Below are 50439 nucleotides of genomic sequence, written 5' to 3' on the forward strand. Positions count from 1 at the left end.
CTCGTCCAGTGCGCGGATCAAGCGACGGATACATTCATCGCGGTTGCGACCATGCACGATCAGCTTGCCGATCATGCTGTCGTAATATGGCGGGATCTTGTAACCCTGGTAGGCGCCCGAATCGACGCGTACGCCAAGACCGCCGGGCGTGTGGAAGTAGGTCAGCGTCCCCGGAGACGGCACGAAGGTGCGCGGGTCTTCGGCGTTGATACGGCATTCGATGGCGTGGCCATTGAACTTTACTTCATCCTGCGTGACCGAAAGGCCTTGGCCTGAGGCGACGCGGATTTGCTCCTGCACAAGGTCCATGCCGGTGATGGCTTCGGTCACCGGGTGTTCCACCTGAAGGCGCGTGTTCATTTCGATGAAATAGAACTCGCCATTTTCATACAGGAACTCGATGGTTCCAGCACCACGATACTTCAGCTTGCGCATGGCATCGGCGCAGATTTCGCCGATTTTCATGCGCTGCTCGACGGTGAGCGCTGGTGAGTTGGCTTCTTCCAGAACCTTCTGATGGCGACGCTGCAAGGAGCAATCGCGCTCACCGAGGTGAATGGCCTTGCCTTCACCGTCGCCAAACACCTGTACTTCGATATGGCGCGGCTTACCGAGGTACTTTTCCATGTAGACGGCATCGTTGCCGAAAGCGGCCAGTGCTTCGGAGCGGGCTGTCGAAACGGCTTCCTCGACTTCCGACTCGTCCTTCGCGACCTTCATGCCGCGTCCGCCACCGCCAGCTGTCGCCTTGATCAGAACCGGGAAGCCGATCGTGCGGGCGATTTCCAACGCGTTTTCAGGCTTCACTTCGCCGTCTGAACCGGGAACGACGGGAATGCCGAGCTCCTGTGCAGTCTGCTTGGCGGTAATTTTGTCGCCCATGATGCGGATGTGGTCCGCAGTGGGTCCGATGAACGTGATGCCGTGCGCGTCGAGAATGTCTGCAAACTTGGCATTTTCAGACAGGAAGCCGTAGCCGGGGTGAACGGCATCTGCACCCGTGATTTCACAGGCCGCAACGATCTGGTGGATGTTGAGATAGCTGTCACGCGAAGGCGGCGGGCCGATGCACACACTTTCGTCTGCGAGGCGGACATGCATGGCATCGGCATCGGCCGTAGAATGCACGGCTACCGTTGGAATGCCGAGTTCCTTGGCGGCGCGCAGCACGCGAAGGGCGATTTCGCCGCGATTGGCGATGAGGATCTTGGATACCATGACATCAGCCCTTATTCGATGACCACGAGGGCTTCACCATACTCTACGGGTTGCGAGTCGTTGACGATGATTTCCGTGACCTTGCCGGATTTTGTAGCCGGGATCTGGTTCATGGTCTTCATGGCTTCAACGATCAGAAGCGTTTGGCCTTCCTTGACCGTTGCGCCGACTTCGATGAACGGACGCGCACCGGGGGCCGACGAGAGATAAACGGTACCGACCATCGGCGATGTCACGGTGTTGGCCGGGTTGCGGGCGGGGGCTGCAGGTGCTGCTGTGCCAGGTGCAACGGCCGGTGCAGCCGCAACGGGCGCGGCGGCAGGGGCAGGGGCATATTGCGGTGCGGTCGCATAAATCGGTGCGGCCGGTGCTGCACGCGAAACACGAATGCGCAGATCGTCCTGTTCGACTTCGATCTCGGAAAGGTCGGTGTCGTTGAGAATGTTCGCGAGGTCGCGGATCAGTTCTTTGTCGATACCGTGTTTCTTTTCAGACATGACAAACCCTATTTCTGATTGTTTCTTTATGCCGTGATGTTTTTCAAAGCGTTGATCGCCATGATGTAGCCATATGGCCCGAAGCCGCAAATCATTCCCTTTGCGGCGGGCGCTATCATCGATTTATGGCGGAATTCCTCGCGTGCGTGGATGTTGGAAATGTGGACTTCCAGCACAGGAACAGAGATCGCGCGTATCGCATCATGCAACGCAATGGACGTGTGTGCATAGGCGCCGGGGTTGATGACGACACCAACGGTGCGTTCGCCAGCCTCATGTAAAAGGTCCACCAGAGCACCTTCATGGTTCGACTGATGGCACTCTACGATAAAGCCCAACTCTTCGCCAGCCTTCACGCAGTCGGCTTCGATGTCCTTCAGCGTCTTGCCGCCATAAATGCCGGGCTCCCGTTTTCCCAACATATTGAGATTTGGGCCGTTGAGGACGAAAATTGTGTTGCTCATTTGCCGTTCCGTCAAAAAATCAGCGCCACCTATAGACCGCACGACCACGAAGGAAAAGCCCCGAAGCGCTCAAACAACCCGTTGTCCTTAATCTTCTGGTCTTTATGACCGGTTTGGGGCGTTATTTAAGAACACGTCGTTTTGCCGCAGCTGCGCATATTGTCAATTTTTTCCTTGAGTGGCACGGCGCCGACGGCGCCAAACACGGCCTCATTGCCGATAATGTAGGAGGGGGTTCCGGTAATGCCGAGACTTGTCGCCAGCTGGTAGGCTTCCTTCACCTGTGCATCGTTGGAGTTTTCAGCCATGGATTTACGGATATCTGCTTCCTTTATGCCGAGCGCTTCAGCCACTTCGATGGCGCTTGCTTCGTTGGCACGGCCGGAACCTCCCAACAGCGTGCGCTGGAATTCGGGATATTTCGCCGGTGCGATCAGCTTTATGGCGTTCGATACCTTGTGGGCTTCCACCGATTCGGGTCCGAGAATGGGGAATTCCTTGAGGACGAAGCGGACGTTCTTGTCTGTTTTGAGAATGGTATCCACGTCCCCCATCGCGCGTTTGCAATAGCCGCAATTGTAATCGAAAAACTCGACCAGCGTCACATCGCCGTTGGGGTTGCCGATAGACAGATCATATTTGGACGCGAAGATGGCTTTCTGGTTGTCTCCAACCGCATCGGCCGCCTTGGCGTTGCGCGTTTCGTACTGCTTGCGCTCAAGAGCATCCTGGACCTCCAGCATGATTTCCGGGTTCTCGATCAGGTATTCCTTGATGAACGCGCCGAACTCTTTCTTCTGCTGATCATCGAGAGCGTACGCGGGCAGGGAGATGAAAAGCGTCGAAAGGGCCGTCACGCAGGCAAGGGCTGTGGATTTGATGGAAAGTGCCATGGGGTCCTCGTCGTGTCGTGGCCAGGTGTGATGTCTTACCTCACGCCATTACCTTAATTTAATTCAAATGGCATATCGCAAATTAAATTTCTCCGTTGCGATCTTGTCATTGTGAAGGCCGGGATAATGCGGCACATCTTTCAGTGGCATACCAGGAAAGAGCATATTTTTGATTACCTTGTCCAAGCGAAGCGCGGTTGAGCCATTCCATGCCATGGATGTTCTGGCGGAAGCGAACAGACGCAGGCAGGCGGGACGCCCCGTTATTTCCATGGCTGTCGGCCAGCCATCCCATGCGGCGCCGAAGGCATCGCTAGACGCGGCAGAGGCGGCTTTGAAGCACGGACGGATTGGCTACACCGATGCTTTGGGTTTGCGTGAATTGCGCGAGGTCATCGCAACGAGTTACAGGCTACGCCACGCAACGATCATCGATCCCGCACGCATTGCGGTGACAACCGGATCTTCTGCGGCTTTCAATCTGGCATTTCTCGGCTTGTTCGATGTGGGGGACGCGGTCGCCATCGCGCGCCCTGGATATCCAGCCTACCGCAACATTCTCAAAGCACTGGGTCTGACGGTCGTTGAAGTCCCGGTTACCGCCGAGACGGGCTACACGCTGACACCAGCGAGCCTCGAGCGGGCAGAAACCAGAGCGGGGCGCAAGCTCAAAGGCGTGCTTCTGGCAAGTCCTGCAAATCCCACAGGAACCGTGACCGGACGCGAGGCGCTGAAGCGGCTGATTACCTATTGTGACAGCCGCAATATCACGTTCATCTCGGATGAAATCTATCACGGACTGACTTTCGTGGGGGAGGAGACGAGTGCCGTCGAGATCAGCGATAACGCCGTGGTTATCAACTCCTTCTCGAAATACTATTGCATGACCGGATGGCGCATCGGCTGGATGGTTCTGCCGGAAACGCTGATCCGTCCGATCGAATGTCTGGCGCAGAGCATGTATATCTCGGCACCAGAGCTTTCACAGCTCGCCGCGACTGCTGCCTTTTCTGCCGAGGAAGAGCTCGATGTCTATAAGGAAAGCTATCGCACCAACCGCGACTTTCTTCTGAGCCGTTTGCCGGAGCTTGGGCTGCCATTGGTGTCGCCGATGGACGGTGCGTTCTACGCCTATGTCGATGTCAGCCGCTACTCAAACGACAGTATGGAGTTCGCAAAGCTGATGTTGGCGGAAATCGATGTCGCCGCTACCCCTGGCCTCGACTTCGATCCCGTCGAGGGCCATCGTGCCATGCGCTTTTCCTATGCGGGTTCGGAGTCGGACATTGCGGAAGCCGTCGGGCGTATCGGGGGCTGGCTGAAATAGGTTTTCGAACCGCGTGCAGTTTTGTTGAACTCTGTCACAAGTGATTTTGGTTCGAACTTATCAGTAAATGACGATAGGCTCTTCCCGATAACAATGGGAGAGTATGATGACGCACGAGAGAGTGGCGGTGATAACGGCAGGTGGCAGTGGCATGGGGGCCGCTGTTGCCAAGCGGTTGGCGGATGACGGTTACAAGGTCGCGATCCTCTCATCGTCAGGCAAGGGTGAATCCCTGGCTGTTGAACTGGGTGGCATTGGTGTTACAGGTTCGAACCAATCCGCTGACGACCTACAACGACTGATCGATCTGACGCTCGAAACGTTTGGACGCATCGATGTCCTTGTAAACAGTGCAGGACACGGTCCCCGCGCGCCGATACTCGATATTACGGACGAGCAATGGCATGCAGGCCTTGATGTCTACCTGATGAATGTCATCCGTCCGACCCGCCTTGTGGCGCCTACAATGGTGCAGCAAAAGTCAGGAGCCATCATCAACATATCGACGGCCTGGGCGTTCGAGCCCAGCGACATGTTTCCCACGTCGGCTGTCTTCAGGGCGGGCCTCGCAGCCTTTACCAAGATATTCTCGGATACCTACGCCGCTGACAATGTTCGCATGAATAACGTCCTGCCGGGGTGGATCGATAGCCTCCCGGCGCACGATGAGCGCCGGGACATGGTGCCGATGCAACGCTATGGAAAAAGCGAGGAAATAGCGGCGACTGTCGCATTTCTAGCGTCCGATGGCGCGGGATATATAACCGGCCAGAACCTGCGTGTAGACGGTGGACTAACCCGTTCTGTGTAAAGGATATTAGCACTAAAATAGATCGGCATCACATGCGCTGCCGGTGACAAAAGCCCGCAATTCCGGGTCATTCCGCGCATTTCGAAGGAACCGTGTCTCTGCCACTGCGTTATTCAACCCAAGGGTAATCGTTTCAATTTGGAACACGACACTCGTGTATGAAAACAGGTGGTTTGATCCATGGGACAGAGAAATCCAATCGCCAGACACGTTGTGCTGGTTGTAGAAGATGACCCGCTGCTTCGCATGATGGCGGTGGATCTCGTGGAAGACGCTGGCTTCGATGCGATCGAGGCATGCGATTCGGATGAGGCTGTCGAAATCCTGCAGGCCCGCCCAGACATCAAGGTTCTCTTCACGGACGTGGATATGCCGGGAAAAATGGACGGCGTTGCTCTCGCCAATTGGGCGAGACGCAGCATCGTGCCCCTGGGAATAGTTCTTACCTCGGGTCATTACAGACCGGATGACGAAGATTTGCCAGATCGCAGCATCTTCTTCTCAAAGCCCTATGACTTTGAAAAAGTCATGAAAACACTCAAGCTGATGAGGGCGTGAGCGAAATTTTCTCATTTGCCAAAAGGTAACCATAGCTCAAACGTCAATTCCGCAATTAATTGTTCTTAAAACACCTGCATTTATATTGCATTCCAAGGCTATAAGAGTTTTGGGGGTATTATGAATTTTCTGGGAATTACAGGCATGCAGTATGCTGGCGTGCCATTTCACGACACACGGATATTGCTTGCTGAGGATTCCAATGTCTTTACCCAGATGATCGGCGCACGCCTCAAGGAATTACTTGGATTGAGCGTCGAGGTTTGCCGTAACTTCGAGGAATTGCAGGAGTGCTACGAGCGTTCTTCTGAGGAAGTCACCCTTGCAATCTCCAACATCAATCTTCCCGGTGCGGAAAACGGTGAGGCTCTAGAGTATCTTGTCGATCTCTCGATCCCGACGATCGTCTTCACCAGCACCTTTCATGAAGACACGCGCGAAAAACTCATCACCAAGGAAGTTGTCGACTACATCCTCAAGGACAATGTATTTGCGGTCGATATGCTGACCGAATCGGTTTGCAGGTTCCTCACCAACCATCGCCATCACGTCCTCATCGTCGACGATAGCCCGACAGCGCGCGCTCTTCTTTCCAGCCGCCTGAAGCGCTACAATTTCCGTGTCAGCCTCGCCGAAAGCGGTGCGAAGGCGCTGGAGATTCTCAAGAACAATCCTGACATTGGTTTGGTGGTCACGGATTACAACATGCCCGACATCGATGGTTTCGAGCTCACACGTCGTATCCGCACCATGCGCGGCTCGCACGAGTTGCGCATCATCGGCGTCTCCTCGTCAACCAACAGGCTTCTGTCCGCGCGTTTCCTGAAGGCTGGCGGAAACGACTTCATGTTGCGTCCGTTCATCGATGAAGAGTTCTACTGCCGCGTGAACCAGAACTTGGATACGCTCGTGCAGATCAAGTCCGCGAGAACGCTGAACGCGAAAGCCGCCGCCTGACGGAGAAAATGTGGGGCGCTCAGGCGTCCTGCTCTATCGGTCTGCCCATGGCGAGTTTTTCCGAGAGTTGCGGACCAAGCCTGTCGACATAGGCTTGGTCTGGCGACGTTCCCAGCGCATCGAGCGTCTTCGAAAAGAAGCAACGCGCGGCGGCGGCTGCGACGATGTCGAATATTTCAGCGTCAGTCAGAGCATGTGTTTTCAGCATGTCGATATCGTCTTGGGTGATCGAGGTTGCATCGCGTACAACTTTGGTCGCAAAAACCATGATGGCCCGTTCCTGTTCATCGAGGGGCGCGTCGTCGCCACCATCAATGATTGCTTCCAGCTCGCTGCCGGAGACACCTTCTCTGGCCAGAACGGCCCCGTGAGCCAGCATACAGTAGGATGAGCGTAGTTCCCGGGCAGCAGCCAGCGTCACCAGTTCGTATCGTCTCGGCTCGATATTGCCGCGCAGGCTGACCAGAAGCGCGCTCCAGCTTTCCATCACCTCTGGACGATGCCCAAACGCCTGATACATGTTCGGCAGATAGCCGTGGGTATCCCTGGCGTTTTCATACATCTCTGCGATTTTACGGCTGGTTTTCGGCTCTGGCGGCGCGATGAACATCGAGGTCTCCTGAATTTTAACTCTCTCTAAAATGCGTGAGCGCCCGATTGGATCATTCTCATTTGATGTTTTTTGTCACAGCTGGGATTCGAGCGGCAATATACCCATTACGATGGCCATGGCTCGGCGGCTCAGGCTTGCGTAGGGCTCGCTGGTATAGTGTTGCGGCCTGCCTCTTACGACGCCATTCCAGACGACGTTGTGACGTTGGTTGAGCGTCAACTCAAAGCTCATTTCCTGACGGATTTCATCTTTGAAGATCGCGTCCATTTCCTCGACGAGCCGGGGCGACGTGAACAGCACGCCCATTTCGGTGTTCAGCGACATCGAGCGTGGGTCGAAGTTCAGGGATCCGATGAACCCCATCTCGCCATCACGCGTGAACGCTTTGGTGTGCAGGCTGGCCTGGCCTGAACCGCGAAGGGAAAATGACGAGTTCTGGTCGGCAAGCGCGCGCAACTCATGGATTTTGATGCCGTTTATAAGGAGCGGGCGTCTGTAGCGCGAATATCCGGCGTGGACAGCAGCGACATCGGTTGCCGCGAGTGAGTTCGTCAAGACGCAAACCGAAACGCCATTTGCCGACAAGCGGGACAGGGTTTCGACGCCCTTGAGGCCGGGAATGAAGTAAGGCGAGGTAATCCGCAGCTTGGTCGTCGTTTCGTCCATGATGGGCAGCAGCGTTTCCATCAGGTAGTTATGGCCATGACGGCGCTTGCCGGCCGCTTTCTCCGGCGGATCGGCAACGACTTGCACGGTTTCCACCCAATGCAGCTTGTCGGAATTGAGGAAGTTGCCGGAATTGTGCTGGCTTTCCACCCGATCTAGATAGGGTCGTGCCGCGCTTCCGGCCGCCAGCGCGTCCATCCTGCGACGGAGTTTGGCAAGTTTATTGGGGCGCCTTGCGAGCAGCGACCTGACCGGGACGGCAACGGCGCTGTTCCAGTAGTCATCGAAGATTTCTTCAGCCTGTACTAAGCATTTGCCATGGGCTATGACATCGAAATCCCTAAAATTCGCCTGTTCCGCTGCATCGAAGTAGGCGTCTCCGATATTGCGCCCGCCGACGATCAAGACCCTGCCATCGGCAATCCATGCCTTGTTGTGCATTCTCCGGTTGACGCTGCGAAACCGCAGAACCATTTCCAACCCACGGCGGAACACGTTTTCCCGCGCTTTGGTGGGGTTGAACAGACGCAGTTCGATGTTGGGATGGCTGTCGATGGCATGAAAGGCACGGTCCGGAATGGACACGCCTAGATCATCCAGAAGCAGGCGCACGCGCACGCCGCGATCAGCAGCTGCTATGATCTCCCGCATCATCAACTGGCCGGTAAGATCCGCGTTCCACATGTAGTACATAAGATCGAGGCTTCGGCCAGCCGCGCGTGCAGATCCGACGCGGGCCGCGAAGGCACCGAGATTGGATTGCACGAGTGACAGCGCGTTCGGCTCCTCGCGTCCACAGCTTATGTCCGTCCAGTGACGGTCAAGCGAGGTCGCATTATCGTCCGTCGGCAATGCAGTGGATGCGATCTTGACGATGACCTTATCACGGTGGCGGGACGCGAATGCCATTGCGGCCACAACCATTGCGACAACCAGTAGACAGATTGCGATGGTTATGTTCACGGCGATAGGGCCACCCGGATCAGTTGCATCCTCACTATATCTGCTGAAATCAATGGATTTCAATACCGCGCTTGTCGGCTTCTTCCTTGATGATGTCCTCGACCGTCAGGCGTTTCAGGTCTGGATTTCCCAGCAGGTAATCATTTGCGATTTCGAAAATGGATTTTGGACTTTCGTTGCTGTGAAGTGTGTCGAGATCCTGGCCAATTTTCTCGCGCAGTTGCGTGTCGTCATTCATCATGCTTCCTCCATCATATGAAGGCTAGAATGCACAGGCGGTATCTGGGTTCCTGTCACGCTTTGAAATGAGGATTGCATTAGTGGGTGACGCCAGCCATAACCCACCGATCAGGTGCTTGCCTTTGGGCAGGAGAATCGGGAATGCGGTGAAAATCCGCGACGTGCCCAACGCTGTAAGGGGGACGCGTGTGACCATGTGCCACTGAGATGATCGGGAAGGCGGTGACATGCGGTTGAACCCGAGTCAGAAGACCGGCCTGATGCGATAGACCGAACCGCATGGACAGCGGCAGGTTTTGAAGGTGAGCCGTGTTTTCGGCTGACCCTAGCATTGTTGGGGATTGACGATGCAACAGGACGACTTCGACCACGCGCTCGTGTCAGCTGAGGAATTTTCCGATGCCGACAAGCAAGCCGTCTACCGCGCCATCGAAACGCGACGCGATGTGCGTGACCAGTTTCTGCCAGAGCCTCTTTCGGACGAGTTGATCGGCAATTTGTTGAAAGCTGCACATGCCGCGCCGTCAGTCGGGTTCATGCAGCCATGGAATTTCACACTTGTCACGGACGGGAAGGTGAAGCAGCGCGTGTGGGAGGCCTTTTCGCGTGCCAATGCAGAAGCCTCTGACATGTTCGGGGAAGAGCAGCGGGCGCTTTACCGCAACCTGAAGCTGGAAGGTATACGCAAGGCGCCGCTGTCGATCTGCGTGACCTGCGATCCGACGCGTGGAGGAGATGTCGTCCTTGGTCGAACACACAATCCGCGCATGGATGTGTATTCTACAGTTTGCGCTATTCAGAACCTGTGGCTGGCGGCGCGCGCGGAGGGCGTTGGTGTGGGATGGGTGAGTATCTTCCACGACGATGATATCCGCGACATCCTTGATATACCGCCGCACATCGAAATCGTCGCATGGCTGTGCGTCGGTCATGTCGAGACGCTCTATGGCGAGCCGGAACTGGCGGTGAAAGGCTGGCGCCAGCGCCTGCCGCTGGACGAACTGGTGTTTCGGGACCGCTGGGGAGCAACGTGAAGGGCTCCTATTGCTGCTGAGGCTGTGCACCCTCCAGTGCGGGGTTTTTCAGGTCGATGCGGCTTTGCTCCTCGGGCAGGAATTGTGGACCCACCATGCGAACCTTGTTCTTTGATGGGTCATAATCCCGCTCTGGCACGGGTGCCGCCTCGACCTTGAGGTCTGTCTTGCTGTCAGCGGGTTTGGTCGTGGCGTCACTCTTCGGTGACGTGATGGTGGTGATGCTGCTGGAGCCATTCTGCAAGGCAGTGGATTGCGGGGCTTTCGCCTGTTCGTCCTGCTTTTTCATCTGGTCCTGATAGGCTGCCATATTGCAGCTGCAGGACGGTGCGCGGCTTGAACTGGGGTTGTTGCGGTAGGCAAAGGCCGTCGGCATGGACGCATAGGGCTGGCCGGTCTTGGCCGAAACCATGTCCGAACTCTCCTGGCCCTCCAGCGCGTGGTAGAACAATTCCGTCTGCGTGCCTGGGCACATGCGCTGACATTGCGCCGCCTGATCGCGGAAATCCAGTGGTGTCGCATCCGATGAAATCGGGAAGAACGCGCCGTCACAGGTTCGCACACAGAGCGTTCTCAGGCCACCTTGCATGGGCATGTCCGGCGAGGGGGCGTAATCCGAATTATCGGGTTGATTGAACGGATCACCGGAGCCACGCATATCGGGGTCTTGCGAGGGGTCGGTCGAGGCCAGGGACGGTGGCTGCTCGTCGAAGCAGCCATTTTCTTCGAGAGCGGCCAGGATGTTTTGGCGACTATTTTGGGCGTTGTCTGCCTGCCGTGCGGCCAGCATACGATCGCGGTCTTCTGCAATCATGGCGCGTTCAGCTTCAGCCTGCGCCAGCGCATCGCCGATTTCGCCGCAGAGCTGCGCGTTCGGATTTCCATAGACAATCACGCTGCCAGAGGAGCAGCCATAGCCACGCATATCGTTCCGGATCCGGCGAATGATGATGTTCTGCTGGGCCAGCGCGCTTGCATAACGGCGCACTTCCGCCGTATTTCCCATGATGCGCGTGGGTTGATTCAACTCAGCCCGCAGATCACCGCAGACGTCGTTAGTCTGCGCGTACAGGGGAACGGCGAACAGAACCGCTGAAAGGGTGCCGATCAATCGGCCTCGGCGCGAGATCAATGGTCTGTCCGTTTCCGGCCCGTAAACATGCGTGCCATACCCTGTTGATCGTCGTCAGCCGAATGCAAACCACGAATATGCGTTCAGGATAACATAAGGCTGGGCCGCAAAGCGGCAACAACCAGTTCAAAATTGCGTTAACCCGGACTTACACAGAAGGGTGTGAAGCCTGAACTGTTGCAAGGGCCGCCATGTTGACCACACCACGCGATGTCACCGTTGGTGACAGAATGTGGACGGGCATGGCTGAACCGAGCAGGATAGGGCCGACATGCAGACCCTCGGTCATGGTGCGCACGACGCCGAGGGTGATGTTGGCCGAATCGAGGTTCGGGAAAACCAGCAGGTTCGCTTCCCCCGACAGAGCACTATTGGGCATGGCCCGCTTGCGCAGGATTTCCGACAGCGCCGAGCCGCCCTGCATTTCACCATCGATTTCCAGTTCCGGCGCGGTGTCGCGCACCAGCTGAAGGGCGCGGCGCATCTTGCGCGCGCTTTCGGAATCGCGCGAGCCGAAATTCGAGTGGCTGACGAGAGCGATCTTCGGTGTTATTCCAAAACGCTTGATTTCCCTGGACGCCAGGATTGCCAGTTCCGCGATGTCTTCAGACGTGGGATCGTAATTGACGAAGGTGTCCGTGAGGAAGATTGCGCCCTGCTGGGTAATGAGCAAGCTGAGACCGCCGAATGTGTGTGCGCCCTCGCGTTTGCCGATAATCTGGTTGACGTCGCGCAGGTGACGATCGAAGCGGCCTTCCAGACCACAGATCAGTGCATCTGCTTCGCCACGCTTGACCGAGAGAGCGCCGATGACGGTGCTGTTTGTGCGAACGATGGTGCGCGCCGCTTCCGGGTTGATGCCGGCGCGACCGACCAGAGCGAAGTAGTCATCAACATACTCGCGGTAGCGCGGATCGTCTTCAGGGTTGACCACCGCAAAATCCGCGTGCGGGCGAATGCGAAGACCGAAGCGCTTGAGGCGTGTTTCGATGATCTGCGGACGGCCGATGAGGATCGGCACGCCTGTGCCTTCCTCCAACAAGACCTGGGCGGCGCGCAGCACGCGTTCGTCTTCGCCTTCAGCAAAGATGATGCGCTTCTTTTCTGCCGTCTTCGCCAGATTGAAGATGGGTTTCATGATGAAGCCCGAGCGCCAGACGAAACGGTTGAGCTGGTCGAGGTAGGCGTCGAAATCCGTTATGGGGCGCGCAGCCACACCGCTTGCGGCAGCGGCACGCGCAACGGCTGGCGCAATGCGCAGGATCAGGCGCGGATCGAACGGCGACGGGATGAGGTAGTTGGGGCCAAAGATCGGCGTTTCGTCACTATAGGCCTTCGCTGCGACCTCCGAGACTTCCTCGCGCGCCAGTTCGGCAATCGCGTGGACGGCTGCCATCTTCATTTCTTCGTTGATGGTTGTCGCGCCGCAATCCAGTGCACCTCTGAAGATGTAAGGGAAGCAGAGAACGTTGTTGACCTGATTCGGAAAATCCGAGCGGCCGGTGCAGATCATGGCGTCCGGGCGCGCGGTGCGGGCCAGTTCCGGCATGATTTCCGGGTTGGGATTGGCCAGCGCCAGAATGAGCGGCTTTTCCGCCATGCGGGCCAGAAGCTCCGGCTTCAGGACACCTGCCGCGGAAAGACCGAGGAAAACATCGGCGCCATCGATGGTTTCATTGAGAACGCGCTTGTCGGTCTTTTGCGCATAGACCTCTTTCCACTCGTCCATCAGGCTGTTTCGTCCTTCGTAGACGAGGCCCTCGATATCGTGAACCCAGATGTTTTCGCGTTTTGCACCCAGCACCACCAACAGGTTGAGGCAGGCGAGGGCCGCCGCACCCGCACCGGATGCAACGATCTTGACATCACCGATTGTTTTGCCTGCCAGTTCCAGTGCGTTGGTGACCGCCGCAGCGACGATGATGGCGGTACCGTGCTGGTCATCATGAAATACCGGGATGTTCATTTTTTCGCGAAGCTGACGCTCCACTTCGAAACATTCGGGCGCCTTGATGTCTTCAAGGTTGATGCCGCCAAAGGTCGGCTCCAGCGCCGAAATGGTCGAGACCATGTCGGTGATACCAGGTGCGTCGATTTCGATATCGAAGACGTCGATGCCTGCAAATTTCTTGAACAGAACCGCTTTGCCTTCCATGACTGGCTTGGAGGCGAGAGGGCCGATATTGCCGAGGCCCAAAACTGCGGTGCCATTGGAAATCACGGCGACCAGATTGGCGCGCGCGGTATATTCGGCAGCCATTTCAGGATTTTCGTGAATGGCAAGACAAGGCGCAGCAACGCCGGGCGAATAGGCAAGTGCCAGATCGCGTTGGTTGCCGAGCGGTTTGGACGCCTGGATTTCCAGTTTTCCGGGACGCGGATAGCGGTGATAGAAAAGCGCCTGTTCTTCCAGATCCGCGTTGGCGTTGGTGTTTTTCGTGTTGCCCGTTTCCTGAGAACTCATTCTGTCACCGCTTATTTCAAGTTTCTTGGAGGCCTTTGCATACAACAATCAGCTTGTGCGTACAGCCGTTTATTTTACCTGTTCCAGGCAAAGTCGGTACTTTTGCTTGTGCTCAAACGCCGGTTTCGCATGCGCAATGGCAGCATTGTCATCTTGCTGAAACACGAGTCTGTTTTTCCATTGATGAGGATTGCCGAGTACAGGGGGAACAGTTCCATGGCCGGGCAAAGCGAAGCCAAACAGTTCAGAACACTCTTCATTTCAGACGTGCATCTTGGATCGAAAGCCGCCAAGACGGATTTCCTCTTGGATTTCCTGCGCTATCATGAAGCCGAGACCATCATTCTTGTCGGCGACATCATCGATGGCTGGCGGTTGCGCCGCAACTGGTACTGGCCGCAGGGCTGCAACGACGTTGTCCAGAAGCTGCTGCGCAAGGCCCGCAAGGGAACGCGCATCGTTTACATTCCTGGCAACCACGACGAATTCCTTCGTGAATTTCCGGGCACCCATTTCGGTGGTATCGAAGTGGCCGAGCGGATGATCCACGAAGCCGCCGATGGCAAGAAATACCTCGTCATTCACGGCGACGAGTTCGATGTGGTGGTCCGTAACGCCCGTCTTCTGGCCTATCTGGGTGACTGGGCCTACGATGCTGCGATTGCCGTCAACGTTCTGCTGGCGGCCGTTCGTCGCCGCATTGGGCTTCCTTACTGGTCGTTCTCAGCCTGGGCGAAGCTCCAGGTCAAGCATGCCGTCAATTTCATCGGCGAGTTCCAGCGCGTGGTGGCGGACGAAGCGCGCCGCAACAATGTGGACGGCGTCATCTGCGGACATATTCATCATGCGGTGATGGAGGATATCGACGGTATCCGCTACATCAACACCGGCGACTGGGTGGAAAGCTGCACGGCGGTCGTCGAGACGATGGACGGCACGTTCGAACTGATCACCTGGATGAAGTCGGATCAACAGACCGAAGAGCACAGCGTTGGCGAACTGGAGCCGGTCGCTTTTCCCAAGCTCATCGGCAAATACGCAGCCTAAAGCAGGTCGGTTTCCGTCAACCCCAGAGTTGTGGCTCTGGGGGATGGACAATCGAGTCGTCGTAGACCAGTCCGGGGAGGTGATCGCGCGCCAGCAGTAATGGGCCATCGAGATCGGCAAAGGCCGTGTCCTGCGCCAGTAACACAGCGGGCGCCATGCCGAGCGATGTGCCGAGCATACATCCCACCATGATGGTATAGCCAAGCCGCTCCGCCTCGCGCTTCATGATCAGCGCTTCGGTCAGTCCGCCTGTTTTATCGAGCTTGATGTTGATGGCATCGTAACGGTCGCGGAGCGATGCCAGATCGGCTGTGAGATGTACGCTTTCATCCGCGCAGATCGGAACGGGCCTCGATATACGTGACAGCATATGGTCCATGCCGGCGGGTAAGGGCTGCTCGATCAAAGCGATACCCAGTTCAGCCGCGATGGCAAGGTGATGTTCGAGATTGTCTTCTCTCCATCCCTCATTGGCGTCGATGATGATCGCTGTCGTTGGCGCGGCTGCGCGCACGACGCGGAGGCGAGCCTCGTCGTCTTCGGTTCCCGTCTTGATCTTCAGAAGCGGGCGATGGGCGTTTTCGGCAGCTTTGGCGGCCATGGTATCTGCGTCACCGAGCGAAATCGTATAGGCGGTCACAATTGGATGGGCGGGTCCACGTAATATCGCTTCTGCGACGCCTTTACCGCTAAGCTTTGCCTCCAGGTCCCACAGGGCGCAGTCCACGGCATTGCGCGCCGCGCCCGGTTTCATCGTGTGTTGCAACGTGTGCCTGTCCAGACCGTTAGCCACGGCATCAGCGACTGCACGGATATCCGCAATCACACCCTCGATGGTTTCCCCATAACGAGCGTAAGGCACGCATTCACCAACGCCTTTGGCGTCACCGTCATGAAGTGTGCAGCGCACGACACGAATCTCGGTTCGGCTGCCCCGCGATATGGTGAAACTTCCGGCAATCGGGAACGTCTCTGCTGTGGCTTCAAGGTAACGACGCATGAAAATTGCCTTAGAGGTGATGAATAAACCTGTAAACAGACGAAAAATCACCCGTTTTCATCCGCAGGGCAGTGGCTTGCTGATCCGGCAGTCGATATGAATCGTTACAGAATCTTTAAGACGCTGCATTCGCTTGGAGCAAGATGCAAGAACTTCAGACTAAACAACGGGCGAAACCTGCATCAATCTCAGCCGATGACAACGCTGAGGCCGAGAACGCGCGTTACGTTTTGAGCGGTTCCTGGCGTAATGCCAACATCCATCCTGTCCTTGCCGACATCGAGAAGATCGAAAGATCTGCAGCGAACGGCTCAATCTCGGTCGATCTTGCCGATGTGGATGATATCGATACCACGGGTGCATGGCTCTTACGCCGCATGCGCTACCGCCTGGAACAGGCCGGTACTGAGGTCGTATTTGAAGGCAATGAGCGGGTTGAAGGCATCATCACGGCTCTGCCGGATGAGGCACCATTGCCGCCCAAGGAGACCAATAAAAAGGGTGTCGTCGAGCGGATATTCGACCCCGTAGGCAAGAACGTCTTGCAGGCAGGCGCCGATTTCCTGGCAGGCATGTATATTCTGGGCTCTGCCGTGCGCGGCGCACAGATGAAGCTTGGGCGAGGGCGCGGTGTTTCACCTGCTGCCATCGTCAACCAGATCGACCATATGGGCGTGCGCGCTGTGCCGATCATCCTGTTGATGTCGTTTCTCATCGGCGCGATCATTGCCCAGCAGGGTGCGTTTCAGCTGCGTTACTTCGGTGCGGAAGTGTTTGTGGTCGACCTCGTCGGCATCTTGCAGCTTCGTGAAATCGGCGTTTTGCTGACTGCGATCATGATCGCCGGTCGCTCGGGAAGCGCGATCACGGCCGAGATCGGCTCCATGAAAATGCGAGAGGAAATCGACGCGCTGAAGGTTATAGGGCTCAATCCGGTCGGCGTTCTGGTGTTCCCACGCCTCGTGGCGCTCACGATCGCGCTTCCGCTTCTGACCATCATCGCCAACTTTGCGGCGCTGTTCGGGGCTGCCGTCGTTTCGCTGCTGTATTCAGGCATCACATTCGAAGTGTTCCTTTCCCGTCTGCATTCTGCGGTGGAAATTTCCACCATCGCATCCGGCATGATCAAGGCACCGTTCATGGCGCTGATCATCGGCATCGTGGCCGCGGTCGAGGGCATGAAGGTTGGCGGAAGCGCTGAGTCGCTTGGTCAGCACGTGACTTCGTCCGTGGTAAAGTCCATTTTTGTTGTGATCCTGGTCGATGGTGTGTTCGCCATCTTCTATGCAGCCATCGATTTTTAAGGAGAGGATGTGCAGGACCAGGCCGTAAAGACAGACAACAGCAAGAAAGACCGGGAAGTCATTCTCTCGGTTGAAGGCGTGACCGTTGCGTTTGGCGACAAGGTCGTTCTCGATAATCTTGATCTCGACGTCTACCGTGGCGAAATTCTCGGCTTTATCGGTCCGTCTGGTGCCGGTAAGTCCGTTTTGATGCGGGCGGTTTTGCGCCTGCTTCCCCGCCAGGCCGGTACAATCAAAATTCTTGGAACAGATTACGACAAGGCGACGGAAGACGAGCGTATGGGTCTGGACACGCGCCTTGGCGTTCTTTTCCAGCAAGGTGCATTGTTTTCCGGCCTGACTGTCAAAGAGAACATCCAGCTTCCAATGCGCGAATATCTGGACTTGCCACAGGCGCTGATGGACGAGCTAGCCGCGTTGAAAATCGAGATGGTGGGTCTGGCAGCTGATGCCGCAGACAAATATCCGTCCGAGCTGTCAGGCGGCATGATCAAGCGCGCGGCGCTGGCGCGCGCATTGTCGCTCGATCCCGATCTTGTTTTTCTGGACGAGCCGACATCCGGGCTTGACCCGATCGGCGCTGCTGAATTCGATATGTTGATTGCGAGACTGCGTGATTCGTTGGGATTGACCGTCTACATGGTGACGCACGATCTCGACAGCCTGTTTTCGGTCTGTGACCGCATAGCCGTTCTGGGCAATAAAAAAGTTGCCGTAGAAGGCACACTCGAGGAAATGTTCGAGAGCGACGATCCTTGGGTTCAATCATATTTCCGCGGAAAGCGGGCACGTGCCGTCGTTCTTCCCGATGGCACGCAACACATTCCGGGGAGTGACGGATAGCCATGGAAACAAAGGCAAATTACACCATCGTCGGAATATTCACCCTGATCGTCATCGGGGCGGCATTCGGCTTCGTTTACTGGATGGCAGAATTCGGCCGCGGTGGACCTACCGCTCAGTTGACGATCCGTATTCCGGGCTCGGCCAACGGCCTGTCCGTCGGCTCGCCGGTGCGGTTCAACGGCATTCCTGTTGGTACCGTGCGTGGCCTGTCTATTGACCGGGACGATCCGGCTTATTCGATTGCCTTCACGGAAGTGCAGGCCGATGCTCCGGTGTTTCCATCCACCCGTGCCGTTCTTGAAATTCAGGGCCTGACGGGCGCCGCCTATATCGAGCTTTCCGGCGGCCGTAACAATGAAGAGCGGATTTTGCAGAAATCCTTCGATACCGGCGTGCCGGCGGAGTTGACGGCCGACCTCTCCAGCGTGACCAACCTTCTGGCAACGGCCGACAAGATCTTGAAACGCGCGGATGGTGCCATCGGCGAGTTGCAGGGCTTCGTGCAGGATGCGCGTGGACCTTTGACGCAGACGGTGCGCAATGCCGAGAAATTCTCCAACGCTCTTGCTGCCAACTCCGATGGTATCGAAAACTTCCTCGAAAGCCTGAGTTCGCTTTCGACCACCGTTCAGTCTGTGTCCGTGCGTCTGGACAGTACGCTGACGGCCGTCGAAGACCTCGTGAAATCCGTGGACTCGCAGAAGATCGATTCGATCCTGACCAACGTCGACAAGGTGACGTCCGATGTCGCGTCTGCCTCCGGTGGTATTCAGGATGTGATGGAAACGGTGCAGCGCACGTCACGCAACTTCGAGCAGGCCAGTTCAGACGTTCAGGTCGTCGTGAAGCGCGCCGACACGCTGCTGGCTTCGGTCGATCCGGCAAAGGTCAGCAACGCGGTGGACGATGTTGCCGTGGCGACTGCCGATGTCCGTCAGGCCATTGGCACCTTCCGTCAGATCGCTGACGACGTGGGCACGCGTCGCCCCGATATCGATCAGGCGATCGCCGACTTTACCGATATGTCCCGCAAGCTGAACGCAGCGTCCAGCCGTGTCGATGGCATCCTTGCAAAGGTTGATGGCTTGCTGGGAACCGACGACGCCAATTCGCTTTTCTCCAAGGCGCGTGAGACTCTGGCCTCGTTCAAGGCGGTTGCTGATAACATCAACATGCGTGTTGGTCCTATCGCGGACAATCTGGCACGGTTCTCGAGTTCTGGTTTGAAAGATTTCCAGGCGCTGATCGGCAGTACACGCCAGACAGTGGATAATCTGAACAACACGATCACGAATTTCGACCGCGATCCGCAGCGCCTGATCTTCGGCGGCGAGAACGTGAAACAGTATGATGGCCGAACACGGCGTTGACGGGGGTATGGATTTGAAAATGTCGTTGATGCATTGGCAGGGTAATATCCCCGCCCGGACCAAAGTTCTCGTGATGATGCCGTTGCTTGCAGGGCTGCTGGCTGGTTGTGGCGGCAGCGCGAAGAACGACACGTTCGATCTATCGGTCTCCTCCACACCTGTGACGCAGGGCGCATCGTTGCGCTCCCGCCAGTTGCTGATTGCAGAGCCAACGGCGCTTAAGGCGCTTGACAGCGAAAACATCGTGGTCCGTCTGTCAGGTTCTGAAGTTCAGTATCTGGCAAATTCCCAATGGAGCGACCGCCTTCCGCGTATGGTGCAGTCCAAGCTCGTGGAAGCGTTCGAAGATACAGGCAAGCTGGGCGGCGTCGGTCGTCCAGGGCAGGGTCTCGCTATCGACTATCAGGTCGTGACCGATATTCGCGCCTTTGAAGTCGATACGACCAAGAACCTCGCGACGATCGAGATTTCTGTAAAATTGCTGAACGACAAGAACGGTACGGTCAAAGCGCAAGAGGTGTTTCGCTCCACTGCGCGCGTCAGCGGCTCCGGCAATGCAAATCTTGTGAAGGCACTGGACAACGCATTTGCCTTGTCATCCCGTGAGATTGTCAGCTGGACATTGCGCTCGCTTTAACGCAACCGACAATTTGAAAACAAAACGCCGTGTATCCCAAGGGATGCGCGGCGTTTTTGTGTTCGGGATTATTTCACTGCGTTCTCTGTTTCCCACTCGGCCAGAGGAAACAGTCTGTCGTAGCACCAGTTGAAAATGAAGGCGTAGCCCACATAGAACAGAGCGAACGACACGTCCATCACCAACGCATGCAGGATACCGATGTTGAGATACCACGCGATGAAGGGCATGAGGACCAGCAGCAGTCCAAGCTCGAACAGACCGGCATGCGCAACGCGTATCATCGCCGTCTTCTGCGTGGTGCCTCTATAGCGCTGCATGGCGTGGTCGAAGCCGAGATTATAAAGATAGTTCCAGGCGGTGGCGATCGTTGCACTGACGACGCCGACGATACCGATGTCCTCCGCCGGCACGCCAAACACAATCGAGCCCAAGGGAATGATGAGGATGAGGCCGATGATTTCAAAGCTGAGGGCGTGACGAATACGATCGGCGATCGTGCGCATGGGATACTCCAGAAATTTCCGGGCCGTCCCGTGTGCTGTTGCCACAATGGCCGAGGTCGTCCTCGCCTCGATATAAAACGGCAGCTGATTTTCTTCAACCCTTGAAGCCGTATCCAAAAGCGTGTCTCTGTGAATAGGATTCACTGCGACACGCTTTAGCTCTGTTTTTGTGGCATGTACGTTATCGTTTCATTGAGGACAATGAAACGCGACATGCTCTAAGAAAAAGCCCTCCCGGTTGATCCGGAAGGGCTGGATTGTGACAGCGTTTATAGGTGTACTCGCCTAGCTGAAACGTCCCGCTGCGTGAGCGAGCATGGTGTAGACCTTGCCCGTGTCCGACGTCAGGTAGGATTGCGTGACCGTGCGGTCCCGGTCGGTTCTGGCGACGTCTGCGAGAAGCTTTTCGAAGTCGGAAATATAGCGATCCACTGCGGTGCGGAATTCCGTTTCGCGCTCGTACTTGCGCTTGATCTCGTCGAATGTCTGCTGGCCCTTCAGCGTGTAGAGACGACGCGTGAAGACATCGCGTTCACCACGCTGATAGCGGCCCCACAGTTCCACTGACGCGTCGTGATCGATGGCACGGGCGATATCCACGGACAGCGAATTCAAAGATTCGACGACGTGGCGTGGGTTGCGGGTGTCGCTGGCGCGGGTCTGAGCCTCTTGCGGCTGGCGGGGGGCCGCGGCAGCGGGTGCTGCGGCTTCCTGCCCGTCACGCGAAGCCCCACGCAGGAGATCGCTGATCCAGCCGCCGCCTTCTTCGCGACGCTGTACGGGTGCCGTGAGACCTGCCTGCGGTGGAGCCGTTCTGGTTTCCGCCGGTTGTGCGTTGCGGATGATGGGAGCCGACTGCGTTGGCTGCTGTTGAACGGGGCGCGGCGCGACAGGTGCAGGAACGATGGCCGCAGGTTGCTGCTCACGGGATTCCACACGTGGCTGCTGCGCCTGGACGGGTGCCGGTGCAGGTGTTGCTGCTGGCGCAGCCTTCGTTGCTGCGATGGCCCTGGCTGCCGGTTCAGAGATTTCCAGCTGCTGCGTTGAACGGCCCACGAGCTGGGAAATATCCTGCAAAGCCTTGATCTGCTCGGAAACGGCGCGACGCATCGCTGCCGCGCTTTCTTTGGCTTCCTCTGGAAGATCGAATGCACCACGCTTCAGTTCGGCGCGGGTCGAATCCAGTTCCTTGCGAATATCAGCGCTGGAGCGGCGGATTTCATCCGTTGCGCCGGCAAAGCGGGTCACGGCCTCTTCGACTGCTTCACGCAGGGTTTCGCGCAGAACAGACGCTGCCGCGTTGGACTTGTCGGTCGCATTGCCGAGAAGCTTATCGACATCCGCAAGCGACGAGGCAACGCCGCCGCGAAGTCTATTGACCAACGCGTCGGAGTATTTCTGCGCGTCTGCCATGGTGCCTTCGATGGAGCGGCTTGCATCTTCACCCGCCGAAAGCAGGGCGCCACGCATGTTCTGCGCTGCGGTTTCAGCACGCTTTTCCGTCTCGTCGAGCGAGCGGCCGATCTCGCTGAAGGAGGAACCCAGATTGTTGCGAAGGTTGCCTGCGACATTGGCAGAGCGCTGTTCGACATCGGCAAAGGTCTGTTCAACCATGCCCATCACGCCCCGCATGGAGGATTCGATTTCTTCCGAGCGGGTCAGGAGGCCCATCGAAAGCGTACGCAGAGCTTCCTGGCGCTCTTCCAACGTTCCCACGAGGCTCGTCTGTGCGGCGTTGAGCAACTCCGAGGCCTGCGACAGAACGCTGGAGTGCTCCTCGAAGCGACCGACGATGCCCGCGACCTGCGACAATGTCTGGCCGGAGATGTTGGCCAGACGGTCGATCTTGCCTTCCAGCAAACGGCTGGAGCTGGACACCATGTCGGAGGCGCGGGATGCCGATTCCGAGAAGCTTGTCGTCGCCGTAGCGAGAGACTGATCAGCAGCCTTCAGTTCCTGCGATGCGCGAACGACAGCGACGTTGAGGTCATCGACGGCACCAGTGACGATATCCGACATGCCGGAATGGGTTTCCGTCAGCATCGTCGTGCTCTTGCGCGTGGCGGCAACCAGCTTTTCGGCGGCGTCGTTACCGGCCTTGGCGTAATCCTCGATTGCCTGCTCTACCAATTGCGCCATGCCGCTGTTGCTTTCGGCCAGAAGGCTTGCGCTTTGCTGGGCAGCTGTGACGATCTTTTCTGCGGCGTTCTGGCCGACCGTTGCATATTCATTGACGATGGGCTTGGCTTTTTCTTCGATGAGGCGAGACAGTTCGGCGGAACGGCTGGCCAGCATGGAGTTAAGCTCACGCGTCCGGGTGTCGAGTGTGGCGCGGATGGATTCGCCACGCGCGTCGAGCGCGCTCTCGGCATTGGATAGCGTTTCGGACATCGCGCCGACCTGCGAGCGCACCACGGCTTCTGCTTCCGCGACCTTGTTGACGATGGCGTTTCCAGCTTCCGAAAAGCTCTGGGCGACCGCTGCGGCCTGGCCGGAAAGGCGACCCTGCGCATCCGAGATGCGACCGACGATCTCATCCGAACGCTGTTCGATGGCGCGGGTGAATTCGTCGTTGCGTGCTCTGACCTGTTCGGTGAATTCCGCACCTGTCTTTGCGAGAAGCTCGGTGGAGCGCAGCGCTTCGCTGTCCATGGTCTGCGTTGCATTGACCACGGCGTCCCGAAGGCTGACGGCGAGGCCGGAAGCCTTGCCTTCAATGGTGCGATTGACGTTGTCGAGACCGATGTTCAAGGCGCGATCCATGGTGCCGAGGCGCTCGTCGATCCGCGCTGTCCCCGTATCCAGAACGCCCGCGATACGCTGTGTGGCGTCGTCACTGGTGCGGACAAAATCTGCGGTTTTCCCTTCCAGCGTATCGGAAATCTTGCGGCTTGCGTCTTCGATGGATGCGTTGACGTTACCAAGATTGGTCTGGATGCGATTTTGCAGGCTGTCGATATTGGTTTCCAACCGTGCGCCCGTCTCATCAAGACGCGTCGAAACGTTGCTGACGGACTGTTCGACACGCGATGAAAGAACATCGGCAGCGCTACCGATTTCGCGGGCGGCGTCACCGATCTTGTCAGCGACTGCGCCAGCGCTGTTTCTCAGGCGCTCTTCAAGGGTTGCACCGCTTGTGTCGATGGTCCGCTGCAAGGCTTCCTGCTGATTTTCCAGCGACATTTCCAGCATGCTGGCGCTGGACGCAATCGTCGTGCTGAGCGACATCGCCTGTTCCGACAGAAGATCGCTCATGCGTTCCTGTGCCGAACCGAGGGTCTGAGTGAAGGCCGAATGCTGTTGATCAAGCGTGGAGCGCAGCTGTTCATGTGACGACAGGAGATTGTTTTCCAGACGCGATACGCCGCTCTCCATCGTCTCCGAGAAGCGACCCTGGCCGCCTTCGACTGCCGTTTCGATACGGGTCGCCGCCGTGTTGACGGTCTCCTCGATCAGGATGCCGTTGCGTTCCACGGTTCTCGTGATCGCATCGGCTTGAACGCCGAGCATGGTGTCGAGGCGAAGGTGACCGACTGCGAGTGCTTCCTCGATCGTGGAGGCCGTGGAAGACAAGCGCTGTTCGGCCCCGGTCACGGATTGCGTCAGGGCCGCCGTGCGGTTGTCGAGCGTTTCCGTGATGCGCTCTTCGGCGCCGGATATTGCCATGTCGATCGCCATTGAGCGGCTGTCGAGGACATCTGTGATACGATCTTCAACACCGGAGACGACGTTCGCCAGTGCTGTCGTGCGGCTGTCGAGCGCATCCGAGATGCGACCTTCAACGCCGGAAACAGTATTTGTGAGCGCGCTGGTGCGGGTATCGAGTGCTTCTTCAAGGCGCTCCTGCGCGCCTGAAAACGCCATGTCGATGGCCATGGTGCGGCTGTCCAGCGTGTCTGCAATCCGTTCTTCCACGCCTGAGACAACGCTGTTGAGAGCCGCAGTTCTGCTGTCGAGCGTGTCGGCAATTCGATTTTCGACACCGGACACAACTGTGTTGAGAGCAGCCGTGCGGCTATCAAGGGTTTCCGCGATGCGTTCTTCCGCACCGGAGAATGCCATGTCGATGGCCATGGTGCGGCTGTCCAGCGTGTCGGCAATCCGTTCTTCCACGCCTGAGACGACGCTGTTGAGAGCAGCAGTTCTGCTGTCGAGCGTGTCTGCAATTCGATTTTCGACACCGGAAACAACTGTGTTGAGAGCGGCCGTACGGCTATCCAGAGTTTCCGCGAGGCGTTCTTCCGCACCGGAGAATGCCATGTCGATGGCCATGGTGCGGCTGTCCAGCGTGTCGGCAATCCGTTCTTCCACGCCTGAGACGACGCTGTTGAGAGCGGCAGTTCTGCTATCGAGCGTGTCTGCAATACGCTCTTCAACACCGGATACCACGCTGTTGAGCGCCGCTGTTTTGCTGTCGAGAGTTTCGGCCATGCGTGTTTCCACGCCGCTGACCGCTTGCGTCAGTGATGCCGTGCCGTTGACAAGCGTATCAGAGATCCGGCTTTCAACGCCTGAAACGACCGTGTTGAGTGCAGCCGTGCGCGCATCGAGGGTCTCGGCGATGCGCTCCTCAGCGCCGGAGAAGGCCATGTCGATGGCCATGGTGCGGCTGTCGAGCGTATCTGCAATGCGTTCCTCGACGCCGGAGACGATGCTGTTGAGCGCGCTGGTCCGGTTGTCGAGGGTTTCAGCCAGACGCTCTTCGGCGCCGGAAAATGCCATGTCGATAGCCATCGTTCGACTATCGAGTGTATCGGCGATGCGCTCTTCAACACCGGATACGACGTGGTTGAGTGCCGCTGTTCTGCTGTCCAGCGTTTCGGCAATTCGGTCTTCGACGCCAGCAACGGAATGGGCAAGGGCTGCCGTACCGGTGAGGAGCGTATCCGAAATCCGGCTCTCGACTCCGGAGACGACCGTGTTCAGCGCGGCCGTGCGCGCATCCATCGTTTCAGCAATGCGTTCTTCGGCACCGGAGAAGGCCATATCGATGGCCATGGTGCGGCTGTCCAACGCATCGGTCATGCGTTCTTCTGCGCTCGACACTGCGCTGGTCAAGGCAGTGGTGCGGCTGTCCAGCGTGTCGGAGAGCCGCTCTTCGGCTGTCGAGAATGCCATGTCCAATGCCATGGTTCGGCTATCAAGTGCGTCGGCAATGCGTTCTTCAGCACCGGATACGACGCTGTTAAGGGCAGCGGTGCGGCTATCAAGTGTGTTGGCGATACGGTCTTCCACGCCAGCGACAGCGTTGTGGATTGCAGCCGTGCGGCTGTCGAGGGTATCGGCCAGGCGGTCTTCGACACCGGAAACGGCGCCGGTGATGGCCGCTGCACGGGTTTCGAGTGTTTCAGCAAGACGACGCTCGACATCTGCGACGATGTTGTTGATGGCGGCTGCGCGCTCATCGAGAAGAGCCGCAAGGTCCTGGGCAGTGCCAGAGACCGAGCCGGTAATGGCTTCGGCGCGGCTTGCCAGTGCATCGTCGAACCGGTTCTGACTTTCGGAGAGCGCGCTGATCAGCGCGGTGCTGCGTTCTGCGAGAACGGCATCGATCTTATCATGCGTCGCTCCGAACGCCTTCGTGATGTCCGTCGTGCGGGTGCTGATGGCGTCGCTGAGTTCCCGTGTGTGGCTTTCGAGCGAGCTTTCCAGCATCTCCTGACCGGCACCCAGCGTCGTTGCCAAAGCCAAGGATTGGTCGGTAAGGGTTGCGCTCAAGCGCTCGATGCCGGAGTTCAACGTGCCGTCGATGGTATCGGTACCACCGGAAACCGTCTCGTTGATGCGTGCCAGGCTTTCCATCAATTTGCTGTCGAGGCTGCCCGCACGCTGATCGAAGGCGCTGGTGAATTCGGCAACACGCTCGTCAAAGGCAGAGTTGACGAGGCCGACGGTTGTCTGGAGCTTTTCTTCGAACAGGCCCGAACGCAGATCCAGGTCCATAATGGCATCGTCCGCGCTGCTCTGCAGATTCTGGCGGAAAGAAAGGCCTTTTTCTTCGAGCGTCGTCGTCAACTGGTCGAGAACATGATCCAGCGAACCGCCGATGACCTGCTGGCCGCGGTCTATGTTCTGGGAAATCTCCTGCGTGCGCTTGGACAGGATATCGTTGAGCAGGCGTGTGCGATCTTCCAGCACCTTGTTCAGGTTTTCCGTGCCGCTGCTGACCGTGGAAGCCTGTGTCGCGAATTGCTCCAGCAAAAGACGGCCGCGCTCGTCCAGCGTTGTGCTGAGGTCGTGCAGGCGCAGGTCGAATTCGTTGGAGATCGTTGCGCCCGACGTGTTGAGTGCCTGAAGAAGATTGTCGGTCTTGGCAGCGATGAGGGTGCCCATCGCCTCCGTCGATACGCGGGATTTTTCGAGCAGGGCGGCGGATCGTGTGTCGATCATAGATGCGAAAGCCTCACCGCTGGTGGCGAGGCGCATCGACAGTTCTTCACCGACGATGGACAGTTCTTCCTTGATCTGGTCCTGCGCACCAATGATGGACGAGCGGATACGCTCAGCATGATTGATGATGGCGTCGCGCTCTGCGCTCAGTTCGTGAACGAGGCTGCGAACACGCAGTTCGTTATCGGCGTAGCTGCGCTCCAGTGCATTCACTTCGGAGTGAACGAGTGTTTCGAGCTCGGTTGCGCGCGCAATGGTGCGCTCGATGCCGTCGTTCATGGCCGACACTTCACGTCGCACGGCCTGACCGACGGACATGATCCGGTCGGACGCAACGGTTTCCGGCTCGGCAAGGCGCAGGGCAACTTCCGCCATGGAACGGGCAGCATTCCGCAGATCGCGGGCGCGCGCCATCATGATGGCGAAGGCGAAGAACAGTGTGATCGGAACGATGATGCCGATGATGATCGCCATCACGCCGGGAATAGCAAAAAGCTGTGCAAGCGACGAGACGTTCCAGATCAGGTCGCCATAGATGACATTGGCAAGGCCGACGCCTGCAATGGCCCAGAAAGCCGAGAAGATGCTCGCGTTGCGAAGGGCAGCTGTGATGGACCCCGCATCCAGCGATTTCAGGATCATGGCCGGGCTGCGCTTGGAACCATCATTGGCGGCTTCGAGAGAGGGAGATCGGGGCGCTTGCTCCGGGGCAGGGCGTTGTTGCTGCGGCTCGGCAGGACGTGCCTTTGATTTTTCGGGCACTCTGGTCTTTTCTGACACTCTGGCCTCCGCAGGCTTGGGAGTTGTTCGTTTCCGAGGCTCCGGCTGGGTTTCGTAAGCGCCGAGCTGCAAGGCATCTTCCAATGCCTGAAACGCAGTCTCGTCGATCGAGTCGCTGATCTTATTGTTCGCCATGCGGTTACGCCTCGTTACATATACGCCCGGCCTCATGCCGTTCATCCGCTCGCCGCCGCTTACGGATTTCCGCCACCATGCCTCAAGACACGATACCTGCCGGTATATAGTGCCTCGTTTCTTACTAAAGTCCTGAGAACCGATTTCCCGGCTGCCAGGTAAGATTACATCGACATGCCGGATTTACAAAACTTGTACGAAAGTCATGCGGCACGCAGTACCGTACTGACACATTTGTGGCTTTGAAACAATTAAAGCGACACCGCACCTTATGCCAAGTTGCGGTTTGTTAACAGTTTTTAAACCTCGCTGGCAGGTGGAACGCCTTGTTTCCTATAAGTTTAACATAAATTAACCATAGCAAAAGATTTCCCGGCGTTTCGTGCCCCAATTTAAGCTCATCGAAGGCCTAGCCTGCTCTAATGCAGAACATATCTGCTTCAAAACAAGAAGCTTTACGCACATGAGGAATTCTACGACAATGGCAGCGGTGAGTATCGCATTCGAAGCACCGGACAACTCGTTCGGCGCGGCTCCGGTTGGCAGCAAGCCCATCGACTTCATCCATCTTGCACGACAGACCATGGGCGATAAGGAGCTGGAAATCGAAATCCTGCAACTGTTCACCCGCAATGCCCGTACCCTGCTGCACGAACTCTCCACTGCAAACGACAATCAGATGAAGTTGATCGCGCACCGCCTCAAGGGGTCGGCAGATGCGGTCGGTGCGTTCAAGGTGTCCGCCACGGCCGAAGCCGTGGAGAATGGCAACCGCGACAGTGCTGCTCTGGCGAAGGTCGCCGCTTCCGTCATCGAGGCAGAGAACTTCATCCTCAAACTCTGCCGCTGATCCTCTTTTTCAGAGGTCCTTTTCAAGGCCGGCTCTGCCTGCAACCTCGCAATGGGTTGCCAAGCGGAGCCGGCCTTTCTATTTGTCTGATGTGGCGTCGGTTAATGTCACCTTCCTGCCTTGAACAAAACCGGACAGGTGACATTAACCGACGCGACACCTCTCCATCTCAAACCATCATTTTTGGATTTCCGACATGACCAAACTGACCATCATCGCCTTTGACGGCACACAACAAGATTTCGATGTGAGCAATGGCTCTACCGTGATGGAAAATGCCGTTCGCAATTCCGTTCCGGGTATCGATGCGGAATGTGGTGGGGCCTGCGCCTGTGCCACCTGTCATGTCTATGTCGATGACGCCTGGAGCGAACGCGTCGGCCCGCCGGAACCGATGGAAGAGGACATGCTGGATTTCGCGTTCGATGTGCGCCCAACGTCCAGGCTTTCCTGTCAGATCAAGATGACCGACGCGCTGGATGGGTTGGTCGTACACGTTCCCGAACGCCAGGGCTGACCGAAGCACCTGTTTTATGTCCCCACACAAAAAGCCTCGCTCTCCGTTTCGCGGGATAGCGAGGCGAGGTGGGTACGTTACCATCGGGCAGGGAGAAAACGCCCAGGGTTGGAGACGCGCCGGGAGGAGGTATCGATAACAGACTCGGTGATTTGATCTTAAATTCTATTAAAAATTGCATATATCAAAATGGCGTATCCGGCCATAGCAAGAATTCATTGATTATTATCCGGCTGTGTATTTATTTTTAAAATTCATGGTTGTTTTAAAGCTTCAAGAAGATCACCGAACTACCGGATGTCGTTCGGTATTTGACCAGCACCGTTTTACTTCGTGGCGTTTTGCTGAATTCGGTGCTTCAGCAGGCGGGTCATGCGCGCATCGAAATTTTTCGATTCGACCATATCGAAACGCAACTGATCCTTGTCGTGTGCCGACATGACCTCTTGGGTCGTTTTGGTGACGAGCGCCTGCATCTCTTCGCAACTGTCCTGCGGGCGAAGTGATTGAAGGCGTTTATCGAGGGTGCGAGCATAATTGCGGGAGATTTCTGCATGACGCTCTTCGTGCCGTTTGATATCGGCTGACAACGTATCCCATATGAGAGCCAGATCAGCCGCCGTACGACGCCTGTTCGTCCAGCGTGGCAACAGAATTTTGGTGTGGAGTTTGACCTCGACATTGCCGACGCCGCATTTTGCATTCTTTTCAACGTAGCTGATTTCACCGCCAAATTTGATTTCCGTGGCGCCGGGGTGGCGCGCGCCGGTGGCTTTCGTCATCGGACCTCTATGCGACAATTCGCGGTCGAGATCTTCAGCGGTTTTGCCACCGATGCTGAAATAGGAGAAGGACTTGGTCATCAATGCTTCTGCTCCGGCCGACTGCGGAAGTATGAGAAGCATCGTTGCGAAAAGAAGGGCGCAAACCGCGCGGTCGTGAAGCGTCATGGACCGGCCTTCCGGTTGAACTTGGCATATGATTGCTGCATAGAGCGGCCTGCTCTCTGACGCGTAACGCCTGCGCGTCTTAATTTTGGAATCTTATTTGGGTTTCGCGTGCAATGCTGTAGGCGGAGTGAAGCGATATGAATGATGGGTCCTCCGTTGTTCCCGAAAGGCATTACGTTCCGTGATAACAGCCAGTGACAATGTGTGGCAAGTCGCGCATGGGCGCTCCCTGAAACTTGATGGGGATGGCCTCATTATGGCTATCGTCAACACGACACCGGATTCCTTTTCGGATGGCGGGCGATATCTCGACACCGAACGTGCGGTGTCCCACGCACGGTCATGCGTCGAGGATGGCGCAGCCATCATCGACATCGGTGGCGAATCAACCCGCCCGGGTGCTGCGACCGTGACGGCGCAAGAGGAGCAGGACCGCGTTCTTCCGGTCATCGCAGCTCTTGCTAAACAAACGGATGCGTTGATTTCAGTCGATACCTACCGTGCCGAAACGGCCAAACTGGCGGTGGAGGCGGGCGCGCATATCGTCAATGACGTTTTCGGGCTCCAAAAAGATCAAGATATGGCAGCGGTTATCGGACGTTCAGGAGCCGGTGTCTGCATCATGCATACGGGGCGAGATCGCGAAAAGCTGACGGATGTTATTGCCGACCAATTCGCCTTTCTCAATCGCTCGCTGGATATCGCAGCGGCTGCCGGTATTTTACGCAAGGCCATCGTGCTGGATCCCGGATTTGGCTTTGCCAAGGATACGGCAGAAAATATTGCGCTCATGTCGCGTTTCGATGAGCTTGCCGCATTCGGTCTGCCTATTCTGGCAGGCACGTCGCGCAAACGGTTTATCGGTGCTCTCACAAGTCGGGATGCAGCGGGAGACAGAGACGTGGGAACGGCTGCGACCACGTCCATTCTGCGGCTGGCAGGCGCCTGTGTTTTCCGCGTCCACAATGTTGCGATGACACGCGACGCCCTGAACATCGCAGACGCCATTCTGATGCATAAAAAACAATACGGGGAGGGGCGAGAATGAGCCTTTATACGATACTTTTGAAGAACTGTTCGTTTTTTGCCCGCCATGGCCTGCTGGAGCAAGAAGAGACGTTAGGTCAGCGTTTCTTCGTGGATGCGGAGATGGAGGTCGAAGCTGGAAACGCGCTGGAGACCGACGATATTCAAAATACCGTGGATTACGGCGTGGCTTTTGCGGTCATAGAAAAGATCGTCGCCGGTCAGAGACGGTATCTGATTGAGGCCCTGGCGAACGATATCGCCAAGGCGCTGCGCAGTCGCTATCCGCAGATCGTACGCGTGAAGGTCACCGTTCGTAAGCCATCCGCACCCGTGCCCGGAATTCTCGATTATGCGCAGGTGAGCGTAGAGCAGCATGGCTGACAGCACAGTGAAGGCAACGCTCGGTCTGGGTGGCAATCTGGGTGATCCGCCGTCAGCAATGGCGCATGCGCTTGACGCTCTTTCGCGCCATGAAAGCTGCCAGTTATTGGCTGTCTCAAAGCTTTACAGCACTCCGCCCTGGGGAAAGACGGACCAGGCAGATTTCTTCAATTGCTGCGCCTTGATCGAGACGTCGCTGCGGCCTGAGCCGCTGCTGGACCTATGCCTTGAGATCGAGCGCGGAATGAAACGGGTGCGTGACGAGCGCTGGGGTCCGAGAACCATCGATATTGATGTGCTGACCTATGGCGATGTCCAAGTCTCCACCGCGCGCGTGGAAATTCCGCATCCACGGATGACGGAACGGGCGTTCGTCCTGAAACCGCTATGCGACATCGCACCTGATCTGGTCGTCAATGGTCGGAAGGTCAATCAATGGCTTGAAGATGCCGATATGTCCGGCATCAAAATCGCAACCGAAAAACGGGAGTGGTGGGCACTCCCGTCTTCGTCGGTTTGAACCATAGGTTCAATTTACTGCTTGATGGAGCCGACCGGCATCTGATCGATATTGCGTGCCAGAGTAAGGCCGATCACGGGCACCATCTGGTCCGCGACCTTGACGGAAATCGTGATGTTCATGGATGCGTTGTTGGTAACGCGGGCAACCATGGCACCGCTCAGCTTGGCGCGGTTGATGCCGACGACGACCTTGTCGCCGCTGACCTGACCCGAAACGATATCGAGACCCTTGCCTTCGGAGCCATCCAGGAACTTGCCTTCGTAGCTGTTGCCCTTCTTGGCGATGATCGCGGACATCGGCTGCTTGAAGACGCCAACGCGGCAGGTGCCGCCCAGCTTGATGCCGGTTTCCTTGTCGCTGATCGGCTCGCCGGTCAGGTCGCAGGTGAATTTCGTGCCCTTGTATTTACCCGCGACGATTTCGCCGGGACCGGACCATGCACCGGCAACAGAGCCGAAGAATACGTCATCGCGTGAAGCGGCCTGAACGTCTGAGACGGCAAGTCCGCCACTGACGGTCATTACGGCGGCAAGTCCGCCCAGTAGCGAAAAGAAGCGCGAATACATGATACTTTCCCTGGCGAATTGGCCGCTGCGTGTGAGTATCAATTTATGTCGCGAATGGTTAATGCTTGGTTTAATTCCTGGCGATTAGGCGCTGACATCGTAACCTTTCGCGATGTCATGGCCTTGTAGATCAGGGCTTTTCGATATTTTTAGCACCTCTGAAATCAGGTGTCAGATCCGAGACGAAGTCACCGATTCCGGGACGCTTCAGCGCCTTGAAAGGAAGTGGGCGGCACAGATCCATCGCGGCAATGCCGATTCGCGCGGTCATCAATCCGTTGATCACGCCTTCTCCCAGCCGCGCTGACAACCGGGATGCAAGGCCGTGGCCCAGCACCTGCTGTGCTATGCCGTCACCGACCGCAATCGAGCCTGTGACGGCGAGATGTGCGATGACGTCGCGCAACAGCCGAAGCATGCCGAGCGTGCCGGGACGGCCCCCGTAAAGCTCTGCCATGGTCCGCACAAGTCTCGTCACTTCGAAGAGCACATAGGCGAGATCCACCACCGCACGGGGGCTGACCGCCGTGACGACGGACACGCGCTTGGACGAATTCAGAATCAGTGCACGCGCCTGCCGGTCGAGCGGGCCCAACAGTTCGCGTTCGGCAAGATCGATCAAATGCGGGCCGTCGATCACGTCGTTTTCGGTATCCTTGAGCGCGGCACGGCCTCTTGCCGTTTCAGCGCGGTGGGACAGAACGGCATTCAGCCTGACGATGACGGCGCGGGCGGCTGACGGTTTCTTCTCCAGCGCGGCCTTTCCCGCATCCAGCTTCAAAGACTGTACGGCGTTCAGGCGCATGATGCCCATTGCTTCTCGGGCGATGAGAACGAGACCCGCGAAAACGGCGATGGCAAGTGCCGCAGTCGCGGTATAGCCCAGCCAGTCGGACCGCGAAAACAGGTCCCTGATGAGCTGATCCGCCCACATCCAGAACGCCAGTGATAGAAGAACACCCAATGCACCCAGGGCAAGTTTGCCGAAGGAAAAACGGTGTTTACGCGGCGTTGCGACAGGTAGAGCCGTAGCGTCGATCTCCTCGGGAGCGATAAACGGGTCTTCGTCGTCCGGCGTCATCGAAATGTCGGCATCGAAACTGCGTGGCGCACGCTTGGTTTCAGACGGGCGCTCCGCCACCGGTTCGTTCTCCAGCGTGAATGATGCTGGTCTGCGACCTTGCTGGGTGGTGTCGTCTTTCATGCGAGTTTATCTCCGAACAGGAACTGCATGGCGCGATCAAGCCTGATATGCGGGACGGAAAGTTTGATGCCACCGGTGCTTTCTTCCAACTTGGGGGGACGAAAGCGCACGACATTCACGTCGGGCAAATTGGTGGCCTCACCTTCGGCATCAAGCGTGCGAAAAAGCGGTTCCGGGTCCTCTGGAAGGTCACCTGGGAAAATTGCTGTGGTCCGATTGCCATCGAACACTTCGCCGTTGATCTTTTCGCCTGCCATCGGTGTTCCGACGATGACGGGCAGCGCGTGGCCGTCCTGGCGAACGCTGGCTTCCTTCGTTGCGCGTACAGATGCCAGCGCCATGACTTCAATGCCTGCACCACTCATGCCGATTGTGGTCACCGCACGATCGACCAGGCGCCGCGTCAGATTTTCCAGCCGGTCATGGCTTTCGTGATGCAGATGATCCGCCTTGGTAGCGGCAACAAGAACCTTGTCGATACGTCGGCCAATCAATGACGAGAGAAGGCTGTTCTTGCCGGGTCTGAAACAGGCAAGCACGTCGCCGAGCGCTCGTTCCAGATCCTGCACGGCTTCGGGGCCTCGATTGACGGCCTGTAGGGCATCGATAAGAACGATCTGACGGTCGAGGCGGGCGAAATGCTCGCGGAAGAACGGTTTGACCACGATGGACTTATACGCTTCATAGCGGCGCTCCATCATGGCGCGTATAGAGCCTTTTGGTGCTTTTTCATCCGTCAAGCCGGGGAGCGGAGAGAAGGTGAGGGCAGGCGAGCCCTCCAGATCACCCGGCATCAGGAACCGTCCGGGCGGCAATGTCGACAGCGAACGTTCATCGGATTTGCAGACACGAAGATAGGCCGCGAAACTTTCCGCCAGTCGTCGCGCCGTCATCTCGTCGGCAGGCGCGTTGATGTCGAGAGAATGCGCGATCTCGAGCCAGTCGCGCGCAAGTTCGGCGCGTACGCCGCCTGCCGCAAGTGCGACCGTTGCATCGCTGAATGTCTTGTAATCCTGATTGAGAAGTGGAAGGTCAAGCAACCACTCGCCGGGATAATCGACGATATCGATCGCGAGTTTTCCCGATGAGAACCATCGGCCCCAGCCGCTCGCGCTCTGATATTCAAGCGTGATGCGTAATTCCGAGATAGCGCGGGTGGAATCGGGCCAGATCCTTTCACGCACCAGGGCTTGAATGTGATCTTCGTACTGGAAACGCGGAATGGCATCGTCCGGTTGGGGTTCAAGCTGAACATTCGAAACTCTGCCCGAGCGGATCGCCTCGAACAGGGGTAAGCGACCGCCGTTCAGGAGGTTATGAACCAGCGACGAGATGAAAACGGTTTTGCCGGCACGCGAAAGGCCCGTCACGCCCAGTCGTACAGTCGGGTTGGTTAAAGCGCTCGCACGATCGGCCAGATTGTCGATAGCGATCAGCGCGCTATCGGTGACGGAGGTGAAGGATGGCGGCAATGAACGTTTCCTCCTAAATATTTCATCCTGTCAAAATATATAGGTCGGCGGCTTGCTCAAAAAAGAAGCGCCTCGGGAAAGTTTTGAGAGTGCAACTGTCGGTCATGGCGCCAGGAAGTCCTGCAACTCCCATTGCGGAACACCTGTCTTGTCGTCCAATACCGCATCCAGCACAGCGAGGCCTGCTGTTGGGAAGCCGTTTGGCAGCGCCTGTTCCATTCGTTGATGCCCCAGCAACGCCTCGGCCACCGCCTCGATGGTCGGGTTATGGCCCACCAGCATGACGGATTTCGCCGATGCTTGCCCCGACATCAGCGCCAGATAGATTTCCGCCTGGGCGTTGTACATTTCGTCGACATAGCTGATTTCAAAGGCGTCGTTGAATGCCCGCCTGATGGCCTGCGCGGTTTCCCGGCAGCGGACTGCGGTCGAGCTCAGGACGACATCCGGAACGAGACCCTTGGTCGCTATTTTCTCTCCGATCATCTCGGCTTCCGCATAACCCTTGCTGTCGAGCCGCCTGTCGAAATCGTGCTCGCCGGGACTGGCCCAGGCGGCATGCGCGTGACGGAGCAGATAGAGCCTGAAGGGCGGCGATTGAAGCACTGACATGTCCAGACATCCTACTTGGCTTTAAACATCCGTCGCTGCCTTACATGAATAGATCCGTGCCTCGCAAGTGGCGTCCGGTAAAGGCAAGTTCTGATAACGTGATCGAAGAAATAATCCGTGTTCGGCGAATAAAGCTTAAAAAATAACCGTTTAGCTGAATTTTGTGACAGATTTAAAAATGCCTGAAAACCGTTCTGAGCACTTGAACGGCCATATGGCATTGGAGTATACCCGCGCAATATGAGATGTTCTTCGAGGAGAATCGCGTGAGTGAGAAGATCGATCTTAGCAGATATGTGCTTTCTGAAAACGATGAGTTCATGAACGCCAATCAGAAGGCATATTTTCGTGCCAAGCTTGTCGGCTGGAGAAACGACATTCTGAGGGAAGCGCGGGAGACCCTTGGTCATCTCGCAGAAGAAAGCGCAAACCATCCCGACTTGGCGGATCGAGCATCCTCTGAAACGGACCGGGCCATCGAGTTGCGCGCCCGCGACCGTCAGAGAAAGCTCATTTCGAAAATCGACGCTGCCCTTCAGCGCATTGATGACGGAACCTACGGCTACTGTGAAGAGACAGGCGAACCGATTGGTATCAAGAGACTGGATGCACGTCCCATCGCTACCCTTTCCATCGAGGCTCAGGAGCGCCACGAGCGCCGCGAAAAAGTTTACCGCGACGAGTAAGTCGTCTCTTCAAATCCGCGATATTTGACAGGGCCGTTTCTCAGCGAAACGGCCTTTTCGTTTCAACCTCTTGCTGCCGACGTTTCGCACCTTATCCGGCCAGGGTATCGCGCGCCATTTCAGCTCGCATCCAACTGGAATCGCCCCATGTCGAAAGCCAGATCATCAGATCGGTCAGGCCACCAATGATCGGTAGCAGGACCTTACGCATTGTACCACGGTGTTTCTGACTGTTTTCGGCCTCTGTCAAATGGGCCAATTCCTGCTCCTGTATAGATAGGATCAGCGCGTGCAGATCGGGATCGCGTTTTTGAAGAAACCGCAATTGCTCCCCGAGGTGCCGATGAACGGTACTCTCTACCGCTTCTGTGCAAATCCATATCGTATTTTGTCCACACAGCGCCGTTAGAAAGCCCAGAACAAAACCGCCCAAGCTCCACAATGCCATGATGCGGCAGGGCCGTGCGCCCCGCGCAGGCATAGCATCACGGAACAACCGGCAGTGATCGATCTCGTCGTCACGCATCTCTTCGAGTTTGGAAACGATATCCGGGAACAGCCAACGGGCGATAAAAATCTGTGCGCCGTAAATCCTGATGGCACCGAACTCGCCAGCGTGGTTCACCTTTAAAATTCGGCGCACGGTCAATGCCGGGTCGCGGCTGTCGGTCACATCAAATCCATTCAGTGCAGGTTAAGATCTTCGTCAAATTGCAATCTCAGGGAGTGTATTCTAAAGCGTTCGTCAAGGCCTTTTACGCGCCTTGGCAATTGCTGAATAAAACGAAAGAGGCCCCGCCATGCGGAGCCTCGACGTGTTCTTCAGTGTTGACAACCCGGCTTAGAAGAAGCCGCGCCTCTGCCACCAACCACCCTTGCGAGGCTTGGAGGGATCGCTGTCTGCAGCATCGTTGGATCCAGATGCCGACGTGACCACAGGCTCGGAAGACGAGACGTTCTCGCCACGATTGGCACGAATGGGTTTGGTGCTTTCCACCGGTGTGTCAGTCGCCAGATCGGCAGATGCCTCTCCTGCTTCTTCGATAGCAGCTTCCGCGACCGGAACATCCACCACAACAGGCTCCACCGTCTCGACGGGAACAGGTGCGGGAGCAGCAGGCGGAGTTTCCACAACTGCTTCAGGCGCTGTTTCCTTGGCCTTGCGGGTCCGGCGTGGCTTCTTCGGCTTTTCCGTTTCTTCGATCGTCGGCGTTGGTGCTTCCGCCTTGACTGCTTCTACGACAGCGGGTTCTTCAACGCCCTCTATTGCAGCGGCAGCAGCGCCATCTTCGACAGCATCAGATGTCTCAGGCTCTGTGCCATCTTCATCGATGATGTTGCCGTTTTCGTCACGATTACGGCGTCCACCGCGTTTGCCACGGCGGCGACGCTTGCGCTTGCCATCGTCGGATGTCGCGCTGTCGCCTGTCTCCTGTGTCGAGGTGGAAGCCTCGTCATCATCAGACTCGTCTTCGGCATTATCGTCCTGATCGTCAGACGACGTATCGTCTTCCGAATCACCATTGGCTTCGGCACCGTTCTGGCCGCCATTCTTGCCCCGACGACGACGACGGCGCTTACGCTTGCGTTTGCCATCTTCGCCGGTGTCGGCCTGCGCGGGACGTGCATCGGCCTTCTCAGCCTTTACAACGATCTCTTCCTCGTCTTCATCTTCATCCGCTTCGATGATGATGTCGTCTTCCTCTTCCTCGAAGTCCGGAAGCATCTGTATGAGGCTTTCGATCTTGACCGGGTTTTCGACGGCTTCGCCGCGATCGATTGCGAAGTGCTGGGCACCCACGCTCTCATCGGCTGCTATGATGATCGCAACGCCGAAACGGGCTTCGTAATCGACAATCGTCGCACGCTTGTGGTTGAGCAGGTAGAGTGCCGTATCCGGGGTGCAGCGAACCGTGATGTTGTGCGTCGTGTTGCGCAGCAAATATTCTTCCACGCCGCGCAGAACATGCAGAGCGATGGATGATTCGGAGCGCACATGACCCGTGCCACCGCAATGCGAGCAGACCTGGGTCGTGGATTCCAGAACAGATGCGCGAATACGCTGACGCGACATTTCCAGAAGGCCGAAATGTGAGATGCGGCCGACCTGAATGCGGGCGCGGTCGTTCTTCAGGCAATCCTTGAGCTTTTTCTCGACGGAGCGGTTGTTGCGCTTTTCTTCCATGTCGATGAAGTCGACGACGACGAGGCCTGCAAGGTCGCGAAGACGCAACTGACGCGCCACTTCTTCGGCCGCTTCAAGGTTTGTCTGAACGGCGGTTTCCTCGATGGAGTGTTCGCGGGTCGAACGACCGGAGTTCACATCGATGGCAACCAGCGCTTCGGTCTGGTTGATGATGAGATAGCCGCCGGATTTCAAGGTCACTTGCGGCTGCAACATGCGGTCCAGCTGCGCCTCGATGCCAGAGCGCGCGAAGATCGGATGAATATCGCGGTAAGGCTGAACGACCTTGGCATGGCTCGGCATCAGCATCTTCATGAAGTCTTTCGCTTCACGATAGCCTTCTTCACCGGATACGATGATTTCGCTGATGTCCTTGTTGTAGAGATCGCGGATCGAGCGCTTGATCAGCGATCCTTCTTCATACACGAGGCACGGCGCGGTCGAGTTGAGCGTCAATGTGCGAACGTTTTCCCACAGACGCATCAGATACTCGAAGTCACGCTTGATTTCGACGCGAGTGCGGTTTGCACCGGCCGTACGAAGGATTACGCCCATGCCCTGCGGCACTTCCAGATCGCGCGCGATTTCCTTCAGACGCTTGCGGTCCGTCGGCTGGGTGATCTTGCGCGAAATACCACCACCACGCGCTGTGTTTGGCATCAAGACGGAGTACCGACCGGCCAGCGACAGATAGGTCGTCAGCGCAGCACCCTTGTTGCCGCGTTCTTCCTTGGCCACCTGCACCAGCAGAATCTGGCGGCGCTTGATAACTTCCTGAATGCGATATTGCTTGCGTGGCTTGCGCGACACGCGGTCTGGAACCTCTTCCATCGCGTCTTCGGCGCCAACAGATTCGATGACTTCCTTTTCGTGATGATCGTCATCGTCATCATCGTCGTCATTATCGCGACGGCCAAGACCCTCAACCTCTTCAGAGATCGTGTCTGTGTCCACCATGGCGGCCATTTCACCGCCCTTGCTGCCGTCATCCTCGGAGCTGTCATCCGAAGGGGCTGCATCGGCAGAAATGTCGTCCGCATCGGTCTTCTTTTTCGTGCGTGGACGACGCACTCGCTTCTTTGGCTTTTCGTCTTCGGCGGGTATCTCTTCCGCGACGGACTCGATGGCGTCAGTTTCGCTTACAGCTGGTTCCGCAGAGATTTCCGAGGTTTCAGGCGTTTCATCGGCGACGTCTGTTGCCGAGACAATACCGACGTCTGGCTGATCAGCCTGGGAAAGATCAACGCCCACGGATGACGCAGAGGAAGTCTCATTGGGAGCATCCGCAGGCTCAAAGTCGTCATTGCGGCGATGATCCTCTGCTTCCGCTCTTAGCAAAGCCTGACGATCGGCCAGCGGGATCTGGTAATAGTCCGGGTGAATTTCTGCGAAAGCCAGAAAGCCGTGACGATTGCCGCCGTAATCCACAAACGCAGCCTGAAGCGAAGGCTCCACGCGCGTGACTTTCGCCAGATAGATATTGCCGCGGATCTGTTTCTTGTGTTCCGACTCGAAATCGAATTCTTCAATTCGATTTCCACGAACGACTACAACGCGCGTCTCCTCTTCATGGGACGCGTCGATAAGCATTTTGTCTGCCATGTAAGCTGTGCTCCTCGGCGCAGCCCTGTCTTATACGAGAACAGGCCCGCCGCAGGGACAGGCCTTTCATCTAAGGTCGAGGGTGTGCCGGAAATGAAGTTTCCTGCCCGGCGTCTGTAAACTGGCAGCATCCGAACACATGGCAGAGCATGAAGCCTGCTCGTTGTATCCGGTTCATATGAAAGCTGCTGCAACGACATCATTGGCCAAGCGAGAACGACTTTAATAAATAGACCCCGAAGGATCCGATGAAAATGCTCTCCTCGAGCGTGCGGTGGCATGCCACCGGGTATTGTTCTGGCCACGACCAGAATTAATCCAGTTTCAGGATAAAAATGCAGCGACGGCAGATGATTGCCCGAATTTACAGCGCCAGCGTCTTTGTCGATTGGCAGCCGGCGGGCGTCTATCCCGTCAACACTTTTAACCCTCATTCACGTTGTATGGTCTATCCGTCACAATAGCAATAGGGTGGCTAAATATGCCATATCGTTGGTGGAATGTCTTAGTTAAGAATTCCTTCACCAACCGCTGCGATTGTTGCGCGCAAGCGCAAATGAGTCCATTCTATGGTAGAAAAACGGGGTTATTTGGTTTGTACGACGGCGATATCTGTCGAAATAACTGACATACGGAATTTACTTTGGCGACCATCAAAACCGGCATCAAAAGGGCAGTGTCCTCACGGACTGACGTCTGTATCGGGCGAATCGGCAGGCTGGTTGCTCTTGCAGCCCTAGGTCTTGTCTCCCTGTCAGCCCCCTCCAGTGCGCAATCGAACCCTCCCGCTCTCATCGTCAGTGCCGCGCGCATCATCGGAGACGAGGCGCGCACCCGTATTGTCATGGATTTCAACGAAGAGCCCGATTTCGACGTTCATTATCTGGATTCGCCTGCGCGCATCGTTGTGGATTTCCCAGCCGTCGGCTTTTCGTTTCCGACAAAGGACCTCGCGCCGACAGGTCTTTTCAGCGACATTCGTTTCGGCAGCATGGGCGAGGGCAGTGCACGGCTGGTGCTAACAGCGAAAAAGCCTGTGCAGGTGGCGATTGCCGAAGTGAAAGCCGAAGACGGCGGCAAGGTCTTTCGTTTCGTTCTCGATACCGAAATCGCCACGAAGCAGAAATTCGCACAACTTTTGAAGGATCAGAACTGGCAAGCGCTCGCACCTGCGACGACGGCATCCATTACGCCCGATGTCGCTCCAAAGTCTGACCGGCATTCTGATTTCGTGATTGCCGTTGATGCGGGCCACGGCGGGATCGATGCCGGTGCCAAAGGCGGGGTCAGTGGGACTGACGAGAAGGTGATCACGCTGACATTTGCCAAACAGCTCATGGAGCGTCTCAACAAAATTCCTGGCATCAAGGCATTTCTGACGCGGGATGACGATACGTTCCTGGCTCTGTCGGAGCGCGTAACGCTTGCGCGGCAGCAGAATGCCAACCTTTTCATCTCTGTTCATGCGGACACGCTGAAGCAAAAAGGCATTCGCGGCGCGACCGTCTACACGATTTCCGACCGGGCGTCCGACAGGATGGCGCAGGACCTTGCCGAGCGTGAAAACCTGTCCGACCAGATCGCCGGTGTTGCGGCCCAACACGAGCAGCCGGAAGTGGCGGATATTCTGCTCGACCTCACGCGCCGCGAAACGCAGGCATTTTCGGTCACATTGGCCGAAAACATCGTCCGCTCCTTCGAGGGACAGGTGGGCTTGATCAATAATCCGCATCGCTATGCGGGTTTTCAGGTGCTGCGCGCTCATGACGTGCCATCGGTTCTTTTGGAGCTGGGCTTTCTATCCAATCCGGACGACGAAAAGCTTCTATTGGACGAACAATGGCGTGCAAAGGTCGCCGAAACGCTAGCGACTGCTGTGACGCGGTATAGGGTACAGGCCCTGGCCAATGGTGGCTAATTCATACGACAAGACCAGACTGTGACATCTGAGCGACCCCAGCGCTAAAACACATCGATCGTATCGGTTCCGGCGCCGATAGTTAGGCTCAAGCCCTATTTTACTCACATTCAAGCCGTTACTCCACACTGGATTCGATTCCGATGTACTGGTCTTTTCATCTGCGAAGAAAAGCGGCTCGGGATAACATCTCTGAAAATGCCGCAACGGGCGCTTGTCATTGATGAAGCGGTGTGCAAAACGGCACGCTATATGCAAAGATGCGTTTATAACTGCGAGCGCAGCCAGTTACGATTCGAAGTATCGGTAGCCTAATATGATCAGACTTATTGGATATTTCTTCGGCTTGGCCAGCATGCTGTTCCTCGTGGCAGCTGGTGGTGTCGCCATCTATTTGGTGACCATCACGAAGGATCTTCCCGATTACGCGGTTCTGAGCAGCTACGAGCCGCCGGTCACGACGCGCATTCATGCTGGCAACGGCGCGTTGATGGCGGAATATGCGAAGCAACGGCGCCTGTTTTTGCCGATCCAGGCGGTTCCTGACCGCGTGAAAGCCGCTTTCCTTTCCGCTGAAGACAAGAACTTCTATCAGCACCCCGGTATCGACGTGACGGGCTTTGCGCGTGCGGCCGTCGCCTTTGCGACGGGTGGGCCGACTCAGGGCGGCTCTACGATCACCCAGCAGGTTGCGAAAAACTTTCTTCTGACCAATGAACAAACGATGGAGCGCAAGGCCAAGGAGGCAGTTCTTTCGTTCCGTATCGAGCAGGCCTATAGCAAGGACAAGATCCTCGAACTGTATCTCAACGAGATTTTCTTCGGCCTCAACTCCTATGGTATCGCCAGCGCGGCACTGACCTATTTCAATAAATCTGTCACAGAGCTGACAATTGCCGAAACGGCCTATCTGGCGGCCCTTCCAAAGGGGCCTGCGAATTATCATCCGCTGCGCCGCGAAAAGGCAGCGTTAGAGCGCCGTAACTGGGTCATCGACCGCATGGCGGAGAATGGCTACATCACGCAGGCCGATGCTGCCGATGCCAAGACACAGCCACTGGGCGTCAACATCCGCACCGGTGGAGCCCGTCTCGCCGCATCCGATTATTTCTCTGAGGAAGCGCGTCGACAGATCGTTGAAAAATATGGCGAAAAGGCATTGCTGGAAGGCGGCCTTTCCGTTCGCACATCCTTTGATCCCGACATCCAAATGGAAGCCCGCAAGGCGCTTCAGGATGGTCTGCTGGATTATGATGAGCGTCGTGGTTTTCACGGTCCCGTCGATCAGATCGATGCATCGGGGGACTGGGCTGCAGCACTATTGAAGCTGAGACCGCTGCGTGACGTGCCGGAATGGAAGATGGCCGTCGTCCTGTCTGCCACCTCTGACGGTGTGGATATCGGGCTTCGGCCTGATGGTGACACGGAAAATCCCGATCTGCGCAGCCGTGGCCGCATCAAGCCTGAAAACATGAAGTGGGCCTTCCGCGATGCCAAGGGCCAGCGCGCGACTGCCAAATCGCCTGCAACCGTGTTGAAGACCGGTGACGTGGTGTACGTCGAGCCGTTGTCTGACAAGGGTGATGACTACCGTCTGCGCCAGCCACCGAAGGTACAGGGTGGCATGGTGGTCATGGACCCGCATACCGGCCGTGTTCTGGCGATGGTCGGTGGCTTCTCGTATGGACAGTCCGAGTTCAATCGGGCGACGCAGGCCATGCGACAGCCGGGATCGTCCTTCAAGCCGTTCATTTATGCGGCCGCTCTGGATAATGGCTATACGCCCGCATCCGTGGTCATGGATGCGCCCATCGAGGTCGTATCCGGTGGCCAGGTGTGGCGACCTCAAAATTACGGCGGTGAATCTGCCGGTCCGTCCACACTGCGTCTTGGCATTGAAAAGTCGAGAAACCTCATGACTGTGCGTCTTGCTCAGGACATGGGCATGAATCTTGTGGCTGAATATGCCGAACGCTTCGGTATTTACGACAAGATGCCACCTTTGCTGGCCATGTCGCTCGGTTCCGGTGAAACGACAGTCATGCGCATGGTGTCTGCCTATTCCGTGATTGCAAATGGCGGCAAGCAGATCAATCCTACCGTGATCGACCGGATACAGGACCGTTACGGCAAAACGATTTTCCGTCATGAAGACCGTGGCTGCGAAGGCTGCAATGCCTCAAGCTGGCAGAATCAGGAAGAGCCGACCATTGTCGACAAGCGTGAGCAGGTTCTGGATCCCATGACCGCATATCAGACGACATCAATGCTTGAAGGTGTCGTGCAGCGCGGGACTGCCGCAGGAAAGATCAAGGTCGACCTTCCAGTCGCTGGCAAGACCGGAACGACAAACGACGAAAAAGACGCTTGGTTCGTGGGCTACACGCCTGATCTTGTTGCTGGTCTCTATATCGGTTTCGATAGCCCGGCACCGCTTGGCCGTGGCGGCACCGGTGGCTCTCTGGCAGCGCCGATCTTCGGCGAATTCATTGCGCAAGCGGTCAAGCATTTGCCGCAGAGCAAATTCATTGTGCCGAACGGCATGCAGTTCGTGGCCGTCAACCGCAAGACCGGTATGGCCGCTAATGAGGGCGAACCTGACACCATCATGGAGGCCTTCAAGCCAGGCACGGGTCCTGCCAGCAGCTTCTCCGTCATCGGTATGGAAGGCACCATGTCGCAGGAAGACATCCTGCGTGCCTCTCCGCAGGCGCAGCAGGCCATCACCGGCGGCGGTGGCGGCCTTTATTGATCCGACTTGGTTGAAAGGCGAGGGGCGCGGTCTTTACATCCGCGCCCCTCGCCTTTATTCAGCCATCCAGTTTTAATGCCAATTTCCATGAAAGCGAAGTATCTGCGAAATGCGCAATGAGATCGTGAACGTCGTCGACGAAATCAAGCAGGCCATAAGCCTGCTGAGGAGGCATCTTTGACTGGGACCAGGCGATAAGACGGCTGGACTGGTTGAACAACAAGGCAGAGGATCCGAACCTCTGGAATGACGCCACCGAGGCGCAGAAGCTGATGCGCGAGCGCCAGCAGCTGGACGAATCCATAAACGGCGTGAAACTGCTCGAGCAGCAGGTCAACGACAATATCGAGTTGATCGAGATGGGCGAGGCTGAAGGCGATGCTGACATCGTCAAGGAGGCCGAAGACGCGCTGAAGGTGCTCAGGAGCGAAGCGAACCGCCGTCAGGTCGAAGCGATGCTATCAGGCGAAGCCGATAGCAACGACACCTATGTCGAAGTGCATTCCGGCGCCGGTGGGACAGAAAGTCAGGACTGGGCGAACATGCTGTTACGCATGTATACCCGTTGGGCGGAACGCCAGGGGTTCAAGGTCGAGATTCTCGAAATTCACGATGGCGAAGAGGCGGGTATCAAATCCGCCACCATTCTGGTCAAGGGCCACAACGCCTTTGGCTGGATGAAGACGGAATCGGGCGTTCATCGTCTCGTTCGTATCTCGCCCTATGACAGCAACGCGCGCCGTCACACGTCGTTTTCCTCCATCTGGGTCTATCCTGTGGTCGATGATTCGATCCAGATCGACATCAATGAGAGTGACTGCCGCATCGATACATATCGCTCATCGGGTGCCGGCGGACAGCATGTCAACACGACGGATTCGGCCGTGCGCATCACGCATATTCCAAGCGGAATCGCAGTTGCCTGCCAGCAGGAGCGCTCCCAGCACAAGAACCGCGCCAAGGCGTGGGAAATGTTGCGCTCGCGTCTTTACGAGGCAGAACTGATGAAGCGAGAAGCTGCGGCGAACGCTCAGGCCGCGTCCAAGTCCGATATCGGCTGGGGTCACCAGATCCGCTCTTACGTGTTGCAGCCTTACCAACTGGTCAAGGATTTGCGCACCGGCGTTGAAAGCACGGCGCCGAGCAATGTGCTCGATGGTGAATTGAACGAATTCATGGAGGCGGCCCTTGCCCATCGCATCAGCGGCGGTGCGGATGTCGAGGTCGCCGATATCGACTGAACGGGTTGATCGATCACTGGTCAGTTTTCAGCCTCTCGCGATGAACGTTGCGAGGGGCTTTTTTAATCGGGGGTGAGCATGAAGCAGGTTCTTTATATCGTTGACGTCCAGCCAAGCTTTGATCCGCCCGCAGACTTCGTACAGGACATACGGAACCTTGCTCAGCAATTGCCAAGTGTGGCGAGCGTAGAGCGGCACAATGAAACTATAACGCCCTTCGAACGCCAGCTCGGCTGGGCTCCTGGAGCATTGGATGATTCTCTGGTTGAGGCAGATCGTATCTTTATCAAGCACGGTTATGCGCCACCGGCGGAAGCCGTTGACTATCTCCTGTCTTTGGACGTGGATCGCGTGTTGGTGTGCGGCATTCAGGCGGATACATGTGTCCTGGCTGCGGGGTTCAGCTTCTTCGATGCCGGACTGCATCCGACGCTTCTTCCATGGCTCACCATCGGCTCCAGTCTCGACAGATCAGGTGCACTGGGCGCAAGGCTATGGAAGCACCATTTTGGTGCGGTTCTGAACAATCCAGAGGACGTGTTTTAATTGGAGGCTTTCTCGATCTTCATATCACCGAGTTCGTCGATCAGCACGGTCCACGCGTCCGCATCTTTTTGAGCAGGATCGGTCTTCAGATGGACAGTAACGAACAGGCCAGGAACGTCAGATGCGCCGGTAGAGCTCTCGGGTCTGATATCGGTGACATAGGCTTTCATCTGCGTAAATTCTTCAAGCTCGACGGTTTCAACAAGGTTCGGACCATTGGCCGTATGAGCAATCTGCTGAAGATAGATTTTCGCCGTGCCATCGTACTGGCGCATGGCGATGACCTTGTAATATCCGCGCACAGGCTCGCCAGTTGGCTTGGTTTCAGCAGGCGCGTCACCCGGTTTGACATCCGGTGGAGCTGTTTTTTCCCACATGCCGCTGCTGGTCACGAAGATGGTAGAAGCGGGCAGGGCGCTGATATCGGCCGTCTGCGCTGATGCAAAGGTCAGGCTTGCGGCAAGAAAAGTCGTCGTGAGAAATGTTTTGATCATCTTGGTTTTCATCAATTAGTGAATTGTTCTGCAAGCACTCTGTCAGACCACGAGCGATCCGGGTCCGACAGGATTTTTGCGGTTCTATCCTGAGATTGGGCAATGCGAACAGATTGCACCGATTTGACCTCAATATGGTCAGCCACCGCATTGACGGGGCGTTTTTCGCCCTCCAAGACGTGGACTTCGACGGTTACCTTGTTTGGCAGAAGGGCTCCACGCCAACGTCGCGGGCGAAATGCACTGACCGGTGTCAGCGCCAGAAGTGGTGATTCCAGAGGCAGAATCGGACCATGAGCGGAGAAGTTATAAGCGGTGGATCCGGCAGGCGTGGCGACCATCATGCCATCGCAAACCAGTTCCTCCAGCCGAGTTTTGCCATCAACGTCCACCCTCAACTTTGCAGCTTGGTGTGATTGACGAAACAGGCTGACCTCGTTCATGGCCAGCGCCGAAAATTCGTTCCCATTGGCATCGATTGTCGTCATTCGCAGGGGATGGAAATCGTTGCCGGTCGCGACTGCAATGCGATCTTGCAAACCTTCCAAGCGGTAGTCGTTCATCAGAAAGCCGATCGAGCCCCGGTTCATGCCGTAGATACGCTTGCCGGAGTTCATCGTTTCGTTCAACACCTGCAACATGAAGCCATCACCACCAAGGGCAACGATCACGTCAGCGTCGTCGAAGGTGGCGTTGCCATAGTGCTCTACGAGTTCATCCCGCGCTGATTGCGCATGGTCTGTGGTCGACGCCAGGAAACACAACTTCTGACTTGAACGCGACATGCCGTCACCCCTGTTACCGGCCTTTGGTACATGAAGATACGGTGCGAGGACAAGCGCTTTAAAATTGCCGCGTGTTGGCAGCCAACCCACGTGCCGCTTGCCATGACCAGAGTCCACAGCTTCTTATCCCTGCATCATCAAGTGGGGTTGCGGATGCGGGTGAGGTCGGGCAGTTTGCAGAGAGGGACACGGTTGTGGAAGGTGTGGGGCGTGGCGATAAGTTACAGGATCTACGATGTTTTCACACGCGATAAACTGGCGGGCAACCCACTGGCCGTGATGTTCAGTGACGGCGGCTTGAACGATGTTGCCATGCAGTCCATCGCCCGCGAGATGAATCTATCGGAAACTGTCTTCGTCGAGCAATCAGCAAACCCGGCCTATGCCGCGTCTCTGCGGATTTTTACACCCGCTCAGGAATTGCCGTTCGCCGGTCATCCAACTGTCGGTGCCGCCATCGCCATTGCCGAGCAAAATCATCCTGAAGACGATACGGATATGGTGGCGGTGCTGCAGGAGAAGGTCGGACCTGTGCGCTGCGCCATCCGTGTTCGACGGGGTGAACCGAGTTTTGCCGAATTCGATTTGCCCAGAAAATCGTCCCGCGTGACGTTGCCGCTGGATATCGCACAGCTTGCGGATGCCATCAGCCTTGCGGAATCTCAGATCGGTTTTGAAAACCACGTACCTTCGCTTTGGACCGCCGGGGTGCCTTTTGTCATGATACCTCTGCTCAATCTCGCTGCAATGGAAGAGGTTGATTTCGATCCGACCTTGTGGATGAAACTGGCACCTCTTGTCGAGGGGCGCCTGGCATCGGCCTATCTTTATTGTCGTGGGGGTATCAATCACGCCGCTAAGTTTCACACGCGTATGTTTTCGCCGAGCATGGGCATCTCGGAAGATCCTGCAACAGGTTCTGCTGCTGCTGCATTCTCAGGCGCAATTCACCATTTCGATGATCTTGCGGATGGGCATTACCCGATCCTGATTGAGCAAGGTGTCGAAATGGGCCGACCCTCACATATTCACCTGACGATGGATGTGAAGGCAAAAGAGATTTCGCGGGCGCGTATTGGTGGTCACGCCGTGCGTGTCGCAACGGGTATCTTTGATATCTAACGTTTTTATCAAAAAGCTAAGCGTCGCTTCTTTGCCGGGGTCACGAGCCTGTGACAACGTTGTTAACACCTTTCGGTCGAAAATATTAACCTTTGCGCTTTGCGCGAGGAACTAAACTGCTGCCCTTCCGTTTATTCACGCGAAGGAGACGTGACATGAAGTCGCAAAACAGTTCCGATACCCGTCGCACTTTAGAGGCCGCCAATTGTACATCGGCCTCACAATACAAACCTCTGATCGTCCCACTCAGAGGAACCTACGTAGCGATGATATTCCGTCGCTCGCTTAAAAATAGACTTGAAATGGCAAAAAGCTAGTTCGAAAAGTATTGAAAAGTACAGAATAAAACAGCCAGGTATTTGAAATTAAATTCCAATCAATCAACGAAGGGAGAATGACATGAAGACAGCTCTCATCATTACGGCCCTCATTGGCCTTTCTGCTCAAACCGCATTCGCCGACAGCATCGTCCGCCAGAACATCAATTCCACGATCCCTGTGGACCGAGAATTCAAAACAGCCAGCATCACACCACCAACAGATGCTGCTCAAAAACCGGCTGTCATTCTGAAAAAGACGAACCGCCTTCCCGGTCTGACGGAAACAGCGACTGCCTCACCCCAATCAGCTCTGGCACGTATGCAATAAAGACACCATGGAAAATCTCATTTCAGAAAATCCCGTGCGCCGAACAGCTCACGGGATTTTTTCGTTGATGGTCTTGCCACATCAAGGAATGAAGAAAACAAGCGAGACATTAGCGCGCACCATAATTTGGAACGACAAGCTGTAAGTCCCTCCGTCTCCAAACGCAGATCGTCAGAACGGTCAGCTATCAAGTCGCAGCGATAGTTGGCGCCCACCGTTTTTCTTCAAGATATAGAGCGGCTTCACTGTAATAACCTCAGTGCGGCGCTGCAATTCGCGCCGACGTTCCAATGCACGTTCGCGAAGACTGCGCGACTGGGCCACAAGCGATAAAGCGTTTTCAATGGTTTTGTCTGCTGTTGTCATTGCTACAACTCCATTTGTTCGCTTTATGTTCTTTCATTTGATTCGTTTTGTCAAGTGTCTCGAAGCAGTGGGGTTTTAAGGAAACGATTTTTGATCTGGGGAAATCGACGTGTTCGGGGGGGGGGGGGGGGGGGGGGG

44 protein-coding genes and 1 riboswitch (1 of these 45 running past the window's edge) are annotated in these 50439 nt (G+C 56.6%); of the genes, 22 read left to right on the top strand and 22 right to left on the bottom strand.

Going from position 1 to position 50439, the window contains the following annotated elements; all coding sequences use genetic code 11:
- The 4 genes from accC to EKM04_RS04625 form a co-directional block, all read right to left on the bottom strand.
- A protein-coding gene (gene accC, locus EKM04_RS04610) for an acetyl-CoA carboxylase biotin carboxylase subunit (protein WP_174153133.1) crosses the window boundary here: on the bottom strand, positions 1-1218 show its 5' portion. The gene continues 126 nt to the left of window position 1, outside the view; only the first 1218 of its 1344 coding nucleotides appear in the window; the start codon lies at positions 1216-1218; its stop codon lies off the left edge, out of view.
- 11 nt (positions 1219-1229) lie between these two features.
- On the bottom strand, positions 1230-1715 hold the full coding sequence (gene accB / locus EKM04_RS04615) for an acetyl-CoA carboxylase biotin carboxyl carrier protein (protein WP_183897389.1): 486 nt from the start codon (positions 1713-1715) through the stop codon (positions 1230-1232).
- A gap of 26 nt (positions 1716-1741) precedes the next feature.
- On the bottom strand, positions 1742-2179 hold the full coding sequence (gene aroQ, locus EKM04_RS04620) for a type II 3-dehydroquinate dehydratase (RefSeq protein ID WP_183897388.1): 438 nt from the start codon (positions 2177-2179) through the stop codon (positions 1742-1744).
- Positions 2180-2304: 125 nt separating this feature from the next.
- The gene (locus EKM04_RS04625) at positions 2305-3072 is read right to left on the bottom strand and encodes a DsbA family protein (protein WP_183897387.1); all 768 of its coding nucleotides are present in this window, start codon (positions 3070-3072) and stop codon (positions 2305-2307) included.
- Between the two features lie 169 nt (positions 3073-3241).
- Between EKM04_RS04625 and EKM04_RS04630 the strand changes: the two genes are divergently transcribed.
- The 4 genes from EKM04_RS04630 (at position 3242) to EKM04_RS04645 (ending at position 6725) form a co-directional block, all read left to right on the top strand.
- Positions 3242-4399, top strand: a complete 1158-nt coding sequence (locus EKM04_RS04630; RefSeq protein WP_183897386.1) for a pyridoxal phosphate-dependent aminotransferase — start codon at positions 3242-3244, stop codon at positions 4397-4399.
- A gap of 106 nt (positions 4400-4505) precedes the next feature.
- On the top strand, positions 4506-5210 hold the full coding sequence (locus EKM04_RS04635; RefSeq protein WP_183897385.1) for an SDR family oxidoreductase: 705 nt from the start codon (positions 4506-4508) through the stop codon (positions 5208-5210).
- Positions 5211-5390: 180 nt separating this feature from the next.
- Positions 5391-5768, top strand: a complete 378-nt coding sequence (locus EKM04_RS04640) for a response regulator (RefSeq protein WP_183897384.1) — start codon at positions 5391-5393, stop codon at positions 5766-5768.
- Between the two features lie 120 nt (positions 5769-5888).
- On the top strand, positions 5889-6725 hold the full coding sequence (locus EKM04_RS04645; protein ID WP_183897383.1) for a response regulator: 837 nt from the start codon (positions 5889-5891) through the stop codon (positions 6723-6725).
- Positions 6726-6744: 19 nt separating this feature from the next.
- On the opposite strand, the gene EKM04_RS04650 is transcribed toward EKM04_RS04645, so the two are convergent.
- The 3 genes from EKM04_RS04650 to EKM04_RS04660 all read right to left on the bottom strand — a co-directional run bounded on the left by EKM04_RS04650 (position 6745) and on the right by EKM04_RS04660 (position 9208).
- Positions 6745-7335, bottom strand: a complete 591-nt coding sequence (locus EKM04_RS04650; protein WP_183897382.1) for a carboxymuconolactone decarboxylase family protein — start codon at positions 7333-7335, stop codon at positions 6745-6747.
- A 75-nt stretch (positions 7336-7410) separates the two neighbouring features.
- Positions 7411-8913, bottom strand: coding sequence for a phospholipase D family protein (locus EKM04_RS04655; protein ID WP_234911026.1), 1503 nt, complete (start codon positions 8911-8913; stop codon positions 7411-7413).
- 103 nt (positions 8914-9016) lie between these two features.
- Positions 9017-9208, bottom strand: a complete 192-nt coding sequence (locus EKM04_RS04660) for a hypothetical protein (protein ID WP_234911024.1) — start codon at positions 9206-9208, stop codon at positions 9017-9019.
- Between the two features lie 92 nt (positions 9209-9300).
- Positions 9301-9482, top strand: a riboswitch (cobalamin riboswitch).
- A gap of 72 nt (positions 9483-9554) precedes the next feature.
- On the opposite strand from EKM04_RS04660, the gene bluB reads away from it, so the two are divergent.
- The gene (gene bluB / locus EKM04_RS04665) at positions 9555-10241 is read left to right on the top strand and encodes a 5,6-dimethylbenzimidazole synthase (RefSeq protein WP_183897381.1); all 687 of its coding nucleotides are present in this window, start codon (positions 9555-9557) and stop codon (positions 10239-10241) included.
- A 7-nt stretch (positions 10242-10248) separates the two neighbouring features.
- Here the strand turns inward: bluB and EKM04_RS04670 are convergent, their stop codons facing one another.
- The gene (locus EKM04_RS04670) at positions 10249-11373 is read right to left on the bottom strand and encodes a DUF2865 domain-containing protein (protein ID WP_183897380.1); all 1125 of its coding nucleotides are present in this window, start codon (positions 11371-11373) and stop codon (positions 10249-10251) included.
- A gap of 148 nt (positions 11374-11521) precedes the next feature.
- Positions 11522-13837, bottom strand: coding sequence for an NADP-dependent malic enzyme (locus EKM04_RS04675; protein ID WP_174153144.1), 2316 nt, complete (start codon positions 13835-13837; stop codon positions 11522-11524).
- A gap of 216 nt (positions 13838-14053) precedes the next feature.
- Here EKM04_RS04675 and EKM04_RS04680 point away from each other — a divergent pair, with 216 nt between their 5' ends.
- Positions 14054-14884 (top strand): UDP-2,3-diacylglucosamine diphosphatase, encoded by an 831-nt coding sequence (locus EKM04_RS04680; RefSeq protein WP_183897379.1) that lies wholly within the window; start codon positions 14054-14056, stop codon positions 14882-14884.
- A 16-nt stretch (positions 14885-14900) separates the two neighbouring features.
- On the opposite strand, the gene dgcA is transcribed toward EKM04_RS04680, so the two are convergent.
- Positions 14901-15884, bottom strand: a complete 984-nt coding sequence (gene dgcA, locus EKM04_RS04685) for an N-acetyl-D-Glu racemase DgcA (protein ID WP_183897378.1) — start codon at positions 15882-15884, stop codon at positions 14901-14903.
- A gap of 143 nt (positions 15885-16027) precedes the next feature.
- Here dgcA and EKM04_RS04690 point away from each other — a divergent pair, with 143 nt between their 5' ends.
- The 4 genes from EKM04_RS04690 to EKM04_RS04705 are packed head-to-tail and all read left to right on the top strand — an operon-like array spanning position 16028 to position 20041.
- The gene (locus EKM04_RS04690; protein ID WP_183897377.1) at positions 16028-17188 is read left to right on the top strand and encodes an ABC transporter permease; all 1161 of its coding nucleotides are present in this window, start codon (positions 16028-16030) and stop codon (positions 17186-17188) included.
- A gap of 9 nt (positions 17189-17197) precedes the next feature.
- The gene (locus EKM04_RS04695) at positions 17198-18031 is read left to right on the top strand and encodes an ABC transporter ATP-binding protein (RefSeq protein ID WP_174153148.1); all 834 of its coding nucleotides are present in this window, start codon (positions 17198-17200) and stop codon (positions 18029-18031) included.
- A gap of 2 nt (positions 18032-18033) precedes the next feature.
- Positions 18034-19404, top strand: a complete 1371-nt coding sequence (locus tag EKM04_RS04700) for an MlaD family protein (RefSeq protein WP_174153149.1) — start codon at positions 18034-18036, stop codon at positions 19402-19404.
- A gap of 19 nt (positions 19405-19423) precedes the next feature.
- On the top strand, positions 19424-20041 hold the full coding sequence (locus EKM04_RS04705; protein ID WP_234900291.1) for an ABC-type transport auxiliary lipoprotein family protein: 618 nt from the start codon (positions 19424-19426) through the stop codon (positions 20039-20041).
- A 68-nt stretch (positions 20042-20109) separates the two neighbouring features.
- On the opposite strand, the gene EKM04_RS04710 is transcribed toward EKM04_RS04705, so the two are convergent.
- A complete protein-coding gene (locus tag EKM04_RS04710; protein WP_183897376.1) occupies positions 20110-20547 on the bottom strand; it encodes a PACE efflux transporter in 438 nt (145 codons plus the stop codon).
- 285 nt (positions 20548-20832) lie between these two features.
- A complete protein-coding gene (locus EKM04_RS04715; RefSeq protein ID WP_183897375.1) occupies positions 20833-27852 on the bottom strand; it encodes an apolipoprotein A-IV repeat region-like domain-containing protein in 7020 nt (2339 codons plus the stop codon).
- A gap of 481 nt (positions 27853-28333) precedes the next feature.
- Here EKM04_RS04715 and EKM04_RS04720 point away from each other — a divergent pair, with 481 nt between their 5' ends.
- Both EKM04_RS04720 and EKM04_RS04725 read left to right on the top strand, forming a co-directional pair.
- The gene (locus tag EKM04_RS04720; protein ID WP_174153152.1) at positions 28334-28702 is read left to right on the top strand and encodes an Hpt domain-containing protein; all 369 of its coding nucleotides are present in this window, start codon (positions 28334-28336) and stop codon (positions 28700-28702) included.
- A gap of 196 nt (positions 28703-28898) precedes the next feature.
- On the top strand, positions 28899-29219 hold the full coding sequence (locus tag EKM04_RS04725; RefSeq protein ID WP_174153153.1) for a 2Fe-2S iron-sulfur cluster-binding protein: 321 nt from the start codon (positions 28899-28901) through the stop codon (positions 29217-29219).
- A 326-nt stretch (positions 29220-29545) separates the two neighbouring features.
- Here the strand turns inward: EKM04_RS04725 and EKM04_RS04730 are convergent, their stop codons facing one another.
- Positions 29546-30169, bottom strand: a complete 624-nt coding sequence (locus EKM04_RS04730) for a DUF922 domain-containing Zn-dependent protease (RefSeq protein ID WP_183897374.1) — start codon at positions 30167-30169, stop codon at positions 29546-29548.
- Between the two features lie 256 nt (positions 30170-30425).
- Between EKM04_RS04730 and folP the strand changes: the two genes are divergently transcribed.
- Genes folP through folK form a run of 3 tightly spaced genes read left to right on the top strand, consistent with a single transcriptional unit; the run spans position 30426 to position 32099 of the window.
- Complete coding sequence (gene folP, locus EKM04_RS04735; RefSeq protein ID WP_183897373.1) at positions 30426-31217, top strand: dihydropteroate synthase; 792 nt, start codon at positions 30426-30428, stop codon at positions 31215-31217.
- Positions 31214-31579, top strand: a complete 366-nt coding sequence (folB, locus tag EKM04_RS04740) for a dihydroneopterin aldolase (protein ID WP_174153156.1) — start codon at positions 31214-31216, stop codon at positions 31577-31579. The genes folP and folB overlap by 4 nt, the downstream gene beginning before the upstream one ends.
- The gene (gene folK / locus EKM04_RS04745) at positions 31572-32099 is read left to right on the top strand and encodes a 2-amino-4-hydroxy-6-hydroxymethyldihydropteridine diphosphokinase (protein WP_183897372.1); all 528 of its coding nucleotides are present in this window, start codon (positions 31572-31574) and stop codon (positions 32097-32099) included. Before folB ends, folK begins: the two co-directional genes overlap by 8 nt.
- A gap of 14 nt (positions 32100-32113) precedes the next feature.
- Here the strand turns inward: folK and EKM04_RS04750 are convergent, their stop codons facing one another.
- From EKM04_RS04750 to EKM04_RS04765, 4 genes are all read right to left on the bottom strand, one after another.
- The gene (locus EKM04_RS04750; RefSeq protein WP_183897371.1) at positions 32114-32668 is read right to left on the bottom strand and encodes a hypothetical protein; all 555 of its coding nucleotides are present in this window, start codon (positions 32666-32668) and stop codon (positions 32114-32116) included.
- 130 nt (positions 32669-32798) lie between these two features.
- Positions 32799-33872 carry a YcjF family protein gene (locus EKM04_RS04755; protein WP_183897370.1) on the bottom strand — a complete coding sequence of 358 codons (1074 nt, stop codon included), beginning with the start codon at positions 33870-33872 and terminating at the stop codon, positions 32799-32801.
- On the bottom strand, positions 33869-35344 hold the full coding sequence (locus EKM04_RS04760) for a YcjX family GTP-binding protein (protein WP_183897369.1): 1476 nt from the start codon (positions 35342-35344) through the stop codon (positions 33869-33871). The genes EKM04_RS04755 and EKM04_RS04760 overlap by 4 nt, the downstream gene beginning before the upstream one ends.
- Positions 35345-35446: 102 nt before the next feature.
- Positions 35447-35956 (bottom strand): SixA phosphatase family protein, encoded by a 510-nt coding sequence (locus EKM04_RS04765; protein WP_174153161.1) that lies wholly within the window; start codon positions 35954-35956, stop codon positions 35447-35449.
- A gap of 266 nt (positions 35957-36222) precedes the next feature.
- Between EKM04_RS04765 and dksA the strand changes: the two genes are divergently transcribed.
- Positions 36223-36642 carry an RNA polymerase-binding protein DksA gene (dksA, locus tag EKM04_RS04770; protein ID WP_174153162.1) on the top strand — a complete coding sequence of 140 codons (420 nt, stop codon included), beginning with the start codon at positions 36223-36225 and terminating at the stop codon, positions 36640-36642.
- A gap of 91 nt (positions 36643-36733) precedes the next feature.
- Here the strand turns inward: dksA and EKM04_RS04775 are convergent, their stop codons facing one another.
- Both EKM04_RS04775 and EKM04_RS04780 read right to left on the bottom strand, forming a co-directional pair.
- On the bottom strand, positions 36734-37315 hold the full coding sequence (locus EKM04_RS04775; protein WP_327786368.1) for a demethoxyubiquinone hydroxylase family protein: 582 nt from the start codon (positions 37313-37315) through the stop codon (positions 36734-36736).
- Positions 37316-37483: 168 nt separating this feature from the next.
- Positions 37484-40429, bottom strand: a complete 2946-nt coding sequence (locus EKM04_RS04780) for an Rne/Rng family ribonuclease (protein WP_183897368.1) — start codon at positions 40427-40429, stop codon at positions 37484-37486.
- Between the two features lie 751 nt (positions 40430-41180).
- Between EKM04_RS04780 and EKM04_RS04785 the strand changes: the two genes are divergently transcribed.
- From EKM04_RS04785 to EKM04_RS04800, 4 genes are all read left to right on the top strand, one after another.
- The gene (locus tag EKM04_RS04785; protein ID WP_234911030.1) at positions 41181-42347 is read left to right on the top strand and encodes an N-acetylmuramoyl-L-alanine amidase; all 1167 of its coding nucleotides are present in this window, start codon (positions 41181-41183) and stop codon (positions 42345-42347) included.
- Between the two features lie 316 nt (positions 42348-42663).
- A complete protein-coding gene (locus EKM04_RS04790) occupies positions 42664-45099 on the top strand; it encodes a penicillin-binding protein 1A (RefSeq protein WP_183897367.1) in 2436 nt (811 codons plus the stop codon).
- 109 nt (positions 45100-45208) lie between these two features.
- Positions 45209-46340 (top strand): peptide chain release factor 2 gene (gene prfB, locus EKM04_RS04795; RefSeq protein WP_174153165.1). Its coding sequence is split into 2 segments (ribosomal slippage): positions 45209-45277 and positions 45279-46340, totalling 1131 coding nucleotides; the frame shifts between segments, so codons are not numbered across the junction.
- 78 nt (positions 46341-46418) lie between these two features.
- Positions 46419-46886, top strand: coding sequence for a cysteine hydrolase family protein (locus EKM04_RS04800; RefSeq protein ID WP_183897366.1), 468 nt, complete (start codon positions 46419-46421; stop codon positions 46884-46886).
- Here the strand turns inward: EKM04_RS04800 and EKM04_RS04805 are convergent.
- Together EKM04_RS04805 and EKM04_RS04810 are read right to left on the bottom strand one after the other, a co-directional pair.
- Positions 46883-47380 carry a hypothetical protein gene (locus tag EKM04_RS04805; RefSeq protein WP_183897365.1) on the bottom strand — a complete coding sequence of 166 codons (498 nt, stop codon included), beginning with the start codon at positions 47378-47380 and terminating at the stop codon, positions 46883-46885. The two genes, EKM04_RS04800 and EKM04_RS04805, sit on opposite strands and share 4 nt — an antisense overlap.
- 11 nt (positions 47381-47391) lie before the next feature.
- Complete coding sequence (locus EKM04_RS04810; RefSeq protein ID WP_183897364.1) at positions 47392-48165, bottom strand: NAD kinase; 774 nt, start codon at positions 48163-48165, stop codon at positions 47392-47394.
- 210 nt (positions 48166-48375) lie between these two features.
- On the opposite strand from EKM04_RS04810, the gene EKM04_RS04815 reads away from it, so the two are divergent.
- A complete protein-coding gene (locus EKM04_RS04815) occupies positions 48376-49287 on the top strand; it encodes a PhzF family phenazine biosynthesis protein (protein WP_183897363.1) in 912 nt (303 codons plus the stop codon).
- Between the two features lie 399 nt (positions 49288-49686).
- The gene (locus EKM04_RS04820; protein WP_174153170.1) at positions 49687-49935 is read left to right on the top strand and encodes a hypothetical protein; all 249 of its coding nucleotides are present in this window, start codon (positions 49687-49689) and stop codon (positions 49933-49935) included.
- A 180-nt stretch (positions 49936-50115) separates the two neighbouring features.
- Here EKM04_RS04820 and EKM04_RS04825 read toward each other — a convergent pair whose 3' ends face one another.
- On the bottom strand, positions 50116-50301 hold the full coding sequence (locus EKM04_RS04825) for a hypothetical protein (RefSeq protein WP_174153171.1): 186 nt from the start codon (positions 50299-50301) through the stop codon (positions 50116-50118).
- Positions 50302-50439 lie beyond the last annotated feature (138 nt).

Source organism: Rhizobium skierniewicense Ch11, from assembly GCF_023757665.1.
Lineage (GTDB): Bacteria > Pseudomonadota > Alphaproteobacteria > Rhizobiales > Rhizobiaceae > Agrobacterium > Agrobacterium skierniewicense.

Coding starts and splice junctions, on each gene's coding strand:
- accB (WP_183897389.1), bottom strand. CDS start 1,715: ATGTCTGAAAAGAAACACGGTATCGACAAAGAACTGATCCGCGACCTC.
- EKM04_RS04635 (WP_183897385.1), top strand. CDS start 4,506: ATGACGCACGAGAGAGTGGCGGTGATAACGGCAGGTGGCAGTGGCATG.
- EKM04_RS04765 (WP_174153161.1), bottom strand. CDS start 35,956: ATGTCAGTGCTTCAATCGCCGCCCTTCAGGCTCTATCTGCTCCGTCAC.
- EKM04_RS04810 (WP_183897364.1), bottom strand. CDS start 48,165: ATGTCGCGTTCAAGTCAGAAGTTGTGTTTCCTGGCGTCGACCACAGAC.
- EKM04_RS04640 (WP_183897384.1), top strand. CDS start 5,391: ATGGGACAGAGAAATCCAATCGCCAGACACGTTGTGCTGGTTGTAGAA.
- EKM04_RS04645 (WP_183897383.1), top strand. CDS start 5,889: ATGAATTTTCTGGGAATTACAGGCATGCAGTATGCTGGCGTGCCATTT.
- EKM04_RS04650 (WP_183897382.1), bottom strand. CDS start 7,335: ATGTTCATCGCGCCGCCAGAGCCGAAAACCAGCCGTAAAATCGCAGAG.
- EKM04_RS04730 (WP_183897374.1), bottom strand. CDS start 30,169: ATGACGCTTCACGACCGCGCGGTTTGCGCCCTTCTTTTCGCAACGATG.
- EKM04_RS04750 (WP_183897371.1), bottom strand. CDS start 32,668: ATGTATTCGCGCTTCTTTTCGCTACTGGGCGGACTTGCCGCCGTAATG.
- EKM04_RS04700 (WP_174153149.1), top strand. CDS start 18,034: ATGGAAACAAAGGCAAATTACACCATCGTCGGAATATTCACCCTGATC.
- EKM04_RS04655 (WP_234911026.1), bottom strand. CDS start 8,913: ATGGCATTCGCGTCCCGCCACCGTGATAAGGTCATCGTCAAGATCGCA.
- EKM04_RS04690 (WP_183897377.1), top strand. CDS start 16,028: ATGCAAGAACTTCAGACTAAACAACGGGCGAAACCTGCATCAATCTCA.
- EKM04_RS04705 (WP_234900291.1), top strand. CDS start 19,424: ATGTCGTTGATGCATTGGCAGGGTAATATCCCCGCCCGGACCAAAGTT.
- dgcA (WP_183897378.1), bottom strand. CDS start 15,884: ATGCGTCGTTACCTTGAAGCCACAGCAGAGACGTTCCCGATTGCCGGA.
- EKM04_RS04805 (WP_183897365.1), bottom strand. CDS start 47,380: ATGATCAAAACATTTCTCACGACGACTTTTCTTGCCGCAAGCCTGACC.
- EKM04_RS04675 (WP_174153144.1), bottom strand. CDS start 13,837: ATGAGTTCTCAGGAAACGGGCAACACGAAAAACACCAACGCCAACGCG.
- EKM04_RS04780 (WP_183897368.1), bottom strand. CDS start 40,429: ATGGCAGACAAAATGCTTATCGACGCGTCCCATGAAGAGGAGACGCGC.
- EKM04_RS04790 (WP_183897367.1), top strand. CDS start 42,664: ATGATCAGACTTATTGGATATTTCTTCGGCTTGGCCAGCATGCTGTTC.
- EKM04_RS04800 (WP_183897366.1), top strand. CDS start 46,419: ATGAAGCAGGTTCTTTATATCGTTGACGTCCAGCCAAGCTTTGATCCG.
- EKM04_RS04820 (WP_174153170.1), top strand. CDS start 49,687: ATGAAGACAGCTCTCATCATTACGGCCCTCATTGGCCTTTCTGCTCAA.
- EKM04_RS04625 (WP_183897387.1), bottom strand. CDS start 3,072: ATGGCACTTTCCATCAAATCCACAGCCCTTGCCTGCGTGACGGCCCTT.
- EKM04_RS04660 (WP_234911024.1), bottom strand. CDS start 9,208: ATGATGAATGACGACACGCAACTGCGCGAGAAAATTGGCCAGGATCTC.
- EKM04_RS04825 (WP_174153171.1), bottom strand. CDS start 50,301: ATGACAACAGCAGACAAAACCATTGAAAACGCTTTATCGCTTGTGGCC.
- EKM04_RS04720 (WP_174153152.1), top strand. CDS start 28,334: ATGGCAGCGGTGAGTATCGCATTCGAAGCACCGGACAACTCGTTCGGC.
- EKM04_RS04680 (WP_183897379.1), top strand. CDS start 14,054: ATGGCCGGGCAAAGCGAAGCCAAACAGTTCAGAACACTCTTCATTTCA.
- folP (WP_183897373.1), top strand. CDS start 30,426: ATGGCTATCGTCAACACGACACCGGATTCCTTTTCGGATGGCGGGCGA.
- aroQ (WP_183897388.1), bottom strand. CDS start 2,179: ATGAGCAACACAATTTTCGTCCTCAACGGCCCAAATCTCAATATGTTG.
- bluB (WP_183897381.1), top strand. CDS start 9,555: ATGCAACAGGACGACTTCGACCACGCGCTCGTGTCAGCTGAGGAATTT.
- EKM04_RS04710 (WP_183897376.1), bottom strand. CDS start 20,547: ATGCGCACGATCGCCGATCGTATTCGTCACGCCCTCAGCTTTGAAATC.
- EKM04_RS04725 (WP_174153153.1), top strand. CDS start 28,899: ATGACCAAACTGACCATCATCGCCTTTGACGGCACACAACAAGATTTC.
- EKM04_RS04755 (WP_183897370.1), bottom strand. CDS start 33,872: ATGAAAGACGACACCACCCAGCAAGGTCGCAGACCAGCATCATTCACG.
- EKM04_RS04715 (WP_183897375.1), bottom strand. CDS start 27,852: ATGGCGAACAATAAGATCAGCGACTCGATCGACGAGACTGCGTTTCAG.
- folK (WP_183897372.1), top strand. CDS start 31,572: ATGGCTGACAGCACAGTGAAGGCAACGCTCGGTCTGGGTGGCAATCTG.
- folB (WP_174153156.1), top strand. CDS start 31,214: ATGAGCCTTTATACGATACTTTTGAAGAACTGTTCGTTTTTTGCCCGC.